Origin of the sequence: Streptomyces rectiviolaceus, from assembly GCF_039533825.1 — a bacterium.
GTDB lineage: Bacteria > Actinomycetota > Actinomycetes > Streptomycetales > Streptomycetaceae > Streptomyces > Streptomyces rectiviolaceus.
Genome location: NZ_BAAAUG010000031.1, coordinates 30,988 through 88,658, shown reverse-complemented (window position 1 = coordinate 88,658; position 57,671 = coordinate 30,988). Strand labels below are relative to the sequence as shown.

20 protein-coding genes, 1 tRNA gene and 3 pseudogenes (1 of these 24 running past the window's edge) are annotated in these 57,671 nt (G+C 71.7%); 10 read left to right on the top strand and 14 right to left on the bottom strand.

Going from position 1 to position 57,671, the window contains the following annotated elements:
• The 5 genes from ABD378_RS10695 to ABD378_RS10675 all read left to right on the top strand — a co-directional run.
• Positions 1–780, top strand: partial view of an asparagine synthetase B family protein gene (locus ABD378_RS10695; protein ID WP_344520364.1) — the 3' portion only. 750 nt of this gene lie to the left of the window's left edge; 780 of the gene's 1,530 nt are visible here — the last part of the coding sequence; its start codon lies beyond the left edge, outside the window; it ends in the stop codon at positions 778–780.
• Between the two features lie 119 nt (positions 781–899).
• The gene (gene aroA, locus ABD378_RS10690; RefSeq protein WP_344520362.1) at positions 900–2,168 is read left to right on the top strand and encodes a 3-phosphoshikimate 1-carboxyvinyltransferase; all 1,269 of its coding nucleotides are present in this window, start codon (positions 900–902) and stop codon (positions 2,166–2,168) included.
• A gap of 77 nt (positions 2,169–2,245) precedes the next feature.
• On the top strand, positions 2,246–3,625 hold the full coding sequence (locus ABD378_RS10685) for an MFS transporter (RefSeq protein WP_344520360.1): 1,380 nt from the start codon (positions 2,246–2,248) through the stop codon (positions 3,623–3,625).
• Between the two features lie 206 nt (positions 3,626–3,831).
• The gene (locus tag ABD378_RS10680; protein ID WP_344520359.1) at positions 3,832–4,590 is read left to right on the top strand and encodes an IclR family transcriptional regulator; all 759 of its coding nucleotides are present in this window, start codon (positions 3,832–3,834) and stop codon (positions 4,588–4,590) included.
• Positions 4,591–4,691: 101 nt separating this feature from the next.
• A tRNA-Lys gene (locus ABD378_RS10675) sits at positions 4,692–4,765 on the top strand.
• On the opposite strand, the gene ABD378_RS10670 is transcribed toward ABD378_RS10675, so the two are convergent.
• Genes ABD378_RS10670 through ABD378_RS10655 form a run of 4 tightly spaced genes read right to left on the bottom strand, consistent with a single transcriptional unit; the run spans position 4,766 to position 8,965 of the window.
• Positions 4,766–6,490 (bottom strand): GH3 family acyl-acid amido synthetase, encoded by a 1,725-nt coding sequence (locus ABD378_RS10670; protein ID WP_344520358.1) that lies wholly within the window; start codon positions 6,488–6,490, stop codon positions 4,766–4,768.
• Between the two features lie 2 nt (positions 6,491–6,492).
• Positions 6,493–7,110, bottom strand: coding sequence for a hypothetical protein (locus ABD378_RS10665; protein WP_344520356.1), 618 nt, complete (start codon positions 7,108–7,110; stop codon positions 6,493–6,495).
• Positions 7,103–7,825 (bottom strand): DUF6182 family protein, encoded by a 723-nt coding sequence (locus ABD378_RS10660; protein ID WP_344520355.1) that lies wholly within the window; start codon positions 7,823–7,825, stop codon positions 7,103–7,105. The genes ABD378_RS10665 and ABD378_RS10660 overlap by 8 nt, the downstream gene beginning before the upstream one ends.
• Positions 7,826–8,965 (bottom strand): hypothetical protein, encoded by a 1,140-nt coding sequence (locus ABD378_RS10655; RefSeq protein ID WP_344520354.1) that lies wholly within the window; start codon positions 8,963–8,965, stop codon positions 7,826–7,828.
• A 241-nt stretch (positions 8,966–9,206) separates the two neighbouring features.
• Here ABD378_RS10655 and ABD378_RS10650 point away from each other — a divergent pair, with 241 nt between their 5' ends.
• The 3 genes from ABD378_RS10650 (at position 9,207) to ABD378_RS10640 (ending at position 11,839) form a co-directional block, all read left to right on the top strand.
• Positions 9,207–9,881 (top strand): DedA family protein, encoded by a 675-nt coding sequence (locus ABD378_RS10650; protein WP_344520353.1) that lies wholly within the window; start codon positions 9,207–9,209, stop codon positions 9,879–9,881.
• A 99-nt stretch (positions 9,882–9,980) separates the two neighbouring features.
• Positions 9,981–11,204, top strand: a complete 1,224-nt coding sequence (locus tag ABD378_RS10645; RefSeq protein WP_344520352.1) for a sensor histidine kinase — start codon at positions 9,981–9,983, stop codon at positions 11,202–11,204.
• On the top strand, positions 11,195–11,839 hold the full coding sequence (locus ABD378_RS10640; protein ID WP_344520351.1) for a response regulator transcription factor: 645 nt from the start codon (positions 11,195–11,197) through the stop codon (positions 11,837–11,839). The genes ABD378_RS10645 and ABD378_RS10640 overlap by 10 nt, the downstream gene beginning before the upstream one ends.
• Positions 11,840–11,932: 93 nt before the next feature.
• Here the strand turns inward: ABD378_RS10640 and ABD378_RS10635 are convergent, their stop codons facing one another.
• Positions 11,933–12,961 carry an ornithine cyclodeaminase family protein gene (locus ABD378_RS10635; protein WP_344520350.1) on the bottom strand — a complete coding sequence of 343 codons (1,029 nt, stop codon included), beginning with the start codon at positions 12,959–12,961 and terminating at the stop codon, positions 11,933–11,935.
• A 361-nt stretch (positions 12,962–13,322) separates the two neighbouring features.
• Between ABD378_RS10635 and ABD378_RS10630 the strand changes: the two genes are divergently transcribed.
• Positions 13,323–15,728 carry an MMPL family transporter gene (locus tag ABD378_RS10630; RefSeq protein WP_344520349.1) on the top strand — a complete coding sequence of 802 codons (2,406 nt, stop codon included), beginning with the start codon at positions 13,323–13,325 and terminating at the stop codon, positions 15,726–15,728.
• Between the two features lie 182 nt (positions 15,729–15,910).
• Positions 15,911–17,119, top strand: coding sequence for a hypothetical protein (locus ABD378_RS10625; RefSeq protein ID WP_344520348.1), 1,209 nt, complete (start codon positions 15,911–15,913; stop codon positions 17,117–17,119).
• Positions 17,120–17,193: 74 nt separating this feature from the next.
• Here the strand turns inward: ABD378_RS10625 and ABD378_RS10620 are convergent, their stop codons facing one another.
• The 9 genes and pseudogenes from ABD378_RS10620 to ABD378_RS10585 all read right to left on the bottom strand — a co-directional run.
• Positions 17,194–17,994 (bottom strand): alpha/beta fold hydrolase, encoded by an 801-nt coding sequence (locus tag ABD378_RS10620; RefSeq protein ID WP_344520346.1) that lies wholly within the window; start codon positions 17,992–17,994, stop codon positions 17,194–17,196.
• 100 nt (positions 17,995–18,094) lie between these two features.
• Positions 18,095–18,322 carry an MbtH family protein gene (locus ABD378_RS10615; RefSeq protein ID WP_344520345.1) on the bottom strand — a complete coding sequence of 76 codons (228 nt, stop codon included), beginning with the start codon at positions 18,320–18,322 and terminating at the stop codon, positions 18,095–18,097.
• A gap of 52 nt (positions 18,323–18,374) precedes the next feature.
• Positions 18,375–24,137, bottom strand: a pseudogene (locus ABD378_RS10610) (amino acid adenylation domain-containing protein).
• A gap of 54 nt (positions 24,138–24,191) precedes the next feature.
• A pseudogene (locus ABD378_RS44165) lies at positions 24,192–25,517 on the bottom strand (condensation domain-containing protein); the annotation flags it as partial.
• Positions 25,517–46,072 (bottom strand): non-ribosomal peptide synthetase, encoded by a 20,556-nt coding sequence (locus tag ABD378_RS10605; RefSeq protein ID WP_344520344.1) that lies wholly within the window; start codon positions 46,070–46,072, stop codon positions 25,517–25,519. The pseudogene ABD378_RS44165 and the gene ABD378_RS10605, both read right to left, overlap by 1 nt.
• A complete protein-coding gene (locus ABD378_RS10600) occupies positions 46,069–55,896 on the bottom strand; it encodes an amino acid adenylation domain-containing protein (protein ID WP_344520343.1) in 9,828 nt (3,275 codons plus the stop codon). The genes ABD378_RS10605 and ABD378_RS10600 overlap by 4 nt, the downstream gene beginning before the upstream one ends.
• An 80-nt stretch (positions 55,897–55,976) precedes the next feature.
• The gene (locus ABD378_RS10595; protein WP_344520342.1) at positions 55,977–56,273 is read right to left on the bottom strand and encodes an acyl carrier protein; all 297 of its coding nucleotides are present in this window, start codon (positions 56,271–56,273) and stop codon (positions 55,977–55,979) included.
• Positions 56,274–56,351: 78 nt separating this feature from the next.
• Entirely contained in the window at positions 56,352–57,227 is an 876-nt protein-coding gene (locus tag ABD378_RS10590; protein WP_344520341.1) for an acyl-CoA dehydrogenase family protein, read from the bottom strand.
• Positions 57,224–57,671 (bottom strand): annotated as a pseudogene (locus ABD378_RS10585) (hypothetical protein); the annotation flags it as partial. The gene ABD378_RS10590 and the pseudogene ABD378_RS10585, both read right to left, overlap by 4 nt.

Genomic DNA, 57,671 nt, shown 5'->3' with positions numbered 1-57,671 from the left:
GCCCGGCGCTTCCATCCGGCGGTGACGGCCTTCACGATCGGCTTCGAGGGCTCGGCCGATGTCGAGGTGGCCGAGCGCTACTGCCGGGAGGAGGGCATCGCGCATGTGGTCGCCCGCCTCGACCGGCAGGAGCTGATCGACGCCATCCCGGAGGTCGTGCACGGGGCGGAGTTCTTCGAGGCGATCGACGCCATGGACACCTGTGTCGGCCAGTTCGCCTTCCGGCTCGTCAAGGAGCACGGGTTCAAGCTCGCGCTGTGCGGCGAGGGCAGCGATGAAGTCAACGCGGGATACGACCTGTTCAGGCAGCACGACGACCCCGTCGAGCTGATGCGCTACCGGGTCCACAACCTGCACAGGACCGATCTGCAGCGGGTCGACCGGTCGAGCATGATGCACTCCGTCGAGACCCGGGTCCCCTTCATGGACCGCCGGCTCCTGGAGTTCGCCTACTCGGTGCCGATGGACCTGAAGCTCCGCGACGGGCAGGACAAGTGGCTGCTGCGGGAGGCGTTCCGCGGCAGGCTGCCGTCGTATCTCGTCGACCGGCCCAAGATCCGGATGCCCGACGGCAGCGGCCTGAAGAACACCCTCGTCGACCACGCCCGCACGCAGGGTGGTGTCGACCCCGGAATCGGCGCGGACATCGGTGTCGACACGCCGGAGGGGGCGTTCTTCCTGCAGCAGTACCTGAAGGCCGGGTTCCCGATGCCGCGGGAGCGGCACAAGAGGGCCGGATACGACTACTCCGCCAACGGCTACTTCGAGTTCGTCTCCTAGGGGTCCGCCCGCGCCGGCGCCTGCCGTTGACCGCCGCGGCAGGCGCCGGCCGCCCCGCAAGGCCACCACACCGAGGCCACCACACCGAGGCCACCCCACCGAGGAAGGCACAGCCCGTCATGTACAGAGCTCCCTTCTGGCCCGCGCCCCACACCGACCGGCCCGTCAACGCGTATGTACGGGTGCCAGGTTCGAAGTCCATGACCAACCGCGCCCTGATCCTGGCGGCTCTCGCCGATGGTCCTTCCACCGTGCGCGAACCCCTGCACAGCCGCGACAGCGCCCTCATGGCCGGTGCGCTGAGCTCGCTCGGCACCACCATCGAGGAGACGGCCGACGGCGCCTGGCGCATCACGCCGGGAACGCTGCGCGGCCCGGCCTACGTGGACTGCGGCCTTGCCGGTACCGTCATGCGCTTCCTGCCGCCCGTGGCCGCGCTCGCCGATGGGCGGGTGCGGGTCGACGGTGATCCGCAGGCACGCAACCGCCCCATGGCGACCGTCATCAACGCCCTTCGGCTGCTCGGCGCCCGGCTCACCGGCCACGGCCTGCCGTTCGAAGTGCACGGCAGGGGGCGCCTGTTGGGCGGTCCGGTCACCGTGGACGCGTCCCGGTCGTCGCAGTTCGTCTCCGGGCTGCTGCTCGCCGGCGCCCGGTTCGAGCAGGGCGTCAGCGTCGCGCACCGCGGGAAGCCGGTGCCCTCGCTGCCGCACATCGGCATGACCGTGCGGATGCTGCGAGGCGCGGGCGTCGACGTCGACGACTCGACGCCGGACGTCTGGCACGTCCGCCCCGGCCCGGTCCGCGCGCCGGACACCGGGATCGAGCCCGACCTCTCCAACGCCCAGCCGTTCCTGGCCGCGGCCCTGGCCACCGGGGGGACGGTGACCGTGCCCGACTGGCCCGGGTCCACCACTCAGGCCGGGGACGCCATCCGCGGACTCCTCGGCGAGATGGGTGCGTCCTTGGCCCGTACGCCCGAGGGCCTGGCCGTGACCGGCCCCGGACGGCTGCGGGGCGTCGACGCCGACCTGCACGCCGCCGGTGAGCTCACCCCCACCGTCGTGGCGCTCGCGGCCCTGGCGGACGGTCCTTCGCGGCTGCGCGGAATCGCGCACCTGCGCGGCCACGGGACCGACCGGCTCGGCGCGCTCCAGCGGGAGCTCAACGCGCTGGGTGGCGCCGTGGAGCAGACGCCCGACGGGCTCGTCGTCACCCCGCGGGCCCTGCATGCCGGGACCTGGCACGCCTGCAACGACCACCGAATGGCGACGGCGGGCGCGATTCTCGGGCTTGTCGTTCCCGGCATCGAGGTGGACGACATCACCGCGACGGGGCGGACGCTGCCCGACTTCCCGGACCTCTGGGAGGCCATGGCCAAGGGCTGACGCCCCTGCGCTCCTTCGCCCTCCCCCTCCCGACTTCGCCCCGTTTCGACTTCGCCCCCCTTCGGCTGGGAGGAAACATGGCCAACCCCGCGCCCGCCGAGACGCTGCCCTCCGGCCTCCGTCCCGGCGAGCCGGCCACGAGCCTCATCGACGACACTCCGGTGACCGGGTTCCACCGCAGGCTCACCGCCTTCTGCTCGGGCGGGCCCTTCCTCGACGGCTTCGCACTCGGCGTCGTAGGCCTCGCCCTGCCCCAGATCGCCCGGCAGTGGCAGCTGAGCGGCCTGTGGCAGGGCGCACTCGCCGCCGCGGCGCTGCTCGGCATCCTCGTCGGCGGCCTCGTCTTCGGGTACGTCACCGATCTCGTCGGCCGCAAGGTGATGTACTCCCTCAACATCGCGGCGATCGCCGTGTGCGCCGCCGCCCAGTTCTTCGTCACAGGACCCGAGCAGCTGCTGGTGCTGCGCGTTCTGCTCGGCGTCACCATCGGCGCCGACTACCCCATCGCGTCCTCGCTGCTCGCGGAGTTCGCTCCCCGCAGGTCCCGCCCGCGCCTGATCGGGCTGCAGACGATCATGTGGTCGGCGGGCAACGCGACGGCGTACCTCGTCGGTGACGCGCTGCTGCGCCTCGGCCCGGACGCCTGGCGGTGGATCCTCGTCTCCCCCGCCGTTCCGGCGCTCGCCCTGGCGTTCCTTCGCGCAGGTACGCCCGAGTCCCCCCGCTGGCTGCTGAGCAAGGGCCGTACCGACGAGGCGCTGCGGGTGATGCGCAAGGTGTACGGTCCCGGCGCCCGGCTCGACGGCATCGAGAGCCGGCCCGCCGCCACGAAGTTCCGGCAGGTCTTCCAGGGCGTGTACCTGCGGCGCACCCTCTTCGTGGCCGTCTTCTGGACCTGCTCGGTCACACCGGTCTACGCGCTGTACAGCTTCGCCCCGACGCTGCTCGACGCCCTGGGCATCGACACCGTCGGCGGTACGGAGACAGAGAACCTGGGGTCCGTGGCGATCGGGCTGCTGCTGCTCGCCGGGACGGTCGTGGCCACGCTCGTCGCGGGCCGGGTGCGCAGGCGGACGCTGCTCATCCTGCCCTTCGCCGTCGCGAGCGCGAGCCTGCTCGCGCTCGGCCTGGTGCCGGAGACCTCCGTGGGGGCCGTCGTCGTACTGCTCGGTGTGTACGCGCTGTTCATCGGCGGCCCGACCATCCTGCAGTGGATCTACCCGAACGAGATCTACCCCACGGAGATCCGCGCGACGGCCTTCGGCGTCGGGGTCGCCACGAGCCGGGTCGGGGCGGTGCTCGGCACGTTCGTCGTGCCTCTGCTGCTCGCGGGCGTGGGTGTCTCGGCCACGATGCTCGTCGTCGGGGCCATCAGCGCGGTCGGGGCCGTGGTGTCCGCGCTGCTCGCGCCCGAGACGCACGGGCATACGCTCGATGAGGCGGCGCGGGACGGTTGAGGTCCTTCTCAGGTGTGCTCGCTTGTGTGCTCGCTCCGTCACGACGGAGTGGGCATGACTTTGGCATATGCCAGAGTGGCGCGTTCCTGCTGACAGAGCCGGGACGCGCCCACCAATCTCGTCAACAGCCGCTCCATATGGGCCCCTTGGCGGCTATCGTGGGACGCAGCCCAGCTGTCCGGAACCGTTCCACGCAGGGGGAAGCCGTGGCGCTGAAGCACGAGCCGGCCACGCCGCAGCACTCGGTGCAGAGCGCGCTGCGGGTGCTCGAGGTCGTCGCCAAGCACAACGCCGGCGTGACCGATGTCGAGCTCGCCCGGCAGACCAAGCTGCCCACCTCCCAACTCACCGCCCTGCTGCGCATGTTGCGCCGCGAGGCGTACGTCGAGCAGATCGCCGACGGTGCGTACGTCACCGGCGAATCCCTCACCCGCCTCGGCTCGGCCCAGCGCCGCGACCAGGTGCTGCGGGACAAGCTCAAGGGGACGCTCGACGGTCTTCGCGACTCGATCGGCGCGGCCGTCTACATCAGCCGGTACGAAGACGGCGAAATCAAGATCACCGACTTCGCGGACGGCCCCCGCACCCCGAAGGTCAACGAGTGGGTGGACTTCCGCTCCTCCGCGCACGCCAGCGCGGTCGGCAAGAGCCTGCTGACCCAGCTCGACCTGAACGGCCGCAGGGACCACCTCTCCCGCCACAAGATGGCCCGCCTCACCTCGCGGACGATCACGAACGAGCGGGTCCTCCTGAACCGCCTCGCGGCCCAGCCCGCCACGGTCCCGGTCCTCGACCTCCAGGAGTACGCGGTCGGCACGGTCTGCGCCGCGGTGCCCATCACCGCGGGTTCCGCGGTCGGCTGCCTGGCGCTCTCCCTGCCGGTGGAGCACGCGCACCGGCTGCGGGAAGCGGCCCAGACGCTCAATCGCGGGGCGGCGCCTGTGCTGCTCTCGCTGGCGATCTAGGGGCAGGACCGCGGGGTCCGAGAGGGATCGAGAGGGATCGAGAGGGATCGAGGGCGGTCCTGAGCACCCTTCGGGACCAGGTATTATTTTTGAGTCAGCAGGCGCCGCTAGCTCAGTTGGTTAGAGCAGCTGACTCTTAATCAGCGGGTCCGGGGTTCGAGTCCCTGGCGGCGCACTAGCGATTAGGTCGCTGACCTGGGGCTTCTCGGTTTTCCGAGAAGCCCTTTCGCGTTTGTCGGCCACCCGCCGTGATCAGGTCCCAGGCCGCGTCGTCGGCCTGGAACACCTGGTCCTTGACCTCGGGCGGGCGCATCCCCGAAGCGACGCGGCGGTGCCAGTTCGCCACGAAGGCGGACGTCGGCACGGGCAGCACACGCGCGGCGGCGAGTGCGCCGCCCTCGCGTGCCCGTCGGTAGTCGGGGTTCGCCCGGCACAGCGCGTCGTCGAGCACTCCGGCGAAGGACGCCACATCGGACGTGCCCGCGCCGTGGAACGCGACGGCCACCGTGTAGTGGTGGGATCCGACGGTGTGGTGGTGGGATCCGGCCGCGCGCTCCGGTCTGCCGGTCATGTTGATCACGTCGGTTCCGGTACGTCGTGACGCCTCGGCCACCGCACGCACCAGCTGCACCTCGCGCAGCCGCTCCCCCGCCACGTCCGACAGGCCCGCCCGCCCCGCGTACGCGACCCGGGGCAGCGTCCCGGCCCGGTCCACGACGTGGGCCACATCGCCAAGGACGTAGCGGTACAGGCCGCCGAGGTGCGAGAAGACGACGTGGTAGTCGCGGCCGGGTTCCAGCTCGTCGTACAGGAGGGTGGGGCTGTCGGCGCGCACGTCGTCGGCCGCGTCCACGAACTCGTACAGCGCGGACGAGACGGCCAGGTGACCCGCGTGCGGGTGCCGGTCGAGCGGCACCCCCACCGGGCCCTCCGAGGCCGCCGCCGGGGTGGGCAGGACGGTGACGTCGTCGCCGTACACCTCCCGCAGGCGCGGCAGATAGAGCGAGGCGACGCCGCTGGTCCAGCAGTAGAGCACGCGGACGCGGGGCCAGACGGCGGCGGGCACGGGGCCGTGCCGCTCAAGGTCGGCGGCCCGGACAGGGTCGGGGGTGCCGCCGGGGCGTCCGCCGAGGGTGCCGTCGCGCACGTCCCGCAGGATCCGCGGCCACCACTGGGTGAGCAGCTCGGGCAGCATCGCGAGCATCGTCGGGTTGTGGCCGATCACGCAGCGCACGTCGTGCTCCACGGCCATGCGCAGGCGGAGGTAGAGCTTCTCCAGGTAGTCCCGCTCGTCCACCGGCACGGGCAGCTCGGCCCACGGCGCCTCACTGCCCGGCTCCCGGAGCGTGACCCCGAAGCCGCCCCGCAGGTCGGCCTGGCTCGGGCCGAGGCTCGGCCGCCCCGACCCCGTGGTGTTCGGCCGCGCGAGCCGGTCGTGGCGGAGGTTCAGGGTGGCCGCGCCCAGCGAGAGGGAGTCGGGGAAGTACTCGGCGGGCACGCCCATCGCCGCGCGGAAGTAGGGCAGATAGACCTGCCTGAGGAACGGCTCCGTCACCGGGATCCGCTTGCGCGAACCGGTGCTGCCGCTGGTGGTGAAGAAGAGCCGGGGCTCCTCGCGGGTGAGCACACCGGGCTCGCCGTCGGCGGCGCGGGCCAGCCAGGGGTCGTACTCCTGGTAGGTGCGCAACGGCACCGCCCTGCGGTAGTCGTCGAGCGTGCGGACACCCGAAAGGCCGTGCTCCGTGGCGAACTTGGTGCCCGCGACCTGGGCGAGCAGCTCCTCGAAGACGTGGCGCTGCGCCTGGGCGGGGTCGGCCACGGAAGCGGCCAACTGGTGCTTCGCGGCCACCAGTTCCTGCCGGAAGGCGGCGTCGTCGGCGTGGTCGGGCACAGGTCGCACGGTCACTCCTTCATGGCGCGCAGGACGTGGTCGGTGGTGGCGGCGATGTCCTGGCCCGCCGAGATGTGCTCGACGCGCAGGTCCTTGACCGCGTCGATGAGCCCGGCCCGCAGGTCGCCCTGGAAGCGGGTGAAGGACTCCTTGCCGGGCGTCGGGCCGTAGTGCTCCAGCGGGTTGAGCAGGGCGCCCGCGCCACTGCGCTGCCACGCGGTGTCTGCCGCCACGTCCAGGAAGACCACGCCGGACGGTCGGGGCAGGGAGCGCCAGTACTCCTGCCAGGGCTCGTCGGGCAGGCCGAGGAGGCGGCACTTGACCAGGATCTTGTAGTAGTAGGAGTCCAGGAGCGGGGTGCGGTCCTGCGGTGCGGTGAAGACGCTGTCCCGTAAGTAGGCGACCGCGACGTTGAGCAGCGCCATGACGTAGTCCGGCGAATTCTGTCCGGCGAACGCCTTGCCGAGAGCCGCCGGCAGCTCGGCGATGGCGCGGTAGTCGCCGGTCAGCATCGTGGGGTCGTACGACGTGGGCCGTACGTGTCCGTCGCGGGCCGCGAGGTCGGCGAGGACCGAGGACTTGCCGCAGTAGTCGGTGCCGAGCAGGACCCAGAAGTCCGAGTCAGCCACGGGTGCCCTCCTCTTGCCCTTCTCCTTCCCCTTCCCTTTCCTCTTGCCCTTCCCCTTCGTCCTCCTCGACCCGCGCGAAGGCGCGCAGCAGGTGGGGTGCGGCCGGGTCCTGATGCACCCTCAAATAGGCGTGCCGCTGGGTTGGTTCGGGCAGCTCATCCGCGTGATGGACCGTCAGCAGGTCGCCGGGGAGGAGTACTCCGGTCAGCAAGGACTCGGCCAGGGTGTGGTTGACGTGCACCAGATAGCGCGGCAGGGAGAGCCCCGAGGTGGCGACCGTCATCCGCAGGCGCCGTACGCCGCCCACTCGCGGCGGCGCGGCAGGGGTGTGGGGCACGTCGAGCGTGAAGGGTCCTGGCATGACGGGCGGCAGGTCGCCCTGGAACGCCCGCAGCAGCAGGCGCAGTTCGCGGTGCGCGAGGCGGGGCCCGGCGGCGTACCACGCGACCTGGCCGTCAGACGCGACGACGGAGGGCGGCAGGCGGCCCGCCAGGTTCCGCGGGTTGCCCGCGAGGAACACGGTCCGGGTGAAGTCGGCCTGCCACCGCGCCCTGGCATCCGGGGAAAGCCAGGTGGCGAAGTCCAGGACGGAACGGGCGAATCCGCGCGGGTCGAAGCCGCGAAGGACCGCCACGGCGGACGCCTCGGAGCGCCGCGGCCCCGCGGTGCGTATGCGGGTGTCCAGGATCTCGCGGAGTTCTTCTTGCGTGAGCATTCAGACGTACACCTCTTCGAGCAGCGTCCGGCCAGCGGGCGCCCGGTCCCGCGCGAGCAGGGCGGTGGTGAGCCGGTAGGGGTCGACGTACGGATGCGGGCGGGCGTGCCGACGCAAGTGCGGCACGAGGCCGGGCTCGGGGGCGGCGGGGTCGTGGTCCCCGGGGTACCGGGCGAGCAGCCGGGCGGCCCGTGTCATGCAACGCCCCACCAGTTCGGGCCGGTAGGGCTCGCGGTCGCCGCGGCCAAGGGTCGCGATGAAGTAGAGCCGCATCCCGAGCCGGTAGGTGCGCGGGCCCACCACGTCGAGGAACCGCCCGGCCAGGGCGGCCGCGGTGCGGCCCTCCCAGCCGCCGTACCTGCTGGAGCGCGGCGGGCCCGTGAGCCTGCCGTCGGTCCGCACCCGGCCGACACCGACCAGGGCGACCCGGGCGCCGAGCCGGGACAGGACGTAACGCACGAGGACGTAGTCGGGCAGCGACCCGGTGTCGAAGGGGAGCACGAAGGCGTCGTACGCGCCGATCAGCGGGACGAGTTCGCGCAGCACTCCGGCGAGGTAGTTGGCCTGCCCGTCGGCGCCCGCGAGGCGGCGCAGCGGAAGGCCGTGCGCGGTGCCGTCCAGATAGACCGGGCCGTTCCAGGGGCGGTGGTCGACGCAGAGACCTCGCTCGGCGAGGAGGTCCACGAGGGCGTCGAGCGTGATCAACGGGGGCTTGTGCACCCGGAGTCCCGGGTCGGGGATGCCGAGCTCGCGGTACCGGTCCGCCCACAGGTCGAGGATGCGCGCGCCCGCCGGGTGCAAGGTGCCGCTGCCGCCGATGGGGCCCCGCAGCGCCGGGCCGGATTCCCGCTCGCGCTGGTAGGCGACGTACAGACCGCCGATCTTCTCCTCGTCGAACGCGGAGAAGTCCATGCCGGGGTACACGGCGTCGAGATGGGCCCAGAAGCCATGGGTCTGGGCGTTGTCGACACCGACCGTCCAGCTGTGGAGGTGGTCGGTGGAATGCAGCAGTCCGGTGGCCCGGTGCAGCACATCGCTCCAGAGCAGTCCCTTGACGTGGCTCAGGGTGAGCGGCTTGGTCGGGGCTATCGGAACGGGGGCGATGAGCACGCGCCACCGTGCGGGGTCGTCGCTCGGCATGCCGGGACTCTACGGCGGGCCGCAGGGCCCGCCGGGCTTCCCGGCCGATGACTGCAGGAACATGCCAGCCGCCGGTGCGGGCCCGTCCCAAAGGCGCGTCCCGCTTCCCCGGAACCCTGCGGAAAACCCCACCCTGCTCGACGGCAATCCGCATACCGCCGCTGTTCCAGGGTTTCTAGCGTTGCTGGTGAAACTCGGCGGCTGTGCCGCAGCCGCCGTCCCGCCAGCTTGGAGAAACCGCATGGATCTCGTGACTCTCGCCCTCCCCCAGGAACCCGCGGGCGGCATCGCGGGCTGGGCGGCCGACCTCGTGGACACGATGGGCGGTCCGGGAGCCGGTCTTGCCATCGCCCTGGAGAACCTCTTCCCGCCGCTGCCCAGCGAGGTGATCCTGCCGCTGACCGGCTTCGCCGCCGGGCAGGGCGTGATCAGCCTGGCGTCCGCGCTGTTCTGGACCACGCTCGGCTCGGTGGTCGGCGCCGCCGTCCTGTACTGGATCGGCGTGCTGTTCGGCCGTGAGCGGATGCACGCCATCTGGGCCAAGCTGCCGCTGGTCAAGGGCTCCGACCTGGAGCGCACCGAGCAGTGGTTCGCCAAGCACGGCACCAAGGCCGTCCTGCTCGGCCGCATGGTGCCGATCTTCCGCAGCCTCATCTCGGTCCCGGCCGGTGTGGAGCGCATGCCACTGCCGATCTTCCTGTCCCTGACCACCATCGGCAGCCTGGTCTGGAACTCGATCCTCGTGATGGCCGGTTACTGGCTGGGCGACCAGTGGGACGCCGTGGAGACCTACGTCGGATTCCTCTCCAAGGCCGTCCTCGTCCTGGTCCTCGTCGCCATCGCCGTCTACGTGGTCATGCGCGTCCGGTCCCGGAAGCAGCCGCAGGCTCAGCCCCAGCACCGCCGCACCTCCTGACCCGCGACGATGACCGGCGACGCGACAGACACCCGTCCCCTTCCCGTCCAAGCCGGGCGATCTTGCCCCGGCGGTGCGGCAGCACTAGTGTCGGCAGGCGTGAAGGGGGACCTGGCAGGTACGGACACCCATCGTCTTCCGTCGACGCTCGACCCGCGACCGGAGGACGGTGGCGCCCTCACACCCGCGGTGAAGCCGAAAGCCCGCCTCCTCAGGGTCGCCGGTGTCCTGCTCAGCTGCTTCACCGCCCTGCTCGGCCTGCTGTACTTCATCGTGGCCGGCGCCCTGCTCGGTGCCTTCCTGCTGTGGCCGCGCACCCGCGGCAGGGCCCACGCCCTGCTCGCCGCGGGGGCCCGCAGGCTCACCGCCCTGGAGCGCGCCAGGCGCTCGGTCTTCTTCCACGACAGGTTTCCCGAGCACCACGCCTCCGACCAGCAGGTGCTGCGCTACCTCGCGGCCCGTACGTACACCGGGCTGCTGTGCAGCATCGTGGTCGGACTGCTCGTCTTCGGCGTCATCCTGGCCGGGCTGCTCGCCGCGGGCATCGCCCGGTCCACGCTGACCTGGCAGGAGCTGCTCACCCAGGTGCTGCTCGGCAGCGTCCTGCTCTTCCTCGACGTACAGGGCCTCTACTCACTGGCCGCCCTGGACACACGTCTGGCGCGCGAGTGCTTCGGGCCCTCCGAGCGCGAGCTTCTCGAGCGGCGCATCAACGAACTGGCCGCCAGCCGCGCCGCGGTGGTGCGGGCGGTGGACACCGAGCGGCGGCGCGTCGAGCGCGATCTGCACGACGGAGTCCAGCAGCGCCTCGTGGCCCTGGCCATGCTGCTCGGCCGGGCCCGCCGCAGCAAGACGCCGGAACAGTCGGACGCCCTCCTGGAGCAGGCGCACAAGGAGTCCCAGGAGGTCCTCACCGAACTGCGCGAAGTGGCCTGGCGGGTCTATCCGTCGGCTCTCGACAGCCTCGGTCTGCAGGAGGCACTCGGCGGGGTCTCCGAGCGGTGCAGCATCCCGATAAGGATCGAGTACGACGTCCCCGAGCCGCTGCCGCCCGCCATCGAGACGGCCGCCTACTTCGTCGTGTCCGAGGCCGTGACCAACGCGGCCAAGCATTCGTCCGCCGAGGACATCTTCGTCAGCGTCAAGGGATACGACACCTTCCTCGCCATCCTGGTCCGCGACAGCGGTGTCGGCGGCGCCGACCCGGCGGGCAGCGGTCTGACCGGACTGCACAGCCGGGTGGCCGCGCTCGACGGCAGCCTGAACGTCCACAGCCCCTCCGGGGGCCCCACCACCATCACCGCGGAGCTGCCGTGCGCGTAATTCTCGCCGAGGACTCGACCCTGCTGCGAGAAGGGCTGATCCGACTGCTCACCGAGGAGGGCCACGAGGTCCTCGCCGGGGTGGGAGACGCCGTCTCGCTGCTGCGTGAGGTGGAGGCGCAGACGCCGGACATCGTGGTCACCGACATCCGGATGCCGCCGACCCACACCGACGAGGGGCTGCGCGCCGCCGTGGAGATCCGCAAGCGCTGGCCCGGGGTCGGCGTGCTCGTGCTCTCCCAGCACGTGGAGCGCAACTACGCCGCGCAGCTGCTCACCTCGAACGCCGAGCGGGTCGGCTATCTCCTCAAGGACCGCGTCGCACAGGTCGACGAGTTCCTCGACTCGCTGGAGCGGATCCACGCAGGCGGCGCCGCCATCGACCCCGAGGTCGTACGGCAGTTGGTCATCCGCACCACGCACACCGATCCCCTCTCCCGCCTCACCCCCCGCGAGCGCAGCGTCATCGAGGCGCTGGCGCAGGGCCACACGAACGCGGCCATCGCGCAGAAGCTGCACATCTCACTGAGCTCGGTCGAGAAGAACCTCAACATGATCTTCGACAGGCTCGAGCTCTCGCACACCACCGGCTACAGCCGCCGGGTGCTCGCGGTGCTGCGGTACCTGGAGTCCTGACGGAGTACTGACCCCCCACAGGCGACTGGCCCCGGATCCGCACTGCGGGTTCCGGGGCCAGTCGCCTGTGGGGGGTTCTTTGGTCATTCGCTCCTACTCGAAGGAGTAGGGGTTGAGCGCGTCCTCCGGCAGGTGCTCGAGCTCGACGCGGTCTCCGATGCCCGCCTCCTCGGCGAGTTCGAGGAACACGTCGAAGGCCACGTGGTCCTCGAGCGCGAACCCGGTCGAGTCGAAGACGGTCGTACGCTCCCGCAGCGGCTCGGCCAGCTCCGGATTGGCGCACAGCGCGAGCAGGTCGGGGCCGAGGTCGCTCTCCTCCAGCTGCTGGCACTCTCCCTCGCGCAGCGCCTGGCCCATGTGGTCGGCCGTGACGAAGGACGAGGTGAGAACCGCCTTCGGCACCTCGAACTTGCCGATGAGGTCGGCGCCGATGGCGTTGATGTGGACGTGCGGGCGCAGGTTCTCGCCCGGCAGGACCGGGCCCTCGCCGACGCCGACGGAGGTGACCGTGCAGATGATGTCCGACTGGGCCTCGATCTCGGCGAGCGTGGCGACGCGGACCTCGATGTCCAGGAAGTCCACGCGGCTCGCGTACGAAGCGGCGTGCGCGGCATCGATGTCGTACACGAGGATCTGCTCGATCGGGAAGACCCGGCTGAGGGCGTGTGCCTGCGTCACGGCCTGCGCGCCGGCGCCGACGAGGCCGAGGACCTTGCTGTCCGGGCGCGCGAGCAGCTTGCTGGCTATGGCGGCGGCCGCACCCGTGCGGATCGCGGTGGGCAGAATGCCGTCGCCGACGGCGAGCAGACGACCCGTCACGTCGTCGTAGCGGGTGAGGGATCCGATGATGGTCGGGAGCTGGAACTTCTCGGGGTTCGTCGGTGTGTAGCCCACCGTCTTGATCGTTATGGAACTGCCCGGCTGATGATGCGGCATCCACTCGAGGATCGCCGTGTCGTCCGGGCCGCGGAGGAATCCTTCACGCGCGGGCGTGATGCCCTCGCGCCCCGGGGTCGTGAACGCCTCTTCCAGGCGGGCGATCATCCGGTCCATGAAATGGTCGCGGCCATTCTCCTGGACGAGCTTGGCAACATGCTGCCGGGTAAGGATCAGGGTTTCCACTTTTCTCCCTCGAATAGCGTCGCACGATGGCACTTAACTGCCATTGAATTCAATCCGGCTCGGTTTGAGCCCAGACTGTGTCCGATCCGCGCCGGATCGAGCCATTTCGCAAGAAGCTGTATTACTCGGATCCGCCTTTAGAAAGTAACGGCCGGATTTTGTGTGGGTCAAGATTCTCAGGACCCCTTACGGTTTCCCGCAGGGTCGACCCTGCGGGAAACCGCAGGGTCGGATCTGCGGAAACCTCTGGATACTGCGGTGGTTTACCTCGTATCCACGTCCGACCCGCAGAACTAGCGTTGCTCTCGTCGTCAGCGGACAGCCGCTCCCAGCGGACCGTGCAGCAATGGAAGGAACAACGGTGCGAAAGAAACCGGCAACGGTACGGATCGCGCGATGGAGCGCTACCCATTCGTGGACGGCCATCGGACTCTGGATCGCCTTCGTCGTCCTGTGCCTGTTCCTGGGCGGGGCAGCCGGCACCAACAAGATCAGCGACGACGAGTCGGGGGTCCGGGAGTCCGGTCGCGCGGGCAAGATCGTCGCCTCCGGGGACTTCACCGAGAAGGCCGAGGAGAACGTCCTGATCACCGCCGAGTCCGGCGGCGCCCTGGACAAGCAGACCGCGCAGAAGGCCGCCGCCGACGTGCAGCGCCGGATGAAGGCGCTCGACGGGGTGGAGAGCGTCGGGGATCCGGTGCCCGCGCCCAACGGCAAGGCGCTCCTGGTGCCGGTGGTCATGAAGGGCGACACCGAGAACGCGGACACCCGTGTGCAGCCGCTGCTCGACGCCAGCGCGGCCGCGGAGAAGGACAGCGCGGGCCTGCGGATCGAGCAGGTGGGCACGGGGTCGACGGCCAAGGGGCTCTCGGAGACCCTCGGTGAGGACTTCAAGAAGGCCGAGCTGATCAGCCTTCCGCTGACGCTGCTGATCCTGCTCGTCGTGTTCGGCGCGATCATCGCCGCCGGTGTGCCCGTGCTGCTCGCGATGTCCTGTGTGGGCGCGGCCATCGGCCTGTCCACGCTCGCCTCGCACGTCCTTCCCGAGACCAGCGCGGTCACCAACGTCATCCTGCTGATGGGCATGGCGGTGGGCGTGGACTACTCGCTCTTCTATCTCAAGCGGGAACGCGAGGAGCGCAAGAAGGGCAAGTCCCACATCGACGCGATCGAGATCGCGGCGGAGACCTCCGGCCACACGGTCGTGGTGTCCGGCACCACCGTGATCGTCGCCATGGCCGGCCTCTACCTGGCCAACGAGCCCACGTTCGCCTCGCTCGCCACCGGTTCGATCATCGTGGTCGCGGTCGCCGTGCTCGCCTCGCTGACCGTCCTGCCCGCGCTGCTCGGCAAGCTCGGCAACTGGGTCGACCGTCCGAAGGTGCCCTTCCTGTGGCGCCTCACCATGCGCTCCGGTGACTCCCGGGTGTGGCCGGTGCTCCTGAAGCCCGCGCTGTCCAAGCCGTGGCTCACGCTCATCGTCTCCGTGGGCGCCATGGTGCTGCTCGCCCTGCCCGCCCTCGACATGAAGCTCAAGCAGCCGGGGTCGGACGACCTGTCCAGGGACATCGCCGTCGTACGGGCCATGGACCGGCTGACGGACGCCTTCCCGAGCGAGGGAACCGTGCACCAGGTCGCGGTGCGCGTCCCGGCCGGCGAGGCCGCCCAGGCCAAGACCGCCCTGAACAAGCTGCTCGACCGGGCCGACAAGGACGAGCGCTTCGCGCACGACCAGAAGCCGACGATCAAGGAGTCCGAGAACCACCGGGTGTTCACCGTCAACGTGGGCACGCCGTACCAGCCCAAGAGCGACGAGGCCAAGGAGTCCCTCGACGTCCTGCGGGCCTGGCTGCCGCAGGCGATGGCGGACGTCCCCGAAGCCGAGCACGGTGTCGGCGGCAAGGTGGCCCAGGGCGTGGACTTCACGGACCACCTCCAGGAGCGCATGCCGTGGGTGGTGGGCTTCGTCCTGCTCCTCACCTTCTTCACCATGATGCTGATCTTTCGCTCTCTGGCCGTGGCGGTCTCGGCGATCCTCCTGAACCTGCTCTCCGCGGCGGCCTCCTTCGGTGTCCTCGCGGCGGTCTTCCAGCACACCTGGGCCGAGTCGCTCCTGGACTTCCACAGCACCGGGGCGGTCGTGTCCTGGCTGCCGCTGTTCCTGTTCGTGGTGCTCTTCGGACTCTCGATGGACTACCACGTCTTCGTCGTCAGCCGGATCCGCGAGGCGGCCCTGCAGGGCACGTCGATCAAGGAAGCGGTCCGCGAAGGCATCACGAAGTCCGCGGGTGTGGTGACCAGCGCGGCGATCGTCATGGTCGGCGTCTTCGCGATCTTCGGAACGCTGAGCATGGTCGAGTTCAAGCAGCTCGGCGTGGGTCTGGCCGCGGCGATCCTGCTCGACGCCGTGGTGATCCGCATCTTCGTCCTGCCCGCGCTGATGACAGTGATCGGCAAGTGGAACTGGTGGCCGGGCCGCGTCTCCTCCGCCGGCCGTCACGGGCCGACCTCGACGGGCTCCGGCGACGACCTGCCGGGACAGCCGCAGGCGCAGCAGCAGCCGCAGTACGCACAGTTCGCGGCGCAGCAGCAGGGCTACCAGCAGCGGCCGGCGCAGCAGCAGGGATACCCGCAGCAGCAGCCTTCGCACCAGCAGGGTTACCAGCAGCAGGGCTACCAGCAGCAGCCGGAGCACTACCAGCAGCCGTACCAGCAACAGCCTCCGCTGCCGCAGCGTGATTCCTCGCGGCCCGACTACTACCAGTAGGTAGAGCGGGTCCCTCCGACGGAGGGAGGACGTCCTGGCACCCCCGGCCGGACGTCCTCCCTCCTTTCCCGTTCCTGCCCCACAACCGCCTCCCGCGCCCGGCTTCCCGTGGCAACTTCCTGTCTGCAGCTTCCTGCCAGCGGTGTCCCGCCGGGCAGGTCCGCGCTGCCAGGGTGACCGGCATGGCTACAGCAACCGGCAGAGCCGGATTACGCGCCCTGATACCGAAGTTGAGGCTCCTGTTCCTGACGATGGCCATCGGTCTGATCGCCACCGGGACCATGACGGCACAGGCGGCGGCCGCGCCCGCCGCCTCCGCATGGCAGCCCGCGACCGCCCCGGACGCCCGGGGCTTCAGCAAGTTCGTACCGTTCGGCGGCGGCTCCGCGATCGGCCGCAGCAGTGTGCAGACGAGCAGCACCTGCCTGCCCTGCGAGTACGACCACACGCTGTGGACCAGGCAGGGCGGCGGCGCCGACTGGCGCAAGGTCCCGCTGCCGGCCGGCGGCTCGACGGACGTCCTGGCCGGCACCGCGCCCGACGACGCGTGGGGCTTCGGCCGCAACGACCGCGGGTACTTCGGCGCGCACCACTGGAACGGCTCGGCCTGGACCGACCGGACGTTGCCGGACGTGGAGATCCTCGCCGCCCGTGCGACGTCCCGCGGCACCGTGTGGGCCGTCGGCAACTACCGCGGCGCGGGCGACGCGACGATCCCCGGGGCCGTCGCCCGCTGGGACGGTGCCAAGTGGTCCCTGACGCAGCTGCCCGTCCAGAACCACTGGACCAGCCTCAAGGCGCTGCACGTGGTGTCGGAGAAGGACATCTGGGCCGTCGGCTCGACCAGCGAGCGGACCCTGAACGGCCAGTCACGGCCGTACGCGGTGCACTGGGACGGCTCGTCCTGGACCGAGGTCACGCTGCCCACCGTCTCGGCCCTGTCGGGCAGCGCCAACGCGGTCACCACCGGCGCCGACGGCGAGGTGTGGATCGGCGGCATCGACCGCAATCCGTGGGCGGACAACGGCTCGGGTCCCCCCAAGGCCTTCGCGCTGCGCCGTATCGGCACCGAGTGGAAGCTGACGTTCGTCCCCGCCGCCCAGGCGACCGGTGACGAGAGCAAGGACAGCCTCGCCGTGAACGCCCTCGCCTTCCACGACGGCCAGTTGCTGGCCGGGCTCACCGCCCACGAGAGCAAGAAACAGGCCCTCGCCCGCTGGACCGGCACCGTCTGGGAGCCGGTGTCCGGACCGGGGGCAGGGAGCTTCGCCGACGTGTCCGCGCTGACCAGCACGGCGGACGGCACGCTGTGGGCCACTGGCCTGCACGCCCCGCGCTACCAGTACAAGGGGTACGCCGCCTCGCTGGCGCCGGGGGCGGGCGTCGGCTGACGTACGGCTGGTACGGCCGCAGAACGGCGAGAGGGGAGGCGCCCACCGGCACCTCCCCTCTCGCCGTGCCCGGGTCAGCTCGCGAAGAAGTCCACGATCTCCTTGTTCACGGCGGCCGGGTCCTCCAGGTAGCCGTAGTGGCCGCAGTCGGGGACCAGGGTGAACTCGGCGCCCGGGATGGCGTCGGCGACCTCGCGGCCCAAGTGCGGCGGGGTGATCAGGTCGTCGGCGAATGACATGACCAGGGTGGGGACGCGGATGCCGCGGTAGGCGGCGAGCCGGTCGTCCAGGTTGCTGACCTCCATCTGGGCGCGCTGCCCGGGTCCTGCCGGCTGCGAGAGCTCGAACAGGTCGAGCCAGTCGGCCATTTCCCTGTCGTCGTTCAGCGTCCGCGGGGACAGGGACTTCAGGGCGCGCAGCACGGCGGCGTACGGGGTGGGCAGCCGCACTCCGGAGTCGTGCAGTTCGATCTCGGCGCGGGTGAGCCGGGCGCGCATCGCGTCGGTGCGGCCGCGGGTGGCCATGAGGACGGCCTGGCGGACCAGTTCCGGGCGGGCCAGGGCGAGTTCCTGGGCGATGAACGCGCCCATCGAGGTGCCCACTACCCGGCACGGACCGATACCGAGGCGCTCGATGAGCCCGGCCACGTCGCCCACCATGTCCTGGAGGGTGAAGCCCTCCGGGCACTCGGAGGTCGGCGGGATGCCGCGGTTGTCGAAGGTGATCACGCGGTGTCCGGCGGCGGTGAGCGCGGGCACCTGGTGCAGCTGCCAGACGGTACGGCCGCCGCCGGTGCCCTGGATCAGCACCACCGGCTCGCCCTGCCCGGTGTCCTCGTAGTTGAGTCGGATTCCGTTCACCGGGATGACCGGCATGTCTCGTGTCCCCCTCGTCGTGCGAGCGGCCCGCCTGCCGGACGTACCGGCAGGCGGGCCGAGTGGCTGCGTTACGGCGGCGTCAGGCGCGTCAGGCGCGTCAGACGGCAGCGCCCGAGCCCTCCATGGACGCGATCAGGCTCTTGGGGCGCAGGTCGGTCCAGTTGGTGTTGATGTACTCGAGGGCCGCGTCGCGGGTGCTCTCCCCCAGGGCGGTCTCCCAGCCGGACGGGATCTCGACGAAGGCAGGCCACAGCGAGTGCTGCCCCTCGTCGTTGACGAGAACGAGGTAGGTGCCCTCGGGGTCCTCGAAGGGATTGCTGCTCATTCGATTGCTCCTTCTAGAGAAATATCCGATTCCGCGGGTTGCGCTCGGTGAATTACAGGTGAGCCGCGAGGAGATTGCCGATGCGGGCCACATGCCGCGCATCCGTCATCAGATTTCCGTGCGTCGAGTCTATAGCTCGGACATCGACAGTTCCGCCGACAAAGGATTGCCACAAGTTGACATCCAGGCGGTCGGACCTGTCGGCGTCCGACTTCCGGTCGGCGGAGATGAAGAGGACGTCACCGTCGAAGAAATCCGGCTCGAATTTGCGCATGATCCGGACATTGTTCACGTATACATCCTTGAGGGCCAGCATGTCCTGCGCCTCCAGGTGTGCAAGGGCCTGATTTCCACCTTGCAGGAACTCCCTGAAACGCAGCAGAACCCCTTCCTGGTCTGCTATGAGATCGGCCATCTCGAACTCGAACCCCATGGCCTGCATATTGTGCGCGACGACCTCGTGCTCCACGGGGTCCGAGGTGTCCGCGCCGGCGCCCGCCGGATAGGCGTCGAGCACGGCGAGCAGGCCCACCTCCTCGCCGTCGGCGCGCAGCCGGGTGGCCAGGGCGTGCGCGGAGAGGCCGCCGAAGGACCAGCCCGCGAGCCGGTAGGGGCCGTGCGGCTGTACCGCTCGGATCTGGGCGGCGTAGTCGTCGACCATCTCGTCCATGGTGGCGGGCAGTTGACCCTTGCCGTCCAGGCCGCGCGCCTGGACGCCGTAGACCGGCACGTCCGGGCCGATGTGCCGGACCAGGCCCGAGTAGCACCAGCTGAAGCCGCCGCCGGGGTGCAGGCAGAACAGCGGGGCGGCCGAGCCGCGCGCCCGCAGGGGCAGCAGCACGCCGGTCGAATCGCGGCCGTCGGTGACCGTGTCCCCGGCGATGACGGCGGCGATGGCGGCCGGGGTGGGCGCCTCGAAGACGGTGCGCACGGGCAGTTCGACGCCCAGGTCCTCGCGGATGCGCCCGACGAGGCGCGCGGCGAGGAAGGAGTGCCCGCCGAGCTCGAAGAAGTCGTCCTCGGCCCTGGCCCGGTCCACGCCGAGCACCTCGGCGAACAGGGCGCACAGCGCGTGCTCTTCGGGGGTCACGGGCTCCCTGCCGCCGCCCGCCGCGTACGCGGGCGCCGGGAGCGCGGCACGGTCCAGCTTGCCGTTGGGTGTCAGGGGCAGCGCGTCGAGGGTGACGAACGCGGCGGGCACCATGTGGTCGGGCAGCCGCAGCGCCACGCGGGTGCGCAGCTCGCCGTCGGCGGGCTGTCCCGCGGGCACCACATAGCCGACGAGCCGCCGGTCGCCCGGCCGGTCCTCGCGTACGACCACGGCGGCCTGCGCCACGTCCGGCTCGGCGGTGAGCGCGGCCTCGATCTCGCCCGGCTCGATGCGGAACCCGCGGATCTTCACCTGGGTGTCGGCCCGGCCGAGGTAGACCAGGCGCCCTTCGCCGGTGAAGCGGGCCAGGTCGCCGGTGCGGTACATGCGGGTGCCCGCCGGGCCGTACGGGTCGGCGACGAACCGTTCCGCGGTGAGCCCCGTACGGCCGTGGTAGCCGCGGGCCAGTGCGGCGCCCGCGATGTACAGCTCTCCCGCGACGCCGGGCGGCACCGGGGCGAGCCAGGGGTCCAGGACGCGGACGGCGGTGTTGGCGACGGGGCGGCCGATGGGCGGCGCCCCCTCGTCCCACTCCTCGGTCAGGACCGGCAGCTGATGGGCCGTCACCACGTGGGTCTCGGCGGGCCCGTAGTGGTTGTGCAGCCGTCGCCCGTCCCCCGCGGCGCAGAACGCGCGGATGGCTCCGTGCGGGGTGAGCGCCTCGCCGGCCTGCACCAGGTCGGTGAGGTCGGGCAGGGCGAGGCCCTGGGCGGTCGCGGCCTCGCAGACGGCGTCGACGACGAGGTTGGGCGCATACAGCTCCTGGACGCGGGCGTCCTGGAGCCAGCGGGCGAGCCTGGCCGGGTCACGCCGCACGTCCTCGGAGCAGACCACGAGGGTCTTGCCGGAGAGCAGCGCGGAGAGGATCTCCTGGACGGAGACGTCGAAGCTCACCGCGGTGAACTGCGCGACGCGGGTGCCCGCGCCGCCGGGGAGTACCTCGTCGTGCCAGTCGAGCAGATTGCCGAGGGCGCCCGCGGGCATCGCGACACCCTTGGGACGCCCGGTCGATCCCGAGGTGTAGATGACGTACGCCTGGTGGGCGGGGTCGTACGGAACGCTCGGGCGCCCCGCGCCGGACTCGGACAACTCCCTTACCGCGGACGGCTCGTCCACCACGAACGTCTGCTCGTCCTGCCCTGCGGGCAGCACATCACGCACGGCCCGCGTGGTGAGGATGACGGACGGGCGGGCGTCCTGAAGCATGTAGGCGATGCGGTCGGCCGGGTACTCCGGGTCGAGGGGGAGGTAGCCCGCCCCCGCCTTGCAGATCGCGATCAGGGCGGTGACCAGGTCGGCGGAGCGGGGCATGGCGACCGCGACCAGGCTCTCGGGGCCCGCACCCCGGTCGGCGAGCAGCCGCGCCAGGCGTTCGGCGCGCGCGTCGAGTTCGGCGTACGTGAGGGAGCCGTCCGGGGTCTCGACCGCCACCGCGTCCGGGGTGCTCGCGGCGGCCGCCTCGAAGCGTCCCGCCAACGAGCGCTGAGGGAAGACGCGTTCGGTGGCGTTCCACTCGGTGAGCACCGACCGCCGTTCCGCGTCGGTGAGTACGGACACCTCACCGATCCGGCGCTTGGGGTCGCCGGTCGCCTCCTCCAGGAACCGCAGCAGCCGCGCGACGAGCGCCTCGACGGTGGACCGGTCGAACAGGTCGGTGCTGAACTCCAGGCCCGCGCCGAGACCGGCGGGGGCGCCGTCGGCCGCGCGGCGCTCCGCGAAGGAGAACAGCAGGTCGAACTTGGCGGACGCGGTGTCCGACTCCACCGGGGCGACGCCAAGGCCGGGCAGCTCGGGCCCCGACTGCGCGCTCCGGTCGGTGTTGTTGAAGGTCAGCATGGTCTGGAAGAGCGGGTGGCGCACCAGCGAGCGGGCCGGGTTGATCTCCTCCACCAGCCGCTCGAACGGCAGGTCCTGGTGGGCGTAGGCGGCCAGGTCCGACTCCCGTACGCGGGCGACCAGTTCACGGAAGGTGGGGTTGCCCGATGTGTCGGTGCGCAGCACGAGCGTGTTGACGAAGAAGCCGACGAGGTCGTCCAGGGCGTCGTCGGTGCGGCCCGCGACGGGCGTGCCGAGCGGGATGTCACTGCCCGCGCCGAGCCTGCTCAGGAGCGCCGCGACCGCCGCCTGAAGCACCATGAAGGGGCTGGCCTGGGTGGCGCGGGACAGGTCGGTGATCTTCTGGTGCAGCGGCCCTGGGACCTCGTACAGAATGCGGCCCCCGCGGTTCTCCGTGACGGCGGGCCTCGGCCGGTCGGCGGGCAGCGCCAGCTCGTCCGGCAGTCCGGCCAACGCCTCCTTCCAGTAGCCGAGTTGGCGGGAGATGGGGCTGGTCTCGTCGTCCTCGGAGCCGAGGACCTGACGCTGCCAGAGGCTGTAGTCGGCGTACTGCACGGGCAGCGGGGCCCAGGCGGGCGCCGCGCCCTCGCGGCGGGCCGCGTAGGCGCCGGTGAGGTCGCGTGCCAGGAGGGGCACCGACCAGCCGTCGCCGGCGATGTGGTGGATCACGAGCAGCAGCACGTGCTCCCGCTCCCCCGTGCCGAACAGCCAGGCACGCAGGGGCACTTCGGCGGTGAGGTCGAAGGCGTGGCGCACGGCTGACGCGAGGTGTCCGGGCAGCGCGTCGGGGCTCACATCGGGCACGGAGGTCAGTTCGGGCCTGGCCCGGTCGCCGTCGAGAACGATCTAGTACGGGCCATCGGCGTCCTCGGCGAACACGGTGCGCAGGGCCTCGTGCCGCCGTGCCACGTCCGCGAGGGCGGCGCGCAGGGCCTCCTCGTCCAGATCGCCGGTGAGGCGCAGCGCGAAGGGGATGTTGTACGTCGCGCTGGGGCCCTCGAAGCGGTGCAGGAACCAGAGCCTGCGCTGGGCGAAGGAGGCGGGCACCCGCTCGGGGCGCGGCTCTGCGGGCTCCAGGGCCACGCGGGCGCCGCCCGCCTCCGCGAGCCTGCGGCCGAGCGCGGCGACCGTGGGCGCCTCGAACAGCTCACGGATGGCCAGTTCGGCGCCGAGGACCGAGCGGATGCGGCTGACCAGGCGGGTGGCGAGCAGCGAGTGGCCGCCGAGTTCGAAGAAGTCGTCGTCGATGCCGACGGACGGCACGCCGAGAAGCTCCGCGAACAGGCCGCACAGGATCTCCTCCTGCGGGGTGCGCGGGGCCCGCCCGGAGGTGGCGGCGCCGAAGTCGGGGTCGGGCAGCGCCGCCCGGTCGACCTTGCCGTTGCCCGTGAGCGGCAGCGCGTCCAGGACGACGTACGCCGACGGGACCATGTAGTCGGGCAGTTCGGCGGCGGCGTGGGCGCGCAGCTGCGCCGGGGCCGGGGCCGCGCCCTGTGCCGCGACCACGTACGCGACGACGCGCTTGTCGCCGGGCCTGGCCTCGCGGACGGTGACGACGGTCTGCACCACGGCCGGGTGGGCGCCGAGCACGGACTCGATCTCGCCGAGTTCGATGCGGAAGCCGCGGATCTTCACCTGCGCGTCGGCACGCCCGATGTAGTCCAGGGTGCCCTCGGTGTTCCACCGCACCACGTCACCGGTGCGGTACATGCGGGTGCCCGCGGGGCCGTGCGGGTCGGCCACGAAGCGCTCGGCGGTCAGACCCGCGCGCTGCCAGTAGCCACGGGCGAGTCCGGCGCCCGCGACGTACAGCTCACCGGTCGTCCCGGCGGGCACCGGGCGCAGCGAGCCGTCGAGGACGCGCAGCGCGGTGTTGTCCAGGGCGGTGCCGATGGGCATGGCGGCCGGTATCTCGGAGCCCGCGGGCAGCGCGTGCCGCACGGCGAACGTCGTCGTCTCGGTGGGGCCGTAGCCGTCGACGACCACGAGGTCGGGGCAGGCGGCCATGACGCGGCGCACGGAGGCGGCGGGGACGACGTCGCCGCCGGTCCACACCTCCCGTACGCCGCCGAGGTGTTCGGGCGCCTCGTCGGCGATGAGCTGGAAGAGTCCCGACGTGAGCCAGAGGGCGCTCACGCCGTGCTCGACGATGAGCTTGCCGAGGGTGTCGGCGTCCAGGTCACCGGCCGGTGCGACGACGGCGGTGCCGCCGGACAGGAGCGGCACCCACATCTCGTAGGTGGAGGCGTCGAACGCGTGCGGCGAGTGGACGAGGACCCGGGTGTGCGCACCGCCGGCGAACGAGCGGTCGTGGGCGAGCTCGACGACGTCCCGGTGGGTGACGGCGACGCCCTTGGGGGTGCCGGTGGAGCCGGAGGTGTGCATGACGTAGGCGAGCTGGTCAGCGGCGAAGGACACGTCGGGGGCGCCCGTTCGCGGCTCGTGGTGGTCGTCGCCGGACAGCAGTACGGCGACGGCGCCCGTCCCCGCGGCGCGTCCGTGGTTCGCCTCGTCGGTGACGACGAGGGTCACGCCCGCCCGGGTGAGGGTCTGCCGCAGCCGCTCGTCGGGGTCGGTGTTGCGCATCGGGACATAGGCGCCGCCCGCCTTGAGGATGCCGAGGACGGCGACGACCAGCTCCGCCGAGCGCTCCATGAGCAGGGCGACCGGCGTCTCGGTTCGCACCCCGGCCTCGATGAGGCGGTGGGCCAACTGATCGGATCGCTCGTCGAGTTCGGCGTAGTCGAGGGACGTCTCGCCGCAGCGGACGGCCTCGGCGTGCGGGGCGCGGGCAGCCTGGGCGCGGAACGCCTCGGGCAGGCCGGTCACCGGCACGTCCGTGGTGGCGCCGCGGCCCAGGGCGAGCGCGGCCCGCCGCTCCGGTGCGGAGAGCGGGTCGAGCCGCCCCAGGGGCAGTTCGGGTGCCTGCGCCACGGACTCCAGGACCCGGACGATGCGGTCCATGACGGCTTGGGCCAGCTCGGGCGCGATCAGGTCGGGCTGGTGGTCGATGCGCAGGCGCAGACCGCCGCGTCCGACGGCGACGAACGCCAGGGGGTAGTGGGTGGCGTCGCGGTTGCGGGCTGCGGTGACGGTCAGCCCGCGGAACCCGCCCGGCTCGTCGTCCTCGGCGCCGATGTCGGTCGGGTAGTTCTCGAACACCATGGTGGTGTCGAAGAGTTCGCCGGATCCGGCCAGGCGCTGCACTTCCGCGAGGCCGAGCTGCTGGTGTGGCTGCAGCCGGGTCTGCTCGTCCTGCACCCGGCGCACCGTGTCGAGGAGCGGCTCGTCGGGGCGCAGCCGCACCCGTACGGGCAGCGTGTTGATGAACAGGCCCACCATGGTCTCGATCCCGGCGATCTCCGGGGGACGCCCGGAGACGGTCGTGCCGAACACCACGTCGTCACGTCCGGTGAGCCCGCCGAGCACGACCGCCCAGGCGCCCTGCACCAGGGAGTTGAGGGTCAGCGCCCGGTCCCGGGCGAGCGCCGAGAGCTTCTCGTACGTCGCCCGGTCCACCTCGGCCTCCAGGCGCCCGGGGACCTGCGGGGTGCGCTCACCGGGCTGCGGCGCGACGAGCGTGGGTCCGTCGAGTCCTGCCAGGGTCTCGCGCCAGGCCGTCAGGGCGGTCTCCCGGTCCTGCTTGGCCAGCCACTGCAGGTAGTCGCGGAAGGGCCGGACCTTCGGCAGTCCGCTGTCGTCGCCCTTGGTGGCGTACAGCTTGAGCAGTTCGCGCACCAGCATCGGCTTGGACCAGCCGTCGAGCAGGATGTGGTGGTTGGTCAGGACGAACCGGAAGCGGTGGGTGCCGAGCCGCATCAGGGTGAACCGCATCAGCGGCGGCTTGGCCAGGTCGAACCTGCGCAGCCGGTCCTCTTCGAGGGCCCGGTCGGCGGCGGCAGCGCGCTCCTCCTCGGGGTGTCCGGTGAGGTCGAACTCCTCCCAGGGAAGGGCCACTTGGTGCGGGATCATCTGCACGGGCCGCTTGAGGCCCGCGTAGCGGAAGGCCGCGCGCAGGTTGGCGTGCCGGGCCAGCAGCGTGCGGCACGCGGCGCGCAGGGCTGCCGTGTCGAGGTCTCCTTCCAGGTCGATGGCCTGCTGCACCAGGTAGACATCCGTGGCCTTCTCGTCGTACACGCTGTGGAAGAGCAAGCCCTCCTGCAGCGGTGCCAGCGGCAGAATGTCCTGCAGTCCGGACTGGGTCGCCATTACGACGTCCTCCACTCGTCTTCGAGCAATTCGATTTCGTTCTGGTCAAGGAGACTCAGCGACACGTCGGAGACGGTCAGTCCGCCGGCGTCGGGACGCTCGGCGTGTTCGGCGAGCGCCTCCAGGGCCTGGAACCACAGGTCGGCGAGTTCGCGCACGCCGCCCTCGTCGAGGATTCCCTCGGCCCAGGTCCAGGTGGCGGTCAGTTCGGGGCCGTTCGGCCCGTCGTTGGTACGGGCGTTGAGCTCAAGGGCGTGGGCGAGCGGGACCCGCGGGTCCGTGCCGCCGAGCCCGGCCGCGGTGGCGAGCACCGTCCAGTCGGGGATGTCGGCGCTGCCCGCGTCCTCGGTGCCCGCGGTGGCGAACCGGCCGAGGTAGTTGAACGCGACCTGGGGCGCCGGGAGTCCGGCGAATCCGGCCGCGGTGGCGGGGTTGAGGTAGCGGGCGAGGCCGTAGCCCATGCCCTTGTCGGGCACCGACCGCAGCTGTTCCTTGACCTCCTTGACCGCTTCACCGGCCGCGGGACCGCCCGCGAAGGCGTCGGCGAGATCGCTGACTCCCGCGTCGAGGCGTACGGGGTAGAGGTTGGTGAACCAGCCAACCGTCCTCGAAAGGTCCGCGCCCTCCACGACCTGCTCCTCACGGCCATGCCCCTCCAGGTCGAGCAGCAGACCGCTGCCGCTCCCGGCCCGCCAGCGCGTCCAGGCCAGCGTGAACGCGGCGAGCAGCACGTCGTTCACCTCCGCGTTGAACGCCGATGGCACCCGGGTCAGGACGGCCTCCGTCACCGACACCGGCAGCGCCATGGCGACGTGCGCGGCGGTGGCGTACGTGTCCTCGTCGGGGTTCAGCGGGCGCTTGCCCAGGGTGGGTTCGGCGCCCCGCAGGACCCCCTGCCACCAGGAGGCCTCCGTCGACCGGGCGGGCCTGGCGGCCTCCTCGGTCAGGCGCTGGGACCAGCGGCGCAGCGAGGTGCCCACCGGCTGCAGCTCGGGCGTACGGCCCGCGGCGAGCGCCTCGTAGGCCTCCGCGAGGTCGGGCACCAGGATCCGCCAGGACACCCCGTCGACCACCAAGTGGTGGACGATGACGAGCAGGACACCCGGCACATCGGCACCCCGGTCGAACCACACGACCTGCGCCAGGCTTCCCGTGGCCAGGTCGAGCCGCTCACGGGCGGCCTCGGTCTCCGCTCGCACCAGCTCCTGGCGCGCGGCCTCGTCGAGACCGGCGGCGGACACCCGGCGCACGCAGGACGCGGCGTCCACCGCGCCCGGTTCGCGGATCTCCAGGCGCCACTCGGGCGCCGGGGAGAGCCGGGCCCGTAGCGCGTCGTGGTGATCGCGCAGGGCCCGCACCGCCGACACGAGGTGATCGTGCCGCAGGGAAGCGGGCACCTGCACGAGGCGGGACTGGTTGAACTGGTCGGCGGGGCCGCCCCGTTCGAGGAACCACCGCTTGATCGGGGTGAGCGGTACGTCGCCGATGCCGGCGCCCGCCTCCTCGGCCGGGGCGCCGGTCGCCTCCTGGACGACATCGGCGAGCGCGGCCACCGTGCGGTGCTCGAACACGTCCCGCACGGACAGTTCGAGCCCGGCCCTGCGGGCGCGGCTGACGAGCTGGATGGACATGATGCTGTCGCCGCCGAGGTCGAAGAACCCGTCGTCGATGCCGACCTCCGCGAGCCCGAGTACGTCCGCGAAGAGGCCGCACAGGGCCTTCTCGCGTTCGGTGCGCGGGCCGCGACGGCTCGCGTCCTCCGAGCCGTAGTCCGGCGCCGGAAGGGCCCGGCGGTCGAGCTTGCCGTTGAGGGTGAGCGGCAGCTCGTCGAGGACCATGACGGCCGACGGGACCATGTAGTCGGGCAGGGCGGCCGCGACATGGGCACGCAGCTCGTCCGGGTCGGGGGCGCTCGCCGCCGCGACGACGTAGCCGACGAGCCGCTTGTCGCCGGGCCGGTCCTCGCGCAGGATCACCGCGGCCTGTGCCACGTCGGCGCGGGCCGCGAGCGCCGCCTCGACCTCGTCGGGGTCGATGCGGAAGCCGCGCAGCTTGATCTGGTCGTCGACCCGGCCCGCGAACTCCAGGCGGCCGTCGGTGTGCCAGGACACCACGTCACCGGTGCGGTACATCCGCTCGCCGCCGCCCGCGAACGGGTCGGCCACGAAGCGCTGCGCCGTCAGGTCGCCGCGTCCCAGATAGCCGCGGGCCACGCCGGCTCCCGCGATGTACAGCTCGCCGTTGACGCCCGGGGCGACGGGCCGCAGCCGGTCGTCGAGGACGTACAGGCGGGTGTTCCACAGCGGGCGGCCGATCGGGACGACGGCCTCGGGGACCTCGTCGGGGGTGTGCAGCTGGTTGACCGCGGAGAACACGGTGGTCTCCGTGGGCCCGTACTCGTTGGCGACGACCGTGCCGGGGCAGGCCTCCAGGACGCGGCGCACCGCGACCGGCGACACGACGTCTCCGCCCACCCAGATCTCCCGGACACCGCGGAAGCACTCGGGGTGCTCCTCCGCGAGGACCCGGAAGAGCCCGGAGCTGACGAAGAGGCCCGACACCTCCTGCCCGGCGATGGCCGCGGCCAGGTCGGCCGCGTCCAGGCGCCCGGCGGGGGCGACCACGATGCGGCCGCCGGTCAGGAGCGGCGTCCAGATCTCGAAGGTCGAGGCGTCGAAGGCGTACGGGGAGTGCATGAGCACGCGCTCGTGGTTGCCGCGCCGCCAGTACCGGTCGCCCGCCAGGTGGACGACGTTGTGGTGGGTGTTGGCGACGCCCTTGGGGGTGCCGGTGGAGCCCGACGTGTACATCACGTAGATGAGCTGTTCCGCGTCCGTGGCGATGCCCGGGTCGCTCGTAGGCTCGCCCGCGAAGTCGTGCCCGGCGCCGACGCGCAGTACCGGGGCCTGGACGGCGAAGCCCACGTCGCCGGGTGCGCGGTCGGTGAGCAGGGCCACGGCCTCGGTGTCCCGCAGGATGAACTCGGAGCGGGACGCGGGCTGCTGGGGATCGATCGGCACGTACACGCCGCCCGCCTTGAGCACGGCGAGGGTCGACACCACAAGGTCGGCGGAGCGCTCCTGGAAGACGGCGACGCGGCTCTCCTTGCCGACGCCCATGCCGATGAGGTGGTGCGCGAGCCGGTTGGCGCGCTTGTTCAGCTCGCCGTACGTCAGGGCCAGCTCACCGGCGACGACGGCCACCGCGTCCGGCTCGGCGGCCGCCCGCTCCTCGAAGAGGGCGTGCACGGAGCTGCGCGACGGGTGGTCGACCACCGTGTCGTTCCACTCGACGAGCATGCGGCGCCGCTCGGCCGCGTCGAGGATCTCGGCGTCCCCGATGGGCCGCTCCGGGTCGTCGGCGAGGGCTTCCAGGATCCGTACGAAACGGTCGGCGATGCTCTGCGCGGTGTCCCGGTCGAGGAGTTCGGTGCTGAAGTCGAGCGCGCAGCCGAGCCCCGCGGGCCGCCCGGGGGCCGCCGCGTGCTCCGCGATCTCGAAGGAGAGGTCGAACTTCGCGGACGGCGCGCCGAGGGGCCGCCCGGAGACGGTGAGCCCGTTCAGCCCGGCCGACCCGCCCCCCAGGTCCGCGCGGTCACCCGAGAGGCGCCCGGCGTTGTCGAAGCTGAGCATGGTCTGGAAGAGGGGGTGCCTGGCCAGGGAGCGCTCCGGGTTGACCACCTCCACGAGCCGCTCGAAGGGCAGGTCCTGGTGCGCGTACGCGGCCAGGTCCTGGGCCCGCACCCGCTCAAGGAGCTGGGCGAACGTGGGATCCCCCGAGGTGTCGGTGCGCAGCACCAGCGTGTTCACGAAGAACCCGACGAGGTCGTCCAGCGCATCGTCCGTACGCCCCGCGATCGGCGTGCCGATCGGGATGTCGGTCCCCGCGCCGAGCCGCGTGAGCAGAGCGGTGAGTCCGGTCTGGAGCACCATGAACAGGCTCGCGCGGTGGTCGCGGGCGACCGCCGTCAGCCGCGCGTACGTCTCCGGTGAGAGCTGGAAGGCAACACGGTCACCCTCGTACGAGGATGTCGCGGGCCTCGGCCGGTCGAAGGGCAGCGCGAGCTCCTCCGGGAGTCCGCCCAAGGCATCACGCCAATAGGCGAGTTGGCGGGACACCTCGCTGTCCGGGTCGTCCTCGTTGCCGAGGATGTCCCGCTGCCAGATGCTGTAGTCCGCGTACTGGACGGGGAGCGGGGCCCAGGCAGGGCCCGTGCCGACGCAGCGTGCCGCGTACGCCGCCGTCAGGTCACGCACCAGGGCGCCGCGCGACCAGGCGTCGCTCGCGATGTGGTGCGTCAGCAGGAGCAGCGCGTGGTGGTCGTCGCCGAGTTCAAACACCGAGGCCCGCAGCGGGACTTCGGACTCCAGGTCGAAGACGTAGCAGGCGGCGCGGCGCAGCAGCCGGTCCACCGACGCCTCGTCCGTCCGCTCGACCGCCAGGGGCACCTGGACGCGCTCGGCATCCAGGACCACCTGGTACGCCTCGCCGTCCGAACCCTCGGCGAAGACGGTGCGCAGGCTCTCGTGCCGGATCGCCACGTCCGTGAGCGCGGCGCGCAGTGCCTCGGTGTCGAGCGGGCCCGTGAGGTCCAGCGAGACGGGCACGTTGTACGCGTCGCTCGGACCCTCCAGGTGCTGCAGGAACCAGAGCCGCTGCTGGGCGTGCGAGAGCGGCACACGGGCGGGCCGTACGACGGGCACCACCCGGCCGCGCGCACCGGCCGCATCGTCGAGCGCGCCGGAGAGCCGGGCGACGGTGGGCGCCTCGAAGAGGCGGCGCACCGGGAGTTCGGCGTCCAGCGTGGTGCGGATGCGGCTGACCAGCTTGGTGGCCAGGAGCGAGTGGCCGCCGAGCTGGAAGAAGTCGTCGTCGATGCTGACGGCTTCCATGCCCAGGACCTCGGCGAAGAGTCCGCAGAGGATCTCCTCGCGCGGCGAGCGCGGGGCACGGCCCGCACTCTCCGGTCCGTAGTCGGGGGCGGGCAGGGCGCGGCGGTCCAGCTTCCCGTTCGGGGTGAGCGGGAACGCGTCGAGGGTGACGAAGGCCGACGGGACCATGTAGTCGGGCAGGTGGTCCGCCGCGTGGTCGCGCAGGGCCTGGGCGCCCACCGGTGAACCGGCCCGGTCCTCACGGATGTCCTCACGGCTGTCCTCACGGATGTAGGCGACGAGGCGCTTGTCACCGGGGCGGTCCTCGCGGACCAGGACGGCAGCCTGGGCGACCTGCGGGTGCCCGGCAAGAACCGTCTCGATCTCACCGAGCTCGATACGGAAGCCACGCAGCTTGACCTGGTCGTCGACCCGGGAGAGGTACTCCAGCTCTCCGTCCGCGGTCCACCGCACCAGGTCACCGGTGCGATACATGCGAGCACCGGACGGACCGAACGGGTCGGCCACGAAACGCTCGGCGGTCAGGGCGAACCGCCCGTGGTAGCCGCGTACGACACCATCACCGGCGATGTACAGCTCACCGGGCACCCCGGCCGGAACCGGCCGCAGACCCGCATCCAGCACATACACCTGCGTGTTCGCGATCGGCCGGCCGATGCGGGGCGTGTGCCCGTCGGCCGTCGAGACGTCCCAGGCCGTGGACCAGATGGTCGTCTCGGTCGGTCCGTACATGTTGGTGGCGGAGGCCGTGGACTCCACGAGTGCCTGGGCGAGATCACCCGGCAGTGCCTCGCCACCGACCAGGACGCGGACGCCCGAGAGGACCGAGGCGTCCTCGGCGAGCAGCGCCCGCCACAGGCTCGGCGTCGCCTGCATCACCGTCACGTCCTGAGCCGCCACGAGGCGGGCCAGCGCGGCCGGGTCACGGACGGTCTCACGATCGGCGACCACCACCGCCGCACCACTCAACAGCGGCACGAACAGCTCAAGCCCTGCGATGTCGAACCCGACCGTGGTCACCGCACCAAGACGATCACCGGGAGCGAGTGCGAACCGGTCCCGCATCGCCACAAGGAAGTTCACCAGCGGCGCCTGCGGCACCACCACACCCTTCGGCCGCCCCGTCGACCCCGACGTGTAGATCACGTACGCGGAGTTGCGGAGATCGGCGGCGGGCACGGGCGTGAGACCGGGGGCCGACGGGTCCGCGAGGGCGGACCGCACGGCCGGGTCGTCAAGCAGGAGCCTGGGGATGTCGCTGTCCGGCAGACGATCGGCGGACTCGGCGGCGGTCAGGATCAGCGGGGGCGCGGCGTCGTCGAGCATGTAGGCAAGACGGTCGGCCGGGTACTCCGTGTCCAGCGGCAGATACGCCGCCCCCGTCCGCCACACCGCGAGCAACGCCACGATCAGATCCGCGTCGCGCGGCAGCGCCACCGCCACGAACCGCTCGGGCCCGGCACCACGCGCGGCCAACAACGCCGCCAACCGATCCACACGAGCACTCAACTCGCCGTACGACAGAGACACTTCACCGGCAACAACCGCCACCGCATCCCGATCGACGGCGACCCGCTCCTCGAACAGCTCCACCACCGAACGCGCGGGCATGTCACACCCGGTGTCGTTCCAGTCGGCGAGCAGGGTGCGGGTCTCGGCGTCGTCGAGGAGGTCGATCGCGCCGAGCGGCGCGTCGGGGGCGGCGACCATGCCGCGGATCACGCGCAGGAAGCGCGCGCCGAGCGCCTCGACCGTGGAGTGGTCGAAGAGGTCGGTGCTGTACTCCAGGACACCGCCGAGCCCGTGCTCCCCCGCCGCATCGGCGAACGCGAAGGACAGGTCGAACTTGGCGACCGCCGTGTCCGCCACGGCTCGTGTCACTGAGAGCCCGGGCAACTGCGCGACAGCGTCCTCGACGGTGGCCGTGTCCGTGTTGTTGAAGGCCAGGAGCACCTGGAAGAGCGGGTGCCTGGCGAGGGAGCGCTCGGGGTTGACCGCCTCCACGAGCCGCTCGAAGGGCAGGTCCTGATGCGCATACGCACCGAGGTTCGTCTCACGGACCCGGGCGATCAGGTCCCGGGCCGTCGGGCTGCCCGAGGTGTCCGTGCGCAGGACCAGGGTGTTGATGAACACGCCGACGAGGTTCTCGACGGCGCTGTCCGTGCGGCCGGCGACGGGCGTGCCGATCGGAATGTCGGTGCCCGCGCCGAGCCGGGTGAGCAGGGCCGCGAGCGCGGCCTGCAGCACCATGAACGGGCTCGAACCGGTCTCCCGGGCGAGTGCCACCACGTCCGCGTACAGCTCCGCCGGGATCTCGAAGGGGATGCGGTCGCCGCGGTAGGAGGCGACGGCGGGCCGCGGCCGGTCGAAGGGAAGCTCCAACTGATCCGGCACACCGGCCAAGGAGTCGGTCCAGTAGGTGAGTTGGCGGTTGATCTCGCTTTCGGTGTCGTCCTCGGAGCCGAGGATCTCGCGCTGCCAGATGCTGTAGTCCGCGTACTGCACGGGCAGCGGGGCCCAGGCCGGGGTGCGACCCTCGACGCGGGCCGCGTAGGCGGCGGCCAGGTCACGGGCCAGCGGGGCGCGCGACCACGCGTCGCTCACGATGTGGTGCAGGAGGAGCAGGAGTACGTGCTCTTCTTCGTCCAGGGTGAACAGCGTTGCCCGAAGCGGAAGTTCGGTGGCCAGGTCGAAGCCGGTCCGTGCGGCTTCCCGCACCCGCTCGTCGATGTCGTCGCGCCCGGCCGCGACCACGGCGAGCTGCGGTCGCGCCTGCTCGGCGTCTGCCGGGAGGACGATCTGCCGCGAGCCGGCGGTGTCCTCGGCGAAGAGGGTGCGCAGGCTCTCGTGCCGCCCGACGACGTCCGTCAGCGCCTGGTGCAGCGCGTCGCGGTCGAGCGGGCCGGTCAGGCGCAGCGCCACCGGGATGTTGTACGTGGCGTTGGCACCCTCGAACTGGTTGAGGAACCAGTGGCGTTGCTGGGCGTAGGAGAGGGGGATGCGGTCGGGGCGGGGTTCTGCGGTCACCCCGCGACGGGCCCCGGTGAGGCCGCTTTCCAGGGCGGCCGATACTCCGGCGACGGTCGGGGTCTCGAAGAGCTGCCGGATGGGCAGCTCGGCGTCGAGGACGGTGCGGATGCGGCTGACCAGCTTGGTGGCGAGCAGCGAGTGTCCGCCCAGCTCGAAGAAGCCGTCGTCGATGCCGACGTCTGCCAGTCCGAGCACCTCGGCGAAGAGTCCGCAGAGGATCTCTTCGCGCGGCGACCGGGCCGCGCGACGCTCGCCGCCTTCGGGGCCGTACTCGGGTGCGGGCAGGGCACGGCGGTCCAGCTTGCCGTTGGTGGTCAGCGGAAGAGCGTCCAGGGTGAGGAAGGCGGACGGGACCATGTAGTCCGGGAGCTGGGCGGCCACGGCGGCGCGCAGGTCCTCCGCGTGCGGGACCGCATCGCCGTCCGGCACGAGGTAGGCGACCAGGCGTTGGTCGCCGGGGCGGTCCTCGCGGACGATGACTGCGGCCTGGGCGACGCCTGGGGCTGCGGTCAACACGGCCTGAATCTCGCCGAGTTCGATGCGGAAGCCGCGCAGCTTGACCTGGTCGTCGACCCGGCCCGCGTAGACCAACTGGCCGTCCGCGTTCCAGCGGGCCAGGTCACCGGTGCGGTACATCCGGGAGCCTGCCGGGCCGTACGGGTCGGCGGTGAAACGCTCGGCCGTCAGGTCGGGGCGCTGCCAGTAGCCGCGGGCCAGGACGGCGCCCGCGATGTACAGCTCGCCTGCCACGCCGACCGGGACGGGGCGGAGGGCCGCGTCCAGGACGTAGGCGCGGGTGTTCCAGAAGGGGCGGCCGATCGGCACCGCACCCGAGGCCACGTCATGGCCGGGCTCGATACGGAAGTCGGTGCAGTTGACCGTCGCCTCCGTCGGGCCGTACGCGTTGACCACCGTCACGTCCGGGTGCGCGGCACGCCAGGCAGTCAACGCCTCACCGGACAGCGCCTCGCCACCGGTGATCAGCGTCCCGGACGGGGAGATCTCACCGGGCAGAGCCTCCAGCAGGGCCAGGTGCGAAGGCGTCACCTTCATAAAGCTCGGCTGACCTGCATCGGCGGCCTGCTCGTCCAGCTCGGCCAGCACCACCCGGCCGCCACTCACCAGCGGCGAGTACAGGGCAGTCACCGTCAGGTCGAAGGCCACCGAAGAGTGCAGCAGAGCCGACCCAGCAGCATCCGCGTACACCTCACGGGCACGCTCCAAGTAGTGGCCCACCGAGGCGTGCTCGACCACAACGCCCTTGGGGCGGCCGGTCGAACCCGAAGTGTAGATCACGTACACCGGGTGATGCAGTTCCAACGCCGCCAACCGGTCCGCGTCAGTCAGCGGCGCATCGGAGAAGCTCTCAGCCTGCTCCAGCACGGAGACGTCATCGATGACCAGCACCGGATCGGCGTCCGACAGGATGTGCGCGATCCGCTCCGCCGGATACTCCGGATCAACCGGAACGTACGCGCCACCCGCCTTCACCACACCCAGCAGGGCAACGACGAGATCCACCGACCGCGCCAGCTTCACGCCCACGAACCGCTCGGCACCCACACCCTGCGACACCAACCACCGCGCCACACGATTCGACCGAGCATCCAACTCCCCGTACGAGAGCGACACTTCACCCGAGACGACAGCCACCGCATCCGGCGACTCCGCAACCTGCTCCCCGAACAACACCGGCAACGAGACACCCCGAACCGAACGCTCAACGCCATTCCACTCGACGAGCAACCGCTCACGCTCAGCCGCGTCAAGAATCTCCAACGCCCCGACCGACCGCAGCGGATCAGCCGCCACCGCCTCAAGCACCCGCACGAAACGGTCGACGATGTCCTGCGCCGTGCCCCGGTCGAAGAGATCCGTGCTGAAGTCCAGGGCCCCGCCGAGCGCGACGGGCTGGCCCGTCGCGGTGCGGCGTTCCCCGAGGCGGAACGACAGGTCGAACTTCGCGGCGCCCGCCTCGACCGTCTGCCCGCTCACCGTGAGGCCGGGCAGCGAGGCGACGGCGTCACCGGCACCCTGGTCCGTGTTGTTCAGGACCAGCATGGTCTGGAAGAGGGGGTGCCTGGACAGTGAGCGCTCCGGGTTGACCACCTCCACCAGACGCTCGAAGGGCAGATCCTGGTGCGCGTACGCAGCCAGGTCCTGGGCCCGCACCCGCTCAAGGAGCTCCGCGAACGTCGGGTCACCCGAGACGTCCGTCCGCAGCACCAGCGTGTTCACGAAGAACCCGACCAGATCGTCCAGCGCGTCATCGGTCCGGCCCGCGATCGGCGTGCCGATCGGGATGTCCGTACCCGCCCCAAGGCGCGAGAGCAACGCGGCGAGCGCCGTCTGCACGACCATGAAGAGGCTCGCGCGGTGGTCGCGGGCGACCGCCGTCAGCCGTGCGTACGTCTCCGGGGAGAGTTCGAAGGCGACGCGGTCTCCCTCGTACGAGGAGACTGCGGGCCGCGGCCGGTCCGCGGGGAGCGTCAGCTCCTCCGGGAGGTCGGCCAAAGTATCCCGCCAGAAGGCGAGTTGGCGTGCGACCTGGCTGTCCGGGTCGCCCTCGTCGCCGAGGATGTCCCGCTGCCAGATGCTGTAGTCCCCGTACTGAACGGGCAGCGGTGTCCAGGACGGCGAGCGGCCGTCGCAGCGTGCCGCGTACGCCGCCGTCAGGTCACGCGCGAGCGGCCCCATCGACCAGGCATCGCCCGCGATGTGGTGGACGACCACGAGCAGGACGTGCTCGTCGCCGCCGAGTTCGAACAGCCAGGCGCGCAGCGGCAGGTCCTGCGACACGTCGAAGGGGGTGTGCGCGGCGCGGTTCACCTCGTCGCCGACGCGGGTCTCGTCGGTGGGTACGACGGTGAGCGCAGGTGCGGCGTCGGCGGCGTCGCGAACCACCTGATACGCGCCCTCGGTGTCCTCCGCGAACACCGTGCGCAGGCTCTCGTGCCGCTCGACGACATCGGCGATGGCCGCCTCCATCGCAGCGCGGTCCAGGGCGCCCGAAAGGCGGAGGGCCACGGGGATGTTGTACGTGGAGTTGGCTCCCTCGAACTGGTTGAGGAACCAGAGGCGCTGCTGGGCGAGGGAGAGCGGAAGGCGGTCGGGGCGCGGCGACGCGGCCCGGAGCGGGGTGCGTGCCTGCGCGTCATCGTCGAGCGCGCCGGAGAGCCGGGCGACGGTGGGCGCCTCGAAGAGGCGGCGCACCGCGATCTCGGCGTCCAGCGTGGTGCGGATGCGGCTGACCAGCTTGGTGGCCAGGAGCGAGTGGCCGCCCAGGCGGAAGAAGTCGTCGTCGATGCTCACCGACTCGACACCGAGCACCTCGGCGAAGAGCCCGCAGAGGATCTCTTCGCGCGGCGAGCGGGGCGCCCGGCCCTCGCTCTCGGGGCCGTACTCGGGGGCGGGCAGGGCACGGCGGTTCAGCTTGCCGTTGGCCGTCAGCGGGAAGGTGTCGAGGGTGACGAACGCCGACGGGACCATGTAGTCCGGGAGTTGGGTTCCCGCGTGTTCGCGCAGGTCATGCGTCGTCGGGGCGCCGGTCGCCGTCGGGATGACGTAGGCGACGAGGCGCTTGTCGCCGGGACGGTCCTCGCGGACCAGGACGGCAGCCTGAGCGACCTGCTCGTGCCCGGCAAGAACCGTCTCGATCTCACCGAGCTCGATACGGAAGCCACGCAGCTTGACCTGGTCGTCGACCCGGGAGAGGTACTCCAGCTCTCCGTCCGCGGTCCACCGCACCAGATCACCGGTGCGATACATGCGAGCACCGGACGGACCGAACGGGTCGGCCACAAAACGCTCGGCGGTCAGGGCGAACCGCCCGTGGTAGCCGCGCACGACGCCATCACCGGCGATGTACAGCTCACCGGGCACCCCGGCCGGAACCGGCCGCAGACCCGCATCCAGCACATACACCTGCGTGTTCGCGATCGGCCGACCGATCAGCGGAGTGCGGTCCCGCACCTCCCAGGCCGTCGACCAGATCGTGGTCTCCGTCGGCCCGTAGAGGTTGGTCACCGAGGCGGCGGAGTCCACGAGTGCCTGGGCGAGATCACCGGGGAGGGCTTCGCCACCGACCAGGACGCGGACACCCGAAAGGACCGAGGCGTCCTCGGCGAGCAGCGCCCGCCACAGGCTCGGCGTCGCCTGCATCACCGTCACGTCCTGGGCCGCCACCAGACGGGCCAGGGCGGCCGGGTCACGAACGGTCTCACGATCGGCGACCACCACCGCCGCACCGCTCAACAGCGGCACGAACAGCTCAAGCCCCGCGATGTCGAACCCGACCGTGGTCACCGCACCAAGACGATCACCAGCGCCCAGAGCGAACCGATCCCGCATCGCCACCAGGAAGTTCACCAGCGGCGCCTGCGGCACCACCACACCCTTCGGCCGCCCCGTCGACCCCGACGTGTAGATCACGTACGCGGAGTTGGTCAGGGCGGGTGCGGCGGGCAGGTCGGACGTCGAGGCTTCGGCGAGCGCGTCGGCGGTCTCGGACGCGTCGAGGAGGATCGTCGGGACGTCGCTCTCCGGGAGCAGGTCCGTCAGCTCGCCGGTGGTGAGCAGCAGCGGGGGCGCGGCGTCGTCGAGCATGTAGGCAAGACGGTCGGCCGGGTACTCCGTGTCCAGCGGCAGATACGCCGCCCCCGTCCGCCACACCGCGAGCAGCGCCACGATCAGATCCGCGTCACGCGGCAGCGCCACCGCCACGAACCGCTCGGGCCCGGCACCACGCGCGGCCAACAGAGCCGCCAACCGATCCACACGAGCACTCAACTCGCCGTACGACAGAGACACTTCACCCGCGACAACCGCCACCGCATCCCGATCGGCGGCCACCCGCTCCTCGAACAGCTCCACCACCGAACGCGCGGGCATGTCACACCCGGTGTCGTTCCAGAGTTCGAGGATGCGGCCACGCTCGGCCGCGGTGAGCAGGTCGATCCGGCCGAGGGGCGCCTCGGGGGCCGCGACGGCTTCCGCGAGGACGCGCAGCAGCCGGTCGACGAGGGTCCGGGCCGTGTTCCGGTCGAACAGGTCGGTGCTGTACTCCAGCGTTCCGCCGAGCGCGCAGACCTGCCCGCTCTCGTCGTGGCGCTCCATGAAGCCGAAGGCCAGGTCGAACTTGGCGACGGACGACTCGACCGACTCCCGCTCGACGGCGAGCCCGGGGAGTTCGTCCAGCGACCCCAACGCGCCCTGGTAGTCGGTGTTGTTGAGGGTCAGGAGCACCTGGAAGAGGGGGTGCCTGGCGAGGGAGCGCTCGGGGTTGACTGCCTCCACGAGCCGCTCGAAGGGCAGGTCCTGATGCGCGTACGCACCGAGGTTCGTCTCACGGACCCGCGCCACGAGATCGGTGAAGGCCGGGTCGCCCGAGGTGTCGGTGCGCAGCACGAGGGTGTTGAGGAAGACGCCGATCAGGTCGTCCACGGCATCGTCGGTGCGGCCGGCGACGGGCGTGCCGATCGCGATGTCGGTGCCCGCGCCGAGCCGGGTGAGCAGGGCCGCGAGCGCGGCCTGCAGCACCATGAACGGGCTCGACTGCGTGGTCCGCGCCACCTCGGTGATCCGCTGGTACAGCTCCGCCGGGATCGCGAAGGGCACGCGGTCGCCGCGGTACGAGGCGACGGCGGGCCTGGGCCGGTCGAACGGCAGCTCAAGCTGGTCCGGCAGACCACCCAAGGAGTCGGTCCAGTAGGCGAGTTGGCGGCTGATCTCGCTGTCCGCGTCGTCCTCGGAGCCGAGGATCTCGCGCTGCCAGATGCTGTAGTCCGCGTACTGCACGGGCAGCGGGGCCCAGGCCGGGGTGCGGCCCTCAACGCGGGCCGCGTAGGCGGCGGCCAGGTCACGGGCCAGCGGGGCGCGCGACCAGGCGTCGCTCACGATGTGGTGCGTTACGACGAGAAGCACATGATCGTCAGCCGAGACGGCGAACAGCCATGCCCTGAACGGGATTTCGGCAACCAGGTCGAACGGCAGCGCGGCAGCGCGAGCCAGCTCGCCGTGCAGCGAGTCCGCGTCGGTCCCGACGATCTCGAGAGCCGGTCGGGCCTGCTCCGAGTCGGCCGGGAGGACGATCTGGCGGGGGCCGTTGCCGTCCTCGGCGAAGACGGTGCGCAGGCTCTCGTGCCGCCCGACGACGTCCGTCAGCGCCTGGTGCAGCGCGTCGCGGTCGAGCGGGCCGGTCAGGCGCAGGGCGACGGGCGCGTTGTACGTCGCACTGGGGCCCTCGAACTGGCTGAGGAACCAGAGGCGTTGCTGGGCGTAGGAAAGGGGGATGCGCTCGGGTCGCGGGCCCGCGGTGATGCCTCGACGGGCACCCGTCAGGCCGCTGTCCAGCGCCGCGGAGATTCCGGCGACGGTCGGGGTCTCGAAGAGCTGCCGGATGGGCATCTCGGCACCGAGCACCGACCGGATGCGGCTGACCAGCTTGGTGGCCAGCAGGGAGTGACCGCCGAGACGGAAGAAGTCGTCATCGATACCGACGGCGTCGATGGCGAGGACTTCACCGAAGAGGCCGCAGAGGATCTCCTCGCGCGGCGAGCGGGGCGCACGGCCCTCGCCCTCCGGGCCGTACTCGGGTGCGGGCAGGGCGCGGCGGTCCAGCTTGCCGTTGGTGGTGAGCGGCAGCGCGTCCAGCACCACGAAGGTCGACGGGACCATGTAGTCGGGGAGCTGAGCGGCGGCGTGCTCGCGCAGGGCCTCGGCCGGGACGGTCTCCTGGCCGGCGTCGGGGACGAGGTAGGCGACCAGGCGTTGGTCGCCGGGGCGGTCCTCGCGGACGATGACGGCGGCCTGGGCCACATCGGCGTGGGACGCCAACACGGCCTGGATCTCGCCGAGTTCTATACGGAAGCCGCGCAGCTTGACCTGGTCGTCGACCCGGCCCGCGTAGACGAGCTGGCCGTCCGCGTTCCAGCGGGCCAGGTCGCCGGTGCGGTACATGCGGGAGCCTGCCGGGCCGTACGGGTCGGCGGTGAAACGCTCGGCCGTCAGGTCGGGGCGCTGCCAATAGCCGCGGGCCAGGACGGCGCCCGCGATGTACAGCTCGCCCGCCACACCCACCGGGACGGGGCGCAGTGCCGCATCCAGGACGTAGGCGCGGGTGTTCCAGAAGGGGCGGCCGATCGGCACGGCACCCGCAGTGACCTCCTGGCCGGGCTCGATACGGAAGTCGGTGCAGTTGACCGTCGCTTCCGTCGGGCCGTACGCGTTCACGACCGCCACATCGGGGTGCACGGCACGCCAGGCCGACAGAGCCTCGCTATTCAGCGCCTCACCACCGGTGATCAGCGTCCCCGACGGGGAGATCTCACCGGGCAGCGCATCCAGCAACGCCAAGTGGGAGGGCGTCACCTTCATAAAGCTCGGCTGACCCGCATCTGCGGCCTGCTCATCCAGCTCGGCCAGCACCACCCGGCCGCCGGAGACCAGCGGCGAGTACAGGGCAGTCACCGTCAGGTCGAAGGCCACCGAGGAGTGCAGCAGAGCCGACCCAGCAGCATCCGCGTACACCTCACGGGCACGCTCCAAGTAGTGCCCCACCGAGGCATGCTCGACCACGACACCCTTGGGGCGCCCGGTCGAACCCGAGGTGTAAATCACGTACACCGGGTGATGCAGTTCCAACGCCGCCAACCGGTCCGCGTCAGTCAGCGGCGCATCCGAGAAGCCATCGGCCTCCGCAAGAACCGCCGGATCATCGATGACCAGCACCGGATCGGCATCCGACAGGATGTGCGCGATCCGCTCCTCCGGATACTCCGGATCAACCGGAACGTACGCACCGCCCGCCTTCACCACACCCAGCAGCGCCACCACCAGATCCACCGACCGCGCCAGCTTCACACCAACGAACCGCTCGGCACCAACACCCTGCGACACCAACCACCGCGCCACACGGTTCGACCGAGCATCCAACTCCCCATACGTCAGGGAGACATCACCCGCAACAACCGCCACCGCATCCGGAGAAACACCAACCTGCTCCCCGAACAACACCGGAAGCGACACACCCCGAACCGGACGCTCAACGCCATTCCACTCGACGAGCAACCGCTCACGCTCAGCCGAACCCAGCACCTCGACCCCACCCACAGCACACCGCGGATCAGCAGCCACCGCCTCAAGCACCCGCACCAAGCGGGCGACCAGGGTCTCGGCGGTGCCGCGGTCGAAGAGGTCCGTGTTGAACTGGAGCGCGCCACGCAGGCCGCCCGGCGTGCCGGTGGAGCTGTGGGACTCGGCGAAGGAGAAGCCGAGGTCGAACTTGACGCGGTTGGTCTCCACCGGCTCGTGGTGCACGGTGAGGCCGGGGAGCTTGGCTATCGCGTCGAGGGCTTCGACGGGGCCCGCGTTGTTGAGGTTGAGCATGGTCTGGAAGAGGGGGTGCCTGGCCAGGGAACGCTCCGGGTTGACGATCTCCACGAGCCGCTCGAAGGGCAGATCCTGATGCGCGTACGCCGCCAGGTTCTGCGCCCGCACCCGCTCAAGGAGCTCCGCGAACGTCGGGTCGCCCGAGACGTCCGTGCGGAGCACCAGCGTGTTCACGAAGAAGCCGACCAGATCGTCGAGGGCATCATCCGTACGGCCCGCGATCGGCGTGCCGATCGGGATGTCCGTACCCGCGCCCAGGCGCGAAAGCAGTGCCGCGAGCGCCGTCTGGAGCACCATGAAGAGGCTCGCCTGGCCGCCTCGGGCCACGGCCACCAGGCCTTCGTGCTGTGCCGGGGAGAGTTCGAAGGTGACGACGTCACCGCGGTGCGTGGCGACCGCGGGGCGCGGGCGGTCGGAGGGGAGCGCCAGTTCCTCGGGGAGGTCGGCCAGCGCCTTCTTCCAGTAGGCCAGTTGACGGCCGATCTCGCTGTCGTGCCCGTCGTCTCCGTCGTTCCCGTCGTTCCCGCCCGCACCGCCCGCATCGCCCAGCAGGTCCCGCTGCCAGATGCTGTAGTCCGCGTACTGCACGGGCAGCGGCGTCCAGGACGGCGAGCGGCCGTCGCAGCGGGCCGCGTACGCCGCCGTCAGGTCGCGGGCCAGCGGGGCGCGCGACCAGGCGTCGCTGGCTATGTGGTGCGAGAGCAGGAGAAGGACGTGCTCGTCGTCGCCGAGCTCGAAGAGCCAGGCGCGCAGGGGCTGTTCCTTCGCGAGGTCGAAGATGTGCTGAGCCGCCCGGTCGAGCTCGGACCGCAGGCCGCTCTCGTCGGTCGGCACGACGGTCAGGACCGGCTGGGCATCGGCCGGGTCGAGGATCACCTGGTGCGGTCCTTCGGCGTCCTCCGCGAAGACCGTGCGCAGGCTCTCGTGCCGGGCGGCGAGGTCGGCGAGGGCCGCTTCCATCGCCGTACGGTCCAGGGATCCCGAAAGCCGCAGCGCGACCGGGGAGTTGTAGGCGGCGCTCGGGCCCTCGAACTTGCCGAGGAACCACAGGCGCTGCTGGGCGAAGGACAGCGGGAGGCGGGCCGGGCGCGGGTGTACCGCGGTGACGCCGGCGCGTGCGGCGCCGTTGCCCGTGTCCAGGGCGCCGGAGACGCCGGCGACCGTGGGGGTCTCGAAGAGCTGCCGGATGGGCATCTCGGCGCCGAGTGCCGAGCGGATGCGGCTGACCAGGCGGGTGGCGAGCAGCGAGTGGCCGCCGAGCTGGAAGAAGTCGTCGTCGATGCTGACGGAGGGGGTGCCGAGCACCTCGGCGAACAGACCGCAGAGGATCTCCTCGCGCGGTGAGCGCGGGGCGCGGCCCTCGCTCTGGGTGCCGTAGTCGGGGGCGGGCAGCGCGCGGCGGTCCAGCTTGCCGTTGGGGGTGAGCGGGAAGGCGTCCAGGGTGACGAAGGCCGACGGGACCATGTAGTCCGGGAGTTGGGCCGCCGTGTGTTCGCGCACGGAGTCCGGCGCGACGGTGGCGCCGCCGGTGGCGACGTACGCGACGAGGCGTTTGTCGCCCGGCTGGTCCTCGCGGAGCAGTACGGCGGCCTGGGTGACGCCGTCGTGCGCGGCGAGGACGGCTTCGATCTCGCCGAGCTCGATGCGGTAGCCGCGCAGCTTGATCTGGCCGTCGCCGCGGCCGACGAACTCCAGCTGGCCGTCGTCGTTCCAGCGCAGGACGTCGCCCGTGCGGTACATGCGGGACCCTGCCGGGCCGTAGGGGTTGGCGACGAAACGCTCGGCGGTGAGGTCGGAACGGTGCCAGTAGCCGCGGGCCAGGCCGGTGCCCGCGATGTAGGCCTCGCCGGGGACGCCTACGGGGACGGGCCGCAGGCCGCTGTCCAGGACGTACACCTGGGTGTTCCAGAACGGGCGGCCGACCGGGACGGGGCCGGTGGGCGATGGGGTGCCCGCGGGCAGGCGGTACTGGACGCTGTTGACGGTCGCCTCGGTGGCTCCGTACACGTTCAGGAGGTCGGCGCCCGGGCGGCGTGCGCGCCAGCGGTCTGCGACCTCGCCGAGCAGCAACTCGCCGCCCAGCATGATGAGTTCGCTGGGTGAGGCGTCGTCGGGCAGCGCTTCGAGGAGGGCGAGAACGCTGGGTGTGCCCTTGAGGAAGGTGGGGGTGACGCCCTCGGCGGCGTGCTCGTCGAGTTCCGCGACGCGCACCAGGCCGCCGGAGACCAGGGTGGTGTAGAGGGCGGTGACGGTGAGGTCGAAGGAGACCGGGGAGTGCAGGAGCGAGGCGCCGGTCATGGCCGGGTAGGCGTCGCGGGCCCACTGGAGGTAGGCGCCGAGTGAGCGGTGCTCGATGACGACGCCCTTGGGGCGCCCGGTGGATCCCGAGGTGAAGATGACGTACGCGGGGTGGGCCGCCCGCAGCGGGCCGTTCCGCTCGGCGTCGGTGGGGGCTGTGGCGGGCCGGGCGGCCAGGGCCTCGGCGACCTCCGGGGTGTCGAGGAGGAGCTGGGGGGTGTCCGTCGCGGGCAGGGCGGCGGCGAGCTCGCGGGTGGTGAGCATGAGCGCGGGCTCGGTGTCGCCGAGCATGAACGCGATGCGCTCGGCCGGGTAGTCGGGGTCGACCGGGAGGTAGGCGGCGCCCGCCTTGAGCACGGCGAGCAGGGCCGTGACGACCTCGGAAGTGCGGGGCATGGCGATGGCAACGAACTGCTCGGGGGCGACGCCGTGGCCGATGAGGTGGTGGGCGAGGCGGCTGGAGCGTGCGTCGAGTTCCGCGTAGCTGAGGGTCTCGTTGTGGCAGGTGACGGCGGGGGCGTCGGGGGTGCGGGCCGCCTGGGCGCGGAAGAGGTCGAGGACCGTGGCGTCCGGGACGTCGTGCGCGGTGTCGTTCCACTCCCGCAGGACGAGATGGCGCTCGGTGTCGGCGAGCAGGTCGAGTCGGCCCGTCGGCTGGTCCGGGTCGGCGGCCAGGGCGCGCAGGACGCGGACGAAACGGTCGAGGACCCGCTGGGCGGTGTCCGCGTCGAAGACGTCGGGGCGGTAGTTGAGGCGGAACCGCATGGTCTCGCGGGCCGATGCGATGAGGAGCAGCGGGTAGTGGGTGGCCTCGCGGTTCTTGCCGGGGGCGACGCTGATGGCCGCGCCGATGCCCTCGCCCGCCGAGCCGGAGCGGTTGACGGGGTAGTTCTGGAACACCATGGAGGTGTCGAAGAGTTCGCCGTGCCCGGCGGTGCGCTGGATCTCGGCGAGGCCCAGGTGCTGGTGCGGGGTGAGGCGGGCCTGCTCGCCCTGGACGCGGGTGAGGAGAGCCGCGAGCGGCTCGGCGGGGCGCAGGCGTACGCGGGTGGGCAGCGTGTTGATGAACAGGCCCACCATGGCTTCGACGCCTTCGAGCTCGGGCGGGCGGCCCGAGACGGTGGTGCCGAACACGACGTCGTCGCGGCCGGTGTGCTTGCTCAGGGCGATGGCCCAGGCGGTCTGGACGACGGTGTTGAGGGTGATGCCGCGGCCGCGCGCCGTCTCGGTGAGGGCGGCGGTGTCCGTCTCGGAGAGGGTCGACTGGACCTCGGCTCCCGCGACGGCGGCGCGGCCCGCTTCGGGGGCAACGACGTTGCGCTCGGCGAGGTCGGCGGACGCCTCGCCCCAGGCGGCGCGCGCGGCGTCCTGGTCGCGGCTGCCGAGCCAGCTCAGGTAGTCGCGGTAGGGGCGGACGCGGGGCAGGGCCCCGGCGTCGTTCCCCGCGTCGTACAGCGTGAAGAGCTCGCCCATGAGGACGGGCAGCGACCAGCCGTCGAGGAGGAGGTGGTGGTTGGTCAGGACGAGACGGTGGTGCGTGTCGCCGAGCCTGATCAGCGTGAAGCGCAGCAGCGGGGGCCGCGCCACGTCGAAGCGGGTGGCGCGGTCGGCGGCGATCAACTCGGCTGCTGCCGCGTCGCGTTCGGCTTCGGGCAGGTCCGTCAGGTCCTTCTCGGCCCAGGGCAGCTTGACCTCGCGCATCACCAGCTGCGCCCAGTCGCCGTTCTTGCGCTGGCGGAAGGCGACACGGAGGTTGGCGTGCCGGGCGAGGAGTGTCTCTGCGGCGCCGCGCAGCACGGCGGTGTCGAGAGCGCCCTCGATGTCGAAGGCGATCTGGACGACGTAAGGGTCGAGTCCGCCCTCGTCGTAGACGCTGTGGAAGAGCAGGCCCTCCTGAAGCGGGGCCAGCGGCAGAATGTCCTCGATCTTCCGCGGGGTGCGACTCACTTCTGGCCCTCTTCTTCCTCGAACTCGTCGAACTCTTCGAACTCGTCGTCAGTGAACTCGTCTTCGAATGCCTCGATCTCGTCCTGCGTGATCGAGGCAAGGGACACGTCGGAGGGGGTGAGGCCTCCGGCGTCGGGGCGCTCGGCGTGGGTCACGAGCGCTTCGAGGGCCTGGAACCACAGGTCGGCGAGTTCGCGTACGCCGCGCTCGTCGAGGATTCCGTCGGCCCAGGTCCAGAACGCCACCAGCTGTGCCCCGTCGGGGCCGTCCTGGGTGCGGGCGTTGAGCTCCAGGGGGTGGGCGAGCGGCAGGTGCAAGGGGTCGCCCGCGACGCCGTCGATGCCGGTGAGGGGGGTCCAGTCGGCGGCCCGGTCGCTGTCGGCCGCGTTGAAGCGGCCGAGGTAGTTGAACGCGACCTGGGGCGAGGGCAGTGCGTCGAAGCCCTGCGCCGTCTGCGGGTTGAGGTAGCGGGTGAGGCCGTAGCCCATGCCCTTGTCGGGCACCGACCGCAGCTGTTCCTTGACCCGCTTGACCGCTTCACCGGCCGCGGGACCGCCCGCGAAGGCGTCGGCGAGATCCGCGCCCCCCGCGTCCAGACGTACGGGATAGAGGTTGGTGAACCAGCCCACCGTCCGCGAAAGGTCCGCGCCCTCCACGACCTGCTCCTCACGGCCGTGGCCTTCCAGGTCGAGCAGCAGGCCGCTGTTGTTCCCGGCCCTCCAGCGCGTCCAGGCCAGCGTGAACGCGGCGAGCAGCACGTCGTTCACCTCGGCGTTGAACACCGAGGGCACGCGGGTGAGGACGGCCTCCGTGACGGCGACCGGCAGGGTCACCGTGGCCTGTCCCGCCGTGGCGTACGTGTCCAGGGCGGGGTCGAGCGACCGCTTGCCCAGGGTGGGTTCGGCGCCCCGCAGGACGCCCTGCCACCACGCCGCGTCGGCCGCCCAGGCCGGCTTGGCCGCTTCCTCCGTGAGGCGCTGGGACCAGCGGCGCAGCGAGGTGCCCACCGGCTGCAGCTCGGGCGTACGGCCCGCGGCGAGCGCCTCGTAGGCCTCGGCCAGGTCGGGGACGAGGATCCGCCAGGACACCCCGTCGACCACCAAGTGGTGGATGACGACGAGCAGTACGCCCGGCGCGTCGGCGCCCCGGTCGAACCACACGACCTGGGTGAGCGTGCCCGCCGCCAGGTCGAGGCGGTCACGCGCCCGCTCGCCCTCTTCGCGTACGAGGGTGTCGAACCCGGCGCCGTCGAGTCCCGTCGCATCCACCCTGCGCACGCAGGACGCGGCGTCCACCGCGCCCGGTTCGCGGATCTCCAGGCGCCACTCGGGCGCCGGGGTCAGCCGGGCCCGCAGCGCGTCGTGGTGGTCGAGCAGGGCCCGCACGGCTCCGGTCAGCGTGTCGGCGTCGAGGTCGGCGGGGGCGCGCAGGGCGGCGGACATGTTGAATCCGTCGAGGTCGTCGCTGCGCCGGGTCAGCCAGTGCTTGATCGGGGTGAGCGGTACGTCGCCGATGCCGGCGCCCGGCTCCTCTGCCGGGGCGCCGGTCGCCTCCTGGACGACGTCGGCGAGCGCGGCCACCGTGCGGTGCTCGAAGATGTCCCGCACGGAGAGTTCGAGTCCGGCCCTGCGGGCGCTGCTGACCAGCTGGATCGACATGATGCTGTCGCCGCCGAGGTCGAAGAACCCGTCGTCGATGCCGACCTCGGTGACGCCGAGCACCGTCGCGAACAGGTCGCACAGGACCTTCTCGTGCTCGGTGCGCGGGCCCTCGCCCGACGCCCCGGTGAGCAGCTCGGGGGCGGGCAGCGCACGCCGGTCCAGTTTGCCGTTGGGGGTGAGCGGCAGCTCGTCGAGGACCATGACGGCCGACGGGACCATGTAGTGCGGCAGGTGCTTCTCGAGGTGGCCGCGCAGGGTGCGGGCGAGGTCGCCCTGTGAGGACACGGCTGCCGTTCCCTCGGGGACCACGTACGCGACGAGGCGCGCGGGGCCCGAGGTGTCCTCGCGGGTGAGGACGGCCGCCGTGCCGACGGCGGGGTGCTCCTCCAGGACGGCCTCGACCTCGCCGGGCTCCACGCGGAAGCCGCCGATCTTCACCTGGTGGTCGGCGCGGCCCAGGAACTCCAGCTCTCCCGCGCGGTGCCAGCGCACGATGTCGCCGGTGCGGTAGAGCCTGCTGCCCGGCGTCCCGAACGGGGAGGCGACGAAGCGCTCCGCGGTGCGGTCGGGTCGGCCGAGGTAGCCGCGGGCCAACTGGGCGCCGCCGATGTAGAGCTCGCCGCGTACCCCGGCGGGCACCGGCTGGAGCAGGTCGTCCAGGACGTACACGGCGGCGTTCCACAGGGGTTCGCCGATGGACGCGGACGACGGCCACTCGTCGATGTCGTCGGGCAGCGTCGCGGTGGTGACGGCGTGGGTCTCTGCGGGGCCGTAGATGTTGTGCGCCATGCGCCGCCAGCCGCCCGAGCAGAAGTCGCGCAGCTCGGTGCTGAGCCGGAACTGCTCGCCGCCCTGGAAGATGTCGGTGAGCGAGTCGAGGGGGTCGCCCCGGTCGGCGGCGGCCGCGAGGACCGCGTCTATGACCAGGGTGGGCGCGAACAGCTCGTTGACGCCGTAGCGGGTGATCCAGGCGGCCAGTTCGTAGGCGTCGCGCCGCACCTCGTCGTCGGGGATGACCAGGGTCTTGCCTGCGACCAGGGCCTGCAGGATCTCCTGCACCGCGAAGTCGAAGGACACGGCCAGGAACTGGGCGGTGCGGGTGCCGACGCCGCCGCTGTAGGTCCCGGTGTGCCAGGCGAGCAGGTTGACGAGCGAACTCATCGGCATCGTCACGCCCTTGGGCGTGCCGGTGGAGCCCGATGTGTAGACGACGTAGGCGGGGTGGCGCAGGTCGAGGGGGCGTGTCCGGTCCGCGTCGGTCAGGTCGGTGTCCGCGGCGGCGTCGAGCGCGGCGGCCGTGGCCGGGGCGTCGAGCACTGCCCAGACGGTGTCGGCGTCGCCGAGGAGCGGCCGGGTGGCGCTGTCGGTGACGACGGCGCGGGGCGCGCAGTCGCCGAGGATGGCCCGCAGCCGCTGCTCGGGCGCGGAGGTGTCCAGGGTGAGGTAGGCGGCGCCGGTCTTGAGGACGGCGACCAGGGCGACGACGAGTTCGGGCGAGCGGGGAAGACCGATGGCCACGACGTCCTCGGCGCCGATGCCGGAGGCGACGAGGTGGCGGGCGAGGCGGTTGGCACGGGCGTTGAGTTCGCCGTACGACAGGCTGACGTCATCGGCGATCAGTGCGATCGCGCTCGGCACATCGGCGGCCTGCTGTTCGAAGAGCGAGGGCACCGGCTGCGTCGGGACCTCGTGCGCGGTGTCGTTCCAGTCGGTCAGGATGCGGCGGCGCTCGTCGGACGCCAGCACGTCGATGCCGCCGATGCGCTGTGCGGGGTCGGCCGCCACGCACCGCAGGATCCGCGTGAGCCGGTCGGCGAACTCGCGCGCCGTCTGGCAGTCGAACAGGTCGCTGTTGTACTCGACGGCGCCGTGCAGGCCCGTGGGCTCGCCGTCCGGGCCGTACGTCTCGTCGAAGAAGAACGCCAGGTCGAACTTGGCGCGGCCGGTCTCCGGCGCGCTGACGTCGACGGTCAGGCCGGGGAGGCGCAGCACGTCGAGCGCCTCCTGGTTCTTGTCGAAGCCGAGGAGCACCTGGAAGAGCGGGTGCCTGGCCAGCGAGCGCGCCGGGCTGAGCACCTCCACGAGCCGCTCGAAGGGCACGTCCTGGTGGGCGTAGGCGCCGAGGTTCGTCTCGCGGACGCGGGCCACGAGGTCGCTGAAGGACGGGTCGCCGGAGGTGTCGGTGCGCAGGACCAGCGTGTTCACGAAGAACCCGACGAGGTCCTCCACGGCCGCGTCGGTGCGGCCCGCCACGGGGCTGCCGATGGGTACGTCCGTGCCGGCGCCGTGGCGGGTGAGCAGGGTCGCCACGGCGGCCTGGACGACCATGAAGAGGCTGGAGCGGGTCTCGCGGGCCAGCGCGGCGAGGCCCGTGTGCAGCTCCGCGGGGATCTCGAAGGGGACGCGGCCACCCTGGTAGGACTGCCGGGGCGGACGCGGCCTGTCCACGGGCAGCTCAAGCTCCTCGGGGAGCCCGGCGAGCGCCTCCTTCCAGTACGTGACCTGGCGGGACAGCTCGCTGTCCGGGTCGTTCTCGGAGCCGAGGACCTGGCGCTGCCACAGCGTGTAGTCGGCGTACTGGACCGGCAGCGGCTCCCAGGCGGGGGCGGCATCGCCGATGCGCGCCGCGTAGGCGAGCGACACGTCCCGGGCCAGCGGTCCCATGGACCAGCCGTCGCCCGCGATGTGGTGCACCACGAGCACGAGCACCTGCCGGCCGTCGTGCGCCGTGAACAGCCATGCCTTCAGGGGGAGTTCGGCGGTGAGGTCGAACTCGTGGGACGCCGCGGCCCGCACCTGCCCGTCGAGGGCCTGGGGCGCGACCGTGACCTCGATGAGCTCGGGCCTGGCCTGGGCGGGCGGCAGGATGATCTGCCGCGCGCCTTCGGAGTCCTCCGCGAACAGGGTGCGAAGGCTCTCGTGCCGCTCGACGACGTCGGCGAGCGCCTGGCGCAGCGCGGGAAGGTCCACGGTGCCGGTGAGCCGCAGCTCCACCGGGATGTTGTAGGTGGCGCTCGGGCCCTCCAGGTGGTTGATGAACCACAGCCGCCGCTGGGCGTACGAGAGCGGGATCCGCGGCGGCCTGGTCACGGGCACGACCGGCGGACGGACGCCGGAGGCCTCGTCGAGCACGGCCACGACACCGGCCACCGTCGGGTTCTCGAAGAGCCTGCGGATGGAGATCTCCGCGCCGAGCACCGAACGGATGCGGCTGAGCAGCCGCACGGCGGACAGCGAGTGGCCGCCGCGGTCGAAGAAGCTGTCGTCGATGCCCACGGAGGGCACCCCGAGCATCTCGGCGAAGATCGTGCACAGGATCTGCTCACGGGGGCTGCGCGGGGCGCGGGACCGCGCGGCCACGACCGTCGCTCCCTCGTCGTCCTCCCGCGCGGCTAGCCGGAGTTCACCCTCCCGCGACCAGTGGCCCACGCTGTCCGTGCGGTACATCAGGCCGCTGTCCTGGAACGAGCACGGCACCCAGCGGGACGGGTCGGCCGCGGAGTCGTCGCCGCCCGCGACGTACACCTGTCCCGGTACGCCGGGGGCGACCGGGCGCAGCGCATCGTCGAGTACGTAGACCCTGGTGCCCCGCACCTCGGCGGGCAGAGCGAGCCGGGCGACGGCGTCGACGGCACCGTCCCGTGCGATGTCGCTCCACTCGCCGAGAACCGTGGCGCGCTCGGCCTCGTCGAGGAGTTCGACGGTGGACAGCGCGCGGTCGGCGCCCTCGGCCATGGCCACGAGGAGGCGCAGATAGCGCTGGGCGGTGGCGCGCGCGGTGGTCTGGTCGAAGAGACCGGCGTTGAACTCCAGGACGGCGCCGATGCCGGCCGGCCGCCCCTGCGCGTCGAACCGCTCGGTCAGCTCGAAGTTGAGGTCGAACTTGGCGTCCCCGACCTCGGGCAGCTCCAACCGGGCGTCGAGGCCCGGTAGTTGGGCGACCTCGGCGAGGGTGGCGCTCGGGTCGGTGTTGTGCAGGGTCAGACAGACCTGGAAGAGGGGATGCCTGGCGAGGGAGCGCTCGGGGTTGACCGCCTCCACGAGCCGCTCGAAGGGCAGGTCCTGATGTGCGTACGCGGCGAGACCCTGCTCGCGCACCCGCCCGATCAGCTCGGTGAACGTCGGGTCGCCGGAGGCGTCGGTGCGCAGCACCAGCGTATTGGCGAAGAACCCGACCAGCTCCTCCACCGCCGCGTCCGTGCGGCCCGCGACGGGCGTCCCGATGGGAATGTCGTGTCCGGCGCCCAGCCTGCTCAGGAGCCCCGCGAGACCGGCCTGGAGGACCATGAACAGACTGGAGCGGGTACGCCCCGCCAGAGTCCCGAGGGCCTGGTGGAGACCGGCGGGGATGTCGAAGTCGGCCCGCCCTCCCCGCTCCTGGCTCTCCTGGCTCTCCTGGCCGCGCGGCCGGTCGAAGGGCAGCGCGAGCTCGTCCGGGATTCCCGCCAGCGCGCCCTGCCAGTAGCCGAGCTGACGCGCGATCTCACTGTCCGGGTCGGCTTCGGCGCCGAGGACCTCGCGCTGCCAGATGCTGTAGTCCGCGTACTGGACCGGCAGCGGGGCCCACTCGGGAGCGGCGCCCTTGACGCGCGCCGCGTACGCCTGGGCCAGGTCGCGCGCCAGCGGACGCATGGACCAGCCGTCGCCCGCGATGTGGTGCAGCAGCAACAGGAGTACGTGCTCTTCGTCGCCCAGCGTGAACAGCGTTGCCCGCAGCGGGAGTTCGGCGGCCAGATCGAAGACGTACCGTGCGCCGGCGGCCAGCTCGGCGGCGAGTTCACCTTCCACGACCGTCCGCACGGGCAGCTCGACCCCGGCCGACTCCGGGGCCAGGATCACCTGCCGGAAGCCCTCGTCGTCCTCGGCGAAGAGGGTACGCAGGCTCTCGTGCCGCCCGACGACGTCCGCGAGGGCTGTGCGCAGGGCGTCCGTGTCGAGCGGGCCGGTCAGGCGCAGGGCGCCCGGGGCGTTGTAGGCGGTGCTGTCCTCATCGAGGAGGTCGAGGAAGCGGAGACGCTGCTGGGCGTAGGAGAGGGGGATGCGGTCGGGGCGGGGCCCTGCGGTCACTCCACGACGGGCGCCGGCGAGGCCGCCTTCCAGGGCGGCGGATACTCCGGCGACGGTCGGGGTCTCGAAGAGCTGCCGGATGGGCAGTTCGGCACCCAGGACGGTGCGTACGCGGCTGACCAGGCGAGTGGCCAGCAGGGAGTGGCCGCCGAGACGGAAGAAGTCGTCGTCGATGCTGACGTCCGCCAGTCCGAGCAGCTCGGCGAAGAGTCCGCAGAGGATCTCTTCGCGCGGCGAGCGGGGCGCCCGGCCCTCGCCGCCTTCGGGGCCGTACTCGGGTGCGGGCAGGGCGCGGCGGTCCAGCTTGCCGTTGGTGGTCAGCGGCAGGGCGTCCAGGGTGAGGAAGGCGGAGGGGACCATGTAGTCCGGGAGCTGGGCGGCGGCGTGCTCGCGCAGGGCCTCGGCCGGGAGGGTCTCCTGGCCTGCGTCGGGGACGAGGTAGGCGACCAGACGTTGGTCGCCGGGGCGGTCCTCGCGGACGATGACGGCGGCCTGCGCGACACCAGGGGCTGCGGTCAACACGGCCTGGATCTCGCCGAGTTCTATGCGGAAGCCACGGAGCTTGACCTGGTCGTCGACCCGGCCCGCGTAGACGAGCTGACCGTCCGCGTTCCAGCGGGCCAGGTCACCGGTGCGGTACATCCGAGCCCCTGCCGGGCCGAAGGGGTCTGCGGTGAAACGCTCGGCCGTCAGGTCGGGGCGCTGCCAATAGCCGCGGGCCAGGACCGCGCCCGCGATGTACAGCTCGCCCGCGACGCCGACCGGGACGGGGCGGAGGGCCGCATCCAGGACGTAGGCGCGGGTGTTCCAGAAGGGGCGGCCGATCGGCACCGCACCCGAGGCCACGTCCTGGCCCGGCTCGATACGGAAGTCGGTGCAGTTGACCGTCGCCTCCGTCGGACCATACGCGTTGACCACCGTCACGCCCGGGTGCGCGGCACGCCAGGCCGACAGAGCCTCGCCGTTCAGTGCCTCCCCACCGGTGATCAGCGTCCCCGACGGGGAGATCTCACCGGGCAGGGCCTCCAGCAGGGCCAGGTGCGAGGGCGTGACCTTCATGAATGAGGGCTGACCCGCCTCAGCGGCCTGCTCATCCAGCTCGGCCAGAACCACCCGGCCTCCGGAGACCAGCGGCGAGTACAGAGCAGTCACCGTCAGGTCGAAGGCCACCGACGAGTGCAGCAGCGCCGAACCCGCGGCATCCGCGTACACCTCACGGGCGCGCTCCAAGTAGTGGCCCACCGAGGCGTGTTCAACGACCACGCCCTTGGGGCGGCCGGTCGAGCCCGAGGTGTAGATCACGTACACCGGATGATGCAGCTCAAGCGGCGCCAGCCGATCCGCGTCAGTCAGCGGCGCATCCGAGAAGCTCTCAGCCTGATCCAGCACGGAGACGTCATCGATGACCAGCACCGGATCGGCATCCGACAAGATGTGCGCGATCCGCTCAGCCGGATACTCCGGATCAACCGGAACGTACGCGCCGCCCGCCTTGACCACACCCAGCAGCGCAACGACGAGATCCACCGACCGCGCCAGCTTCACGCCCACGAACCGCTCGGCGCCCACACCCTGCGACACCAACCACCGCGCCACCCGGTTCGAGCGAGCATCCAACTCCCCATACGTCAGGGAGACATCACCCGCAACAACCGCCACCGCGCCCGGAGAAGCCGCAACCTGCTCCCCGAACAACACCGGCAACGACACACCCCGAACATCCCGAGCGACGCCATTCCACTCCACCAACAGCCGCTCACGCTCAGCCGCGTCAAGAATCTCCAGCTCCCCGACCGACCGCAGCGGATCAGCGGCCACCGCCTCAAGCACCCGCACCAGGCGGTCCTGATGGGTGGCGAGGTCGCGCTCGTCGTACAGCTCGGGGTCGGCGTCGAACTCGACGCGGAGGCCCGCGTGGGAGTCGGCCGTGCCGTAGAAGTTGATCTTCAGGTCGTTGACAGGGCCCGTGGACAGCGGGTGGGCGACCGAGGGGCTGTCGCCGAAGCGGGGTTCATTGGCGAAGGCCATGACGTTGACCGTCGGACCGAGCCGTGCCTGGCGCCCGCCGGACAGGCCGAGCTCCTGGACGAGTTGCTCGCCGCGGAACCGCTGGTGCCGCAGGACGTCGGCAAGGGCGCGGGAGACCTGGGCGGTCAGCTCCGAGAACGGCATGTCCGCGGCCACCGTGACCCGGATGGGCAGGACGTTGACCATCGCGCTGGGGGTGGCGATCGAGGTGCGGCCCGTGCGGCCCGCGAGCGGCAGCGCGAAGGTGAAGTCGGTACGGCCCGACATGCGGTGGAAGAACGCGGCGGTGGCGGCCATGGCGAGCACGGGCCACTGCGCGTCGAGCCGCTCGGCCAGACCCGTGAGGCCGCGTACGAGCGCCGGGGGCAGGGTGATCACACGGCGCAACTGGCTGTACGTGCTCGCTGCCTGACGACCCGCCAGGGACAGCGGGTCCGGCAGGTCGGCGAAGGCATCCAGCCAGTGGGCGCGGTCCCGGGCGTGACGGCGCGATGTGGGGTAGGCGGCCTCGTCGGCGACGACCTTGTCGAGGGTGGCGAAGCTGGTCGTCGGGGGCTGCTCACCGGCCAGGAGCGCGGTGTAGATGGCGGCCACGCGGGCCGCGTACACGGAGTGGCCGAAGCCGTCCAGGACCGCGTGGTGGTAGCGGTGGAAGTAGAAGGACCGGTCGTCGGCCAGGGTCAGCAGCGTCTGGGCGCTCAGCGGTGCGCGGGAGAGGTCGAAGGGCTTGGCCATCTCTTCGCGCATCCACGCGTGGGCCGCCTTCTCCGGATCCACTTCGTCGCGCAGGTCGAGCAGGCGCAGCGGCCAGGGGTCGAGCGGCTCGACAAGCTGCCAGACGCCCTCTTCGCTCCCCTCCCCGTCCTGGGAGAAGTACGACCGCAGGGCCTCCGTCTCCTCGACGGCGCGCCGCACCGCGCGGTCGAGGGTGCCCACGTCGACGGGACCGCTGATCTCGTAGTAGCCACCGCAGTTGTAGAGAGGGCTGTCCGGCTGGAGTTGCTGGGCGACCCAGATGCCCAGTTGGGCGGCGGCGACCGGTCGACGGACCATACGGACGTCGGACATGGAAATGCGGTCCTCTCTCGGTTCTGCTCTCGGTTCTGCGGGGTGACGAAAGGCGGTGACGCGGGCGCGGCGGCGAGCGGTCAGGCGTTCTGCTGGGCGAGCTCCTCGACCAGGGCCTTGCTGAGGCCGTCGATGGTCGGGTTGTGCCACATGACGGTGGGGTCGAGGGAGATGTCGAGGTGGTCCTCAAGCTCGGCGGCGACCGCGAGGACGTACACGGAGTCGAGTCCGTAGTCACTCAGCGGCACGCCCGTGTCGATGGTGTCGGCGGTCCGCTCCAGGTGGGTGGCGATGCAGTCGATCAGCCACAGGCTCAGGCTCTCGGCGGTGTGCTCGGTGAGCTGCTCGGTGGGCTGCTCGACGCCGGATTCCGGCATGGGGGTGCTCCTTCGAGACGGTTCGGGGGTTCGGGGGTTCGACGGTTCGGGGTCAAGTGGTGTGCTGCGTCAGGGCGTTCAGGGACGGTCCGGAAGAGGCCGTACGGTCGTGCCGAAGGACCGGGAGGTGTCGTAGCGGTCGGTCAGCTCCGCGTACAGGCGCTCCTCGACCGGTCCCGACGGCTGCGTGACACGTCGCGTGGGTGCCGTGAGGGTGCGGCCGGGTGCGGCGTCCAGGAGTTCCGGGTCGGTGAGGTCCGCGACGGCGGGCGTGGCCAGGAGGGCGTCGAGGTCGACCGTGCCCGCCAAGGGGCCCGAGTCCGTGCCCGGCGCGAAGAGCACCCGCTGGGCCTGCGCCAAAAGGACCTGGAACACGGCCTGTTCGCCCTCCCTGATGTAGAAGCGCGAACCCATCACCACCGAGAGCCGGTCCATCGCACCCTGCAGGACGCGCGGCCCGATGGCGCGCGCGGGCAGGGTGTCGCCGCCGCGCACCGCGAGGGTCGTGAGGACGTCGCACAGGAGAAGGTCGGCATAGGCCCCGGCGAGCAGGGAGCGGAGGTAGCTGATGTCGATGGCCGCGGCGCCGTAGAGGTGGCGTGCGCGCAGGTGGCGCACGGTGATGCGGAGCGCGGAGTCGAGCGCCCCGGTCGCCGCGCCGACGCGGACCGCGCCGGCGTTCTCCCCTGCCACGGGGCAGTCGGCGGCCAGCAGGGGCGTTCTGCGGCACAGGGCGCGCAGGGCGTGCAGCAGTTCCTCTGAGCCGTGGTGTGCGACGGTGAGGCCGGTGTCGGCGAGGAGTGCGGCGCCCTCCGGGAGGGGCCGTCCGGCCTCGCTCGCGGCGAGGACGGCGCGGAAGCCGAGCGGATTCACCTCGTCGTAGGGGTCGCCGAGGCGCTCCTCGACGGCGTCGGCGAGGCCGGTGGCCGCGGTAGCCGCAGTAGCTGTGGTCACGAGGCGCTCGCTTCCTGAGTGTCGGGAGCCGCGCCGAGCCGGTCGAGCAGTGAGTACGGCGCGCCGGGCCCTGCGGGCCGGGCGAGCAGCGCGTCGGCGAGCTCGCCGTGGACGCGGCGTTCCGTCTCGTCGACGTGCTCGCCGAGGTCGGTGAGGGCCTTGACCAGGCAGCCGCGCAGCCAGGTGTCGTCCACGCCGGAACCGGCGTGCTCCGCATGCTCCGCGTGTTCCACGTGCTCCGCCCCCCGCAGCCACAGATGCAGCGCCGCCGCGGCCCCGAAGCACAGCTCGAACCGCTCGGCGAGTTCGAAGCCGCGTACGGGCACGGCGCGGGGCGCGAAGCGTGCCCCCGCCATGTCCTCGTGGAGCCGGTCGGCGGCAGCGCGCAGCCGCTCGGCGAGGTCGGCGAGCGCTCCGGAGGCGAGGCCGTCGTCCGCGAGCTCA

Coding starts and splice junctions, on each gene's coding strand:
- ABD378_RS10655 (WP_344520354.1), bottom strand. CDS start 8,965: ATGCCGAGCGACGACCCCGCACGGTGGCGCGTGCTCATCGCCCCCGTT.
- aroA (WP_344520362.1), top strand. CDS start 900: ATGTACAGAGCTCCCTTCTGGCCCGCGCCCCACACCGACCGGCCCGTC.
- ABD378_RS10615 (WP_344520345.1), bottom strand. CDS start 18,322: ATGAGCAGCAATCCCTTCGAGGACCCCGAGGGCACCTACCTCGTTCTC.
- ABD378_RS10685 (WP_344520360.1), top strand. CDS start 2,246: ATGGCCAACCCCGCGCCCGCCGAGACGCTGCCCTCCGGCCTCCGTCCC.
- ABD378_RS10650 (WP_344520353.1), top strand. CDS start 9,207: ATGGATCTCGTGACTCTCGCCCTCCCCCAGGAACCCGCGGGCGGCATC.
- ABD378_RS10660 (WP_344520355.1), bottom strand. CDS start 7,825: ATGCTCACGCAAGAAGAACTCCGCGAGATCCTGGACACCCGCATACGC.
- ABD378_RS10625 (WP_344520348.1), top strand. CDS start 15,911: ATGGCTACAGCAACCGGCAGAGCCGGATTACGCGCCCTGATACCGAAG.
- ABD378_RS10620 (WP_344520346.1), bottom strand. CDS start 17,994: ATGCCGGTCATCCCGGTGAACGGAATCCGACTCAACTACGAGGACACC.
- ABD378_RS10595 (WP_344520342.1), bottom strand. CDS start 56,273: ATGCCGGAATCCGGCGTCGAGCAGCCCACCGAGCAGCTCACCGAGCAC.
- ABD378_RS10600 (WP_344520343.1), bottom strand. CDS start 55,896: ATGTCCGACGTCCGTATGGTCCGTCGACCGGTCGCCGCCGCCCAACTG.